At 60.6% G+C, this 56554-nt stretch carries 54 protein-coding genes, 1 tRNA gene and 2 pseudogenes (1 of these 57 cut by a window edge); 28 read left to right on the top strand and 29 right to left on the bottom strand.

Annotated features, from left to right (window positions below):
• Both mksE and mksB read right to left on the bottom strand, forming a co-directional pair.
• Positions 1 to 686: the 5' portion of an Mks condensin complex protein MksE gene (gene mksE, locus EJD88_RS11165; RefSeq protein ID WP_065923985.1), read on the bottom strand. The gene continues 22 nt to the left of window position 1, outside the view; 686 of the gene's 708 nt are visible here — the first part of the coding sequence; the start codon lies at positions 684 to 686; its stop codon lies beyond the left edge, outside the window.
• Entirely contained in the window at positions 676 to 1953 is a 1278-nt protein-coding gene (gene mksB, locus EJD88_RS11160; protein ID WP_053134085.1) for an Mks condensin complex protein MksB, read from the bottom strand. Before mksB ends, mksE begins: the two co-directional genes overlap by 11 nt.
• A gap of 187 nt (positions 1954 to 2140) precedes the next feature.
• On the opposite strand from mksB, the gene EJD88_RS11155 reads away from it, so the two are divergent.
• Entirely contained in the window at positions 2141 to 2884 is a 744-nt protein-coding gene (locus tag EJD88_RS11155; protein ID WP_158877959.1) for an SPOR domain-containing protein, read from the top strand.
• Positions 2877 to 3329: a ribosomal protein S18-alanine N-acetyltransferase gene (rimI, locus tag EJD88_RS11150; protein WP_099583901.1), complete on the top strand. Its 453-nt coding sequence runs from the start codon at positions 2877 to 2879 to the stop codon at positions 3327 to 3329. Before EJD88_RS11155 ends, rimI begins: the two co-directional genes overlap by 8 nt.
• 60 nt (positions 3330 to 3389) lie before the next feature.
• Here the strand turns inward: rimI and EJD88_RS11145 are convergent, their stop codons facing one another.
• The gene (locus EJD88_RS11145; protein ID WP_158877956.1) at positions 3390 to 3794 is read right to left on the bottom strand and encodes a serine kinase/phosphatase; all 405 of its coding nucleotides are present in this window, start codon (positions 3792 to 3794) and stop codon (positions 3390 to 3392) included.
• Positions 3795 to 3933: 139 nt separating this feature from the next.
• Between EJD88_RS11145 and can the strand changes: the two genes are divergently transcribed.
• On the top strand, positions 3934 to 4578 hold the full coding sequence (gene can / locus EJD88_RS11140) for a carbonate dehydratase (protein ID WP_099583903.1): 645 nt from the start codon (positions 3934 to 3936) through the stop codon (positions 4576 to 4578).
• Here the strand turns inward: can and EJD88_RS11135 are convergent.
• The 4 genes from EJD88_RS11135 to EJD88_RS11120 all read right to left on the bottom strand — a co-directional run bounded on the left by EJD88_RS11135 (position 4575) and on the right by EJD88_RS11120 (position 9757).
• Positions 4575 to 5099, bottom strand: a complete 525-nt coding sequence (locus EJD88_RS11135) for an SET domain-containing protein-lysine N-methyltransferase (RefSeq protein WP_099583904.1) — start codon at positions 5097 to 5099, stop codon at positions 4575 to 4577. The two genes, can and EJD88_RS11135, sit on opposite strands and share 4 nt — an antisense overlap.
• A 146-nt stretch (positions 5100 to 5245) precedes the next feature.
• Entirely contained in the window at positions 5246 to 6415 is a 1170-nt protein-coding gene (locus EJD88_RS11130) for a hypothetical protein (protein WP_158877955.1), read from the bottom strand.
• 121 nt (positions 6416 to 6536) lie between these two features.
• A complete protein-coding gene (gene acpA, locus EJD88_RS11125; RefSeq protein WP_158877954.1) occupies positions 6537 to 8237 on the bottom strand; it encodes an acid phosphatase in 1701 nt (566 codons plus the stop codon).
• Positions 8238 to 8338: 101 nt separating this feature from the next.
• On the bottom strand, positions 8339 to 9757 hold the full coding sequence (locus EJD88_RS11120) for a short-chain fatty acid transporter (protein ID WP_099583907.1): 1419 nt from the start codon (positions 9755 to 9757) through the stop codon (positions 8339 to 8341).
• Between the two features lie 183 nt (positions 9758 to 9940).
• Here EJD88_RS11120 and EJD88_RS11115 point away from each other — a divergent pair, with 183 nt between their 5' ends.
• The 4 genes from EJD88_RS11115 to EJD88_RS11100 all read left to right on the top strand — a co-directional run bounded on the left by EJD88_RS11115 (position 9941) and on the right by EJD88_RS11100 (position 16850).
• The gene (locus EJD88_RS11115; RefSeq protein ID WP_158877953.1) at positions 9941 to 11230 is read left to right on the top strand and encodes an MFS transporter; all 1290 of its coding nucleotides are present in this window, start codon (positions 9941 to 9943) and stop codon (positions 11228 to 11230) included.
• 121 nt (positions 11231 to 11351) lie between these two features.
• Positions 11352 to 12572 (top strand): TolC family protein, encoded by a 1221-nt coding sequence (locus EJD88_RS11110; RefSeq protein WP_158877952.1) that lies wholly within the window; start codon positions 11352 to 11354, stop codon positions 12570 to 12572.
• Positions 12573 to 12590: 18 nt separating this feature from the next.
• Positions 12591 to 13697 (top strand): efflux RND transporter periplasmic adaptor subunit, encoded by a 1107-nt coding sequence (locus EJD88_RS11105; protein WP_158877951.1) that lies wholly within the window; start codon positions 12591 to 12593, stop codon positions 13695 to 13697.
• A gap of 18 nt (positions 13698 to 13715) precedes the next feature.
• Positions 13716 to 16850, top strand: coding sequence for a CusA/CzcA family heavy metal efflux RND transporter (locus tag EJD88_RS11100; protein WP_158877950.1), 3135 nt, complete (start codon positions 13716 to 13718; stop codon positions 16848 to 16850).
• Positions 16851 to 16916: 66 nt separating this feature from the next.
• Here EJD88_RS11100 and EJD88_RS11095 read toward each other — a convergent pair whose 3' ends face one another.
• From EJD88_RS11095 to EJD88_RS11085, 3 genes are all read right to left on the bottom strand, one after another.
• Entirely contained in the window at positions 16917 to 18302 is a 1386-nt protein-coding gene (locus tag EJD88_RS11095) for a heavy metal sensor histidine kinase (RefSeq protein ID WP_158877949.1), read from the bottom strand.
• On the bottom strand, positions 18299 to 18973 hold the full coding sequence (locus tag EJD88_RS11090; protein WP_099583913.1) for a heavy metal response regulator transcription factor: 675 nt from the start codon (positions 18971 to 18973) through the stop codon (positions 18299 to 18301). Before EJD88_RS11090 ends, EJD88_RS11095 begins: the two co-directional genes overlap by 4 nt.
• 340 nt (positions 18974 to 19313) lie before the next feature.
• Positions 19314 to 20633, bottom strand: a complete 1320-nt coding sequence (locus EJD88_RS11085; RefSeq protein ID WP_158877948.1) for an OprD family porin — start codon at positions 20631 to 20633, stop codon at positions 19314 to 19316.
• A 225-nt stretch (positions 20634 to 20858) separates the two neighbouring features.
• On the opposite strand from EJD88_RS11085, the gene EJD88_RS11080 reads away from it, so the two are divergent.
• From EJD88_RS11080 to EJD88_RS27535, 3 genes and pseudogenes are all read left to right on the top strand, one after another.
• Positions 20859 to 21191 (top strand): DUF2790 domain-containing protein, encoded by a 333-nt coding sequence (locus tag EJD88_RS11080; RefSeq protein ID WP_112193309.1) that lies wholly within the window; start codon positions 20859 to 20861, stop codon positions 21189 to 21191.
• 64 nt (positions 21192 to 21255) lie between these two features.
• Positions 21256 to 22071 (top strand): annotated as a pseudogene (locus EJD88_RS27540) (PAS domain-containing protein); the annotation flags it as partial.
• Positions 22072 to 22182: 111 nt separating this feature from the next.
• A complete protein-coding gene (locus EJD88_RS27535) occupies positions 22183 to 22614 on the top strand; it encodes a methyl-accepting chemotaxis protein (RefSeq protein ID WP_371926554.1) in 432 nt (143 codons plus the stop codon).
• Positions 22615 to 22680: 66 nt separating this feature from the next.
• Here the strand turns inward: EJD88_RS27535 and EJD88_RS11070 are convergent, their stop codons facing one another.
• The gene (locus tag EJD88_RS11070; RefSeq protein ID WP_112193313.1) at positions 22681 to 23490 is read right to left on the bottom strand and encodes an AraC family transcriptional regulator; all 810 of its coding nucleotides are present in this window, start codon (positions 23488 to 23490) and stop codon (positions 22681 to 22683) included.
• A gap of 95 nt (positions 23491 to 23585) precedes the next feature.
• On the opposite strand from EJD88_RS11070, the pseudogene EJD88_RS11065 reads away from it, so the two are divergent.
• Positions 23586 to 23759: pseudogene (locus EJD88_RS11065) on the top strand (lysine transporter LysE); the annotation flags it as partial.
• 44 nt (positions 23760 to 23803) lie between these two features.
• The gene (ddlA, locus tag EJD88_RS11060) at positions 23804 to 24898 is read left to right on the top strand and encodes a D-alanine--D-alanine ligase (RefSeq protein ID WP_158877946.1); all 1095 of its coding nucleotides are present in this window, start codon (positions 23804 to 23806) and stop codon (positions 24896 to 24898) included.
• A 37-nt stretch (positions 24899 to 24935) separates the two neighbouring features.
• Here the strand turns inward: ddlA and ggt are convergent, their stop codons facing one another.
• The 6 genes from ggt to EJD88_RS11030 form a co-directional block, all read right to left on the bottom strand.
• Positions 24936 to 26765, bottom strand: a complete 1830-nt coding sequence (gene ggt / locus EJD88_RS11055) for a gamma-glutamyltransferase (protein ID WP_099583918.1) — start codon at positions 26763 to 26765, stop codon at positions 24936 to 24938.
• Between the two features lie 35 nt (positions 26766 to 26800).
• A complete protein-coding gene (locus tag EJD88_RS11050) occupies positions 26801 to 27580 on the bottom strand; it encodes a PhzF family phenazine biosynthesis protein (RefSeq protein WP_158877945.1) in 780 nt (259 codons plus the stop codon).
• A 97-nt stretch (positions 27581 to 27677) separates the two neighbouring features.
• Entirely contained in the window at positions 27678 to 30119 is a 2442-nt protein-coding gene (locus tag EJD88_RS11045) for a TonB-dependent siderophore receptor (protein WP_099583920.1), read from the bottom strand.
• A gap of 103 nt (positions 30120 to 30222) precedes the next feature.
• Positions 30223 to 31179, bottom strand: coding sequence for a FecR domain-containing protein (locus EJD88_RS11040; RefSeq protein WP_158877944.1), 957 nt, complete (start codon positions 31177 to 31179; stop codon positions 30223 to 30225).
• Positions 31172 to 31699: an RNA polymerase sigma factor gene (locus tag EJD88_RS11035; RefSeq protein ID WP_099583922.1), complete on the bottom strand. Its 528-nt coding sequence runs from the start codon at positions 31697 to 31699 to the stop codon at positions 31172 to 31174. Before EJD88_RS11035 ends, EJD88_RS11040 begins: the two co-directional genes overlap by 8 nt.
• An 82-nt stretch (positions 31700 to 31781) precedes the next feature.
• Entirely contained in the window at positions 31782 to 32447 is a 666-nt protein-coding gene (locus EJD88_RS11030; RefSeq protein ID WP_099583923.1) for a GntR family transcriptional regulator, read from the bottom strand.
• Positions 32448 to 32700: 253 nt separating this feature from the next.
• Between EJD88_RS11030 and EJD88_RS11025 the strand changes: the two genes are divergently transcribed.
• From EJD88_RS11025 to EJD88_RS11005, 5 genes are read left to right on the top strand one after another with little or no spacing between them, the layout of a single operon-like run.
• Positions 32701 to 33933, top strand: a complete 1233-nt coding sequence (locus tag EJD88_RS11025) for an NRAMP family divalent metal transporter (RefSeq protein WP_099583924.1) — start codon at positions 32701 to 32703, stop codon at positions 33931 to 33933.
• Between the two features lie 28 nt (positions 33934 to 33961).
• Positions 33962 to 34732 carry a LamB/YcsF family protein gene (locus tag EJD88_RS11020; RefSeq protein ID WP_158877943.1) on the top strand — a complete coding sequence of 257 codons (771 nt, stop codon included), beginning with the start codon at positions 33962 to 33964 and terminating at the stop codon, positions 34730 to 34732.
• The gene (locus EJD88_RS11015; protein WP_158877942.1) at positions 34729 to 35535 is read left to right on the top strand and encodes a putative hydro-lyase; all 807 of its coding nucleotides are present in this window, start codon (positions 34729 to 34731) and stop codon (positions 35533 to 35535) included. The genes EJD88_RS11020 and EJD88_RS11015 overlap by 4 nt, the downstream gene beginning before the upstream one ends.
• A gap of 9 nt (positions 35536 to 35544) precedes the next feature.
• A complete protein-coding gene (locus tag EJD88_RS11010) occupies positions 35545 to 37164 on the top strand; it encodes a 5-oxoprolinase/urea amidolyase family protein (RefSeq protein WP_158877941.1) in 1620 nt (539 codons plus the stop codon).
• Complete coding sequence (locus tag EJD88_RS11005) at positions 37161 to 38900, top strand: biotin carboxylase N-terminal domain-containing protein (RefSeq protein ID WP_158877940.1); 1740 nt, start codon at positions 37161 to 37163, stop codon at positions 38898 to 38900. Before EJD88_RS11010 ends, EJD88_RS11005 begins: the two co-directional genes overlap by 4 nt.
• Positions 38901 to 39095: 195 nt before the next feature.
• On the opposite strand, the gene EJD88_RS11000 is transcribed toward EJD88_RS11005, so the two are convergent.
• Positions 39096 to 39172, bottom strand: a tRNA-Met gene (locus EJD88_RS11000).
• Positions 39173 to 39407: 235 nt separating this feature from the next.
• Positions 39408 to 39959 carry an RNA polymerase sigma factor gene (locus tag EJD88_RS10995; protein WP_099583929.1) on the bottom strand — a complete coding sequence of 184 codons (552 nt, stop codon included), beginning with the start codon at positions 39957 to 39959 and terminating at the stop codon, positions 39408 to 39410.
• A gap of 261 nt (positions 39960 to 40220) precedes the next feature.
• On the opposite strand from EJD88_RS10995, the gene sctW reads away from it, so the two are divergent.
• Genes sctW through sctU form a run of 11 tightly spaced genes read left to right on the top strand, consistent with a single transcriptional unit; the run spans position 40221 to position 50397 of the window.
• Complete coding sequence (sctW, locus tag EJD88_RS10990) at positions 40221 to 41294, top strand: type III secretion system gatekeeper subunit SctW (RefSeq protein ID WP_158877939.1); 1074 nt, start codon at positions 40221 to 40223, stop codon at positions 41292 to 41294.
• Entirely contained in the window at positions 41291 to 43384 is a 2094-nt protein-coding gene (sctV, locus tag EJD88_RS10985; protein WP_158877938.1) for a type III secretion system export apparatus subunit SctV, read from the top strand. The genes sctW and sctV overlap by 4 nt, the downstream gene beginning before the upstream one ends.
• A 37-nt stretch (positions 43385 to 43421) precedes the next feature.
• Complete coding sequence (locus EJD88_RS10980) at positions 43422 to 44333, top strand: FHA domain-containing protein (protein ID WP_158877937.1); 912 nt, start codon at positions 43422 to 43424, stop codon at positions 44331 to 44333.
• Positions 44330 to 45688 carry a FliI/YscN family ATPase gene (locus EJD88_RS10975; protein WP_099583931.1) on the top strand — a complete coding sequence of 453 codons (1359 nt, stop codon included), beginning with the start codon at positions 44330 to 44332 and terminating at the stop codon, positions 45686 to 45688. The genes EJD88_RS10980 and EJD88_RS10975 overlap by 4 nt, the downstream gene beginning before the upstream one ends.
• Entirely contained in the window at positions 45675 to 46118 is a 444-nt protein-coding gene (locus EJD88_RS10970) for a YscO family type III secretion system apparatus protein (protein WP_112193336.1), read from the top strand. The genes EJD88_RS10975 and EJD88_RS10970 overlap by 14 nt, the downstream gene beginning before the upstream one ends.
• On the top strand, positions 46115 to 46573 hold the full coding sequence (locus EJD88_RS10965; RefSeq protein WP_158877936.1) for a type III secretion system HrpP C-terminal domain-containing protein: 459 nt from the start codon (positions 46115 to 46117) through the stop codon (positions 46571 to 46573). Before EJD88_RS10970 ends, EJD88_RS10965 begins: the two co-directional genes overlap by 4 nt.
• Positions 46570 to 47583, top strand: a complete 1014-nt coding sequence (locus EJD88_RS10960; RefSeq protein WP_158877935.1) for a FliM/FliN family flagellar motor switch protein — start codon at positions 46570 to 46572, stop codon at positions 47581 to 47583. The genes EJD88_RS10965 and EJD88_RS10960 overlap by 4 nt, the downstream gene beginning before the upstream one ends.
• Positions 47580 to 48233, top strand: a complete 654-nt coding sequence (sctR, locus tag EJD88_RS10955; protein ID WP_099583935.1) for a type III secretion system export apparatus subunit SctR — start codon at positions 47580 to 47582, stop codon at positions 48231 to 48233. Before EJD88_RS10960 ends, sctR begins: the two co-directional genes overlap by 4 nt.
• 7 nt (positions 48234 to 48240) lie before the next feature.
• Entirely contained in the window at positions 48241 to 48504 is a 264-nt protein-coding gene (gene sctS, locus EJD88_RS10950) for a type III secretion system export apparatus subunit SctS (protein WP_065938437.1), read from the top strand.
• A gap of 10 nt (positions 48505 to 48514) precedes the next feature.
• The gene (gene sctT / locus EJD88_RS10945; protein WP_099583936.1) at positions 48515 to 49303 is read left to right on the top strand and encodes a type III secretion system export apparatus subunit SctT; all 789 of its coding nucleotides are present in this window, start codon (positions 48515 to 48517) and stop codon (positions 49301 to 49303) included.
• Positions 49300 to 50397: a type III secretion system export apparatus subunit SctU gene (sctU, locus tag EJD88_RS10940; RefSeq protein WP_112193340.1), complete on the top strand. Its 1098-nt coding sequence runs from the start codon at positions 49300 to 49302 to the stop codon at positions 50395 to 50397. Before sctT ends, sctU begins: the two co-directional genes overlap by 4 nt.
• On the opposite strand, the gene EJD88_RS10935 is transcribed toward sctU, so the two are convergent.
• The 10 genes from EJD88_RS10935 to EJD88_RS10890 form a co-directional block, all read right to left on the bottom strand.
• Entirely contained in the window at positions 50398 to 50766 is a 369-nt protein-coding gene (locus tag EJD88_RS10935) for a transcriptional regulator (RefSeq protein ID WP_099583938.1), read from the bottom strand.
• Positions 50763 to 50966: an HrpT family type III secretion system protein gene (hrpT, locus tag EJD88_RS10930; protein WP_099583939.1), complete on the bottom strand. Its 204-nt coding sequence runs from the start codon at positions 50964 to 50966 to the stop codon at positions 50763 to 50765. The genes EJD88_RS10935 and hrpT overlap by 4 nt, the downstream gene beginning before the upstream one ends.
• Positions 50963 to 53098: a type III secretion system outer membrane ring subunit SctC gene (sctC, locus tag EJD88_RS10925; RefSeq protein ID WP_112193342.1), complete on the bottom strand. Its 2136-nt coding sequence runs from the start codon at positions 53096 to 53098 to the stop codon at positions 50963 to 50965. The genes hrpT and sctC overlap by 4 nt, the downstream gene beginning before the upstream one ends.
• A gap of 14 nt (positions 53099 to 53112) precedes the next feature.
• Positions 53113 to 53523 carry a type III secretion protein gene (locus EJD88_RS10920; RefSeq protein ID WP_178117340.1) on the bottom strand — a complete coding sequence of 137 codons (411 nt, stop codon included), beginning with the start codon at positions 53521 to 53523 and terminating at the stop codon, positions 53113 to 53115.
• Positions 53507 to 53722 (bottom strand): hypothetical protein, encoded by a 216-nt coding sequence (locus tag EJD88_RS10915; RefSeq protein WP_112193344.1) that lies wholly within the window; start codon positions 53720 to 53722, stop codon positions 53507 to 53509. The genes EJD88_RS10920 and EJD88_RS10915 overlap by 17 nt, the downstream gene beginning before the upstream one ends.
• Positions 53723 to 53825: 103 nt before the next feature.
• Positions 53826 to 54401: a type III secretion system stator protein SctL gene (sctL, locus tag EJD88_RS10910; RefSeq protein ID WP_158877934.1), complete on the bottom strand. Its 576-nt coding sequence runs from the start codon at positions 54399 to 54401 to the stop codon at positions 53826 to 53828.
• Positions 54379 to 54957 (bottom strand): type III secretion protein, encoded by a 579-nt coding sequence (locus tag EJD88_RS10905; RefSeq protein ID WP_244653858.1) that lies wholly within the window; start codon positions 54955 to 54957, stop codon positions 54379 to 54381. The genes sctL and EJD88_RS10905 overlap by 23 nt, the downstream gene beginning before the upstream one ends.
• Positions 54958 to 54970: 13 nt before the next feature.
• The gene (gene sctJ / locus EJD88_RS10900; protein ID WP_158877933.1) at positions 54971 to 55771 is read right to left on the bottom strand and encodes a type III secretion system inner membrane ring lipoprotein SctJ; all 801 of its coding nucleotides are present in this window, start codon (positions 55769 to 55771) and stop codon (positions 54971 to 54973) included.
• Positions 55772 to 55779: 8 nt separating this feature from the next.
• Entirely contained in the window at positions 55780 to 56145 is a 366-nt protein-coding gene (locus EJD88_RS27200) for a type III secretion apparatus protein RspB (protein ID WP_256673711.1), read from the bottom strand.
• Positions 56146 to 56245: 100 nt separating this feature from the next.
• Positions 56246 to 56449 carry a hypothetical protein gene (locus tag EJD88_RS10890; RefSeq protein WP_158877932.1) on the bottom strand — a complete coding sequence of 68 codons (204 nt, stop codon included), beginning with the start codon at positions 56447 to 56449 and terminating at the stop codon, positions 56246 to 56248.
• Positions 56450 to 56554: the final 105 nt, after the last annotated feature.

Raw genomic sequence — 56554 nt, 5'->3', positions numbered from 1 at the left:
TCGGCAATGGCGCGGGCCAGTGCGTCTTCTTCGCTTTCGTCCGCGAAGTCGCTGAGGTCCAGCGGGTCATCGGTCTTCAGCAGTTTTTCATCGCTGTCTTCGTCAATGATCACCGGCACCGGCAGTGGCAACACGCTGTGTACGCTGGCCGCCAGGTCGCGGTCCTGCTGCACCGACAGGCACACGTCGAGGAAGCGGTGCATCGGCGGCAGGAAGCGGTAAATGCCGTTGTCCTCGCTGGCAAAACCCAGTTGGGTCATACGGCGCATGATTTTTTCTTCGAGTTCTTCCTGGGTCTGCACTTCGGCCTGGATAAACAGGTCGCGGTATTTTTCCAGCAGGGACGGCAGCTCGTCGCGGCCCAGGCTGCCACCGTCGAGCACGGCGATCGGGTCGCGGCCCTGATCGGCCAGGTGCTCGACGATGATGAAGGTGAACAGCGCCAGGCGCTGGGCGGTCTTGTTCACCTGCGCGCTGGCGATGGCGGAGTCCGGCACGAAGTAATAAAAACCACGGGTGTCGCATACCAGCTCAAAGCCCAGGGCCTTGAACAGCGTGCGGTACTGGTCCTGGAAGTTCGACAGTTGTGCGTACAGCTCCGGGTCGCGGCGGCTGACGTGGTAACCCTTGAACAGCTCGCGAAAGATCGGCGCCAACTGGGACAGTTCGGATAGATCAAGATGCATAAGGTGTACTCGCAGGATGCTCGGCGGCGTCGGTGCCGGCCGGGAGCAGGGCGAATGAGCGCAGGCTGACCTGGTGCTCGTGTGTGTGGTAATCGCGACGTTCCAGGCGTTCGCGCTTGAAGCGCTTCTCACGGGACAGTCGCGAGAACCAGTACAGCAATTCGTCGGTGGCGCCGTCCGGTTCCTGCTCCAGCAGCCAAGTCATCAGGTCCGGCATCGGCAGGGCGTCTTCGCAACGCTCCAGCATTTCCTTGACCGTACGTGGCGCACGCTGGGCTTCGCCCTTGTGGGATTTGTGCGCCTTGGGGAACCGTGCCGGTTTCGGCTCGAAATTCGCCAGGGCATATACATAGGCTTCCACCTGACTCGCGCTACCAAGGAAGGTACTTTGCGGCCGGGTGAACATGGGCATGGCGGCCTGGGGTACCGCATCCAGGCCTTTGCGGCGGATGGCCGACAGCGCCAGTGCCGCGCCACGGGTCACGGCGTTGTGCCGGCGCGCTTCTTCACGCAGCGGCAACAGCAGCTCGCGGGCATGACGCAAGGTCAACTGGGCGCTGGTCTGCATTTCGAGGATGCGCGCGTGGGTGCGCAGCAGCATGTCGTCGTCCACCAGGTGGCCAAGACGCTGTTGCTCGGTGAGCATGCGCAGCAGCACATTCTCGACCTTGCGCACGCCTTGCTCGAAGGCGCCGTCGGCGTTCACCAGTTGGATCATGGGTTCGACGTATTCGTCCCAGGTCGCCAGCACTTCAGCGTAACGCTGGCGCAACGGGATCTGCCGGTCGCTGGTCTTGGCACGGTCTGCCACGGCCGCGAGGGCTTGTTCGTCGTTGGCGAGTTTTTTCAGCACATCCCGCACGCGCATATCCAGCAGGCGCAGCTGGCGGGCCAGGTCGTGGCCGTCACGGATGTCGAAGGCGTCCTGGATATAACCGGCCAGGCGCTCAAGGTGGCGCAGGTAGGCTTCGATTTCCAGGCACAGGCCAAGCCGGTGCTCCTTGCGAAGATAAGCCAGGAAATCGTGGATCTGCGCGTTGAGCTCGAAACGGTTCGGGCTCTTGGCGACAGGCACCAGGATATCCAGGCGAATCCACACGTCCAGCAGGCTGGTGATGTCCTGGGGCGTGCTGTCCAGTTGTTGGGCGGCCAGTTGTGCGCGCAGCTCGCTCAGGCTCAGGGTGCCTTGGTCGAAGTGTTCGCACAGTGGCTCAAGTAAGGCCCAGTGTTCGGCGAGGGCGCGCAGGACGCGCTTGGGTTCGATCATGGGAATGGCCGGCTGGTTGGCGATTAAAAGTCGCGATTGTACTGCATCAAGCGGGGGATTTATCCACAGCCGGTCAGTGCGCAGTGGGCGATTGTTACCGAACAGCGGTAGAATCCCCGCTCTTTACTTATCCACAAGTGGCCGAGCTGTGCTTATCGAGTCCCGACGTCGCGCTTACTTGACCGCCATGCAGGTGGTCAACTGGCTGCCCCGCACCGAACTGCCGTTTGCCGCGCCGTCGCGGCCCGAGCTGCTACAGGCGCTTGAGCCCGATGAGGCGTTCCAGACCTCGGGCGAGGAGGCTGCCGCACCGGTGGCCGTGGTCAAGCCGCAGCCGCAGGCGCGCCCGGCGGTCGAGCGCACCAAGATCGAAGTGCCACGCCCGTCGCCGATAGCCAAGCCCGTGGTCGCCGAGGCGCAGGCCCCGGTGGTCAAGACCCCGGCAGTGCCGCCGCCACGCTTTGCCCTGCAATTGCTGCGCGCCGGGCGCTGCCTGCTACTGGTGGAATTGCCCACCGGCGAGCGTTTCCAGACCCGCGATCCCGCTTATATGTTGCTCAAAGACATGCTGCGCGCCGCCGGTTTGCCCGACAGCCCGCAAATCGTCGGTGATCCGGTGCGCTGGCCGCTGTTGGTGCGCGGCACCATGGACCAGGGCCCGGAAGCGGCGCGGGATTTTGTGCAGAGCTTTGTCTCGGCGCGCCTGGAAGACGAACCCTGTGTGTGCCTGTGGCTGATCGGCCTGCCCGCCGTGCGGTTTGCCGGTGAGGCCAATGCCGAGTCCTGGTACCGCGAACTGCAGGTCGAAGGCCTGGGTTCGGTATGGGCCCTGCCGGGCCTCGAATTATTAATGGAAGAGCCACAGCGTAAGGCTGATGTCTGGCAAGCCATGCGCCGGCTGATGGCGCGCTGGAAAACAACCGATGAGTGAGGCTTTATCCTTCCGCCCGATGACCGAGGCTGACCTCGACGCCGTGCTGAAAATCGAATACGCGGCGTTCAGCCATCCCTGGACCCGCGGCATCTTTATGGACGGGCTGGGCAAGTACCAGATCTGGCTGATGTTTGAAGGTGAGCAGCAGGTGGGTCATGGCGTCGTGCAGATCATCCTCGACGAGGCGCATTTGCTCAACATCACCGTCAAGCCGGAAAACCAGGGCCGTGGTTTGGGCTTGAGCTTGCTCGAACACTTGATGTCTCGGGCCTATGAGGCCAAGGCGCGGGAATGTTTCCTGGAAGTGCGCGACAGCAATACCGGCGCTTTTCGCTTGTACGAGCGCTATGGCTTTAACGAGATTGGCCGTCGTCGGGATTACTACCCGGCTGTCGGTGGTCGCGAAGATGCGGTCGTCATGGCCTGCACCCTCGTCGACTAAACGTTGAAACCCATGTGGGAGGGGGCTTGCCCCTCCCACATTTTGTTGAACCGCATTTCTTCAGCGGTTGCCGTCTACCGGGTCGAGATCGGCCAACTCCGCCTCATCCAACCCATTCCCGCCGCCAATCGCATCTTCATCCACGATACTCAGGTCGTAGTCCGCAGGATTATCTTCACCTTCCTCCCGGACATCCCGCGCACCATCCTCATGGATCAGGGTTTCCGGACTCATATCGTCATCGGTAGGCTCGTGATCATCCGTCGAAGCCCCCGTCAGACCGGCTTCACGCACCCGTTCGGCGGGCATCAGGTGCTCGCGTTCACGACGTGGGATCTCATCGCCGATCTCCGCCGTCGGTTCCTCTTCGTCAAAATCCAACTCGCGCATCGACCCCATGCGATCTTCGTTGTCGTCAATTGGTTCGGGCTGGGTAGCGCCGTAGGGACGTCGTGATTCAGTCATGGCCAATCCTCATACTGTGGGGCTTATAGTGTGTGGACAGGCACGGCGCGCCAAAGATTCAAGCTAATTTGCGCATCGCGTGACCTGGACGATGGGTTGTCAGTCACAAAACTGCGCATCATTCCTGAGGCTTTCCCTGATGAACGAACTACAAGACCTGCTTGATAACAACGAACGCTGGGCGGATGCGATCAAACAGGAAGATCCCGAATTCTTCGCCAAGCTCGCCCGCCAGCAAACCCCGGAATACCTTTGGATCGGCTGCTCCGACGCCCGTGTGCCGGCCAACGAGATCGTCGGCATGCTGCCGGGTGATCTGTTCGTGCACCGCAACGTGGCCAACGTGGTGCTGCACACCGACCTCAACTGCCTGTCGGTGATCCAGTACGCAGTCGACGTGCTGAAGGTCAAACACATCCTCGTCACCGGTCACTATGGCTGCGGCGGTGTGCGGGCGTCGATGCAGGATCGCCAGTTCGGCCTGATCGACGGCTGGCTGCGCACCATTCGCGACCTGTACTACGAAAACCGCGACGTGCTGTCCCAGTTGCCGACCGAAGAAGAACGCGTGGACCGCATGTGCGAGCTGAACGTGATTCAGCAGGTGGCCAACGTCGGCCACACCAGCATTGTGCAAAACGCCTGGCACCGTGGGCAGAGCCTGTCCATCCATGGCTGCATCTACGGCATCAAGGATGGCCGCTGGAAGAGCTTGAACACCACCATCAGTGGCTTCGAGCAACTGCCGCCGCAATACCGCCTGCGTCCACTGGGCGAAGCCTAAGGCCGTTTACGCATCCGCCACTGGGCCATGAAGGCCTGGCCTTCGGCATTCAATGGTTCCTGGCTGCCGGTGATCCAGCCCCGGCAGTTCAGCTCGCCGCATTGGCAAGCGAACTGCCGGAACAGCACATCTTCAGTGCTGGCGTAGTCCAGGGTCAGCCAGGCGCCGGCGGCGATGGGTTGCACGGTCCAGAGCTCCAGGTACGTGGTGTCGAAGAACACATTCGGGTTGCACGAATGCTGTAAGAGGCCGCAGAACCAACAGTCGTACAAGTGGATGCGCGGGGACAACTGCAGCGTGTGCAGGCGTCGTTCGCCCACTGCGTAGCCGGAGACAATGGCAATGCGCGTGCGGCCGTCCAAGGCTGTGCGCGCCTTGATGCCACCTCCCGCGTCATTTGCGGTGCGTACGACCTTGAACTGCTCGGACGAAGGGTAGCCCTGTTCAATTCGCAGCGTCTTGAACGGGTATAAACATTCACTTGCAGCAGTTCTAGCCTTATCCATGGCTTGAGTTTTCATAACTCTCCTTGGTTAGGCTGCATCGACCTGCGGGTGGTGTCTGACGGCCAGTCTTGCAGCGGATGGGCGCGGCTCAAGACTCGCTTAAGTTGGATCCGATTTCTACTGTCAAATATGACAGTAGAAACGGGTTTTTTTTCTGCGCTTTACAACGCAGGCTCCGTGATCAGGGGGGCAGGAGCGGCGTTTTTCAGCTGTTTCAACTGAGTTTTGATCGCTGATGTGGCGCACTTGGTGTTGGCCTGCTCCGGGCTCAGTTCGCGCACTGAGGTGTAGAACAACTCACAGGTCTTCTCTTTGCGCGTCACCTGCCAGGTATTCATGCAGGCCTTGAGCAGCACATTCGGGTCGCTGGCCGGTTTCTGGACCATCCCGGCCTGCCAGCAGGCGGCGCTGAGATCCTGGCCCATTACTTTCAAGCCCGCCTCGTCGGCCTTTTGTTCGTTGCCGTCGTAGGTCTCGGGGTCGGCGGCGTACCAGATATAGCTTGGGTGGTTGGCGCCCAGTACCGATACGGCTTTGCCCTCGATCGGGTTTATTTGCGCCAAACCCAGTACGCCCACGGTTTGCCCGTACTGCTGCTTGATCCAGTTACGCACCGGCGCGCCGAACGCCACCATTGGCAGCGAGCCGTCGGGCAGCAGGCTCAGTTCCTTGACCATGCGCGTTTGGTAGTCGGTGAAGTAGCTGTAGATGCCTTCCAAGTCCTTGCCGGCGTTGGAGGGGGCGGCGATGGGGGCGATATCGATGATGGTCTGGTAAGCCGGGGTTTCGGTGGCCGGCACGCCGTTGCTGGTGAGCAAGTCGGCCCAGCGATCCGTGGTTTTCGACTCCAGGTAATCCTGCGCCTGAGTCAATGAATAGTCCGGCGGGAAGTGCAGCAGCTCAATACTCTTACGGTTTTCCAGGGCCATGCCCAATGGCAGGAACAGGTACCAGCTGTAGGCCCACTTGCCGTCGCTGTTGAGCTTGCTGGCGCCTTGGTAAGCCAGGTCTGCAGTGTTGAGCAACGTCGTCAGGGGTTGGCCATAGCTGTCGGGAACGCCGCTGAAGGTTGCCACGACTTGGCCGTCATGGCTCTTGACGCTGACCTTGGCGCGGCTGTAACCGTCGCGCACCAGGCTTTGGTTCAGATAGTGCTCGGCGGTCTGCTCCAGCGTCCAGGGACGAAAGCAGATCACATTGCAGTTGTTGGGGAACGCGAACAGCTGGGTAACCCGTTGCGTGCTACCCAGTGGTACCTCGACATCGGCGTGTACGACTGCACTGCACATCAGTGCGGCCAGGGCGAGGGAAAGCCCGGTCGGTTTGAACATAGTTGATTCCTTGTCAGCGAAAGCCCGTCTGCGCGGGGTGAAAGCCCACCTCCTCACAGTAGCGGTTGACCAGGAAAACCGCGTGCTAAATCGCTGGGCGTGTCGCTATTGGATAAGAAACCTACAGGTTGAACTGCAAGGCGTTGCTCAAATCGCCCATGGGTTTCTGGCCGCGGGCGATCATCGCGTCATCGCGCTGCTTGAGGCCGTCGAGGGTCTCCAGTTGGAAGACCCGGGTGATCAAGCGCAGGATCGACGCGGTGTCGTACACCGTATGGTCCACCGTGCCTTTACGTGCGAACGGCGACACCACCAGCGCCGGAACCCGCGTGCCAGGGCCCCAGCGATCGCCTTTGGGCGGTGCGACGTGGTCCCACCAGCCGCCGTTTTCATCGACGGTGACGATCACCACCATGTTTTTCCACTGCGGGCTGTCCTGCAGCACCTTCAACGCGCGGGCGATATGGCGGTCGCCCGAGGCCACGTCGGCGTAACCGGCATGCATGTTCAGGTTGCCCTGGGGTTTGTAGAAACTCACGGCCGGCAGCTTGCCAGCCTGGGCATCGGTGAAAAACTTATTGGTGCTGGACTCATCGCCCAAACCGCCATCGCGCAGGCGCTTGTCACGTTCTGCACGGTTCTCGGGCCCCTGTTTTTTGAAATAGTTGAACGGCTGATGGTGGTACTGGAAGTTCGGGATCTTCGGAATGCCCCCCGAATCCTTGAACTGATCCAACGTCGCCTGCCAGGCCCCTGCATACCAGGCCCAGTCGACGTTCTTTTTCGACAGCTTGTCGCCGATGTGTTCGTGGGTCTGCGGCACCAGCACGTTGGGCAGGTCGGGTTTGGAGTAATCCGGGTTCTGCGGGTCGCGAATCCACGTCGGCCAATAGGGCGGGGCCAGGGTATTCACGGCGAAACCGTCCGGGGTCAGCGCGCTGGGGCCGAACTGCGGCGGGCCAGTCATGGCGCTGGCCGGGGATTTTTCGAGCGGTTTGAGGCGGGTGTCGGTCGGGTCATCGCTTTGCAACGTGGCGATCTGCGCCTTGGCCACCGACGCGGCCGCATTCGGATAAACCGGCGCCGTGGCGCTGATCAGGTACTGATGATTAAGGAACGAACCGCCGAACGCACCCTGGAAGAAGTTATCGCAGAGCACAAACTCCTTGGCCACGTCCCACAGGCGCAGGGAATAACGGCTTTGTGCGTAACGGCCCATCACCAGCCCGCCGGAATCCGCCCAGGCGACGAAGCCATCGTTCTTGCCGCCGTTGATCTGCATCTGGTTCTGATAAAACACGTGCCACAAATCGCGGGTGACCAGGCTCAGCGGCAGGTCCTCGCCACTCGGCCCCTTGAGATCAAAAGGGGCGTTGGGCAGGTTTTCCTGGAATTGCACTTCGCTGGGGTACGTCACCCCGTCGACGGTTTGCGGGCCGACTTGCAGTACGCCGCCCCAGGCCGGTGGCAGCGTGCTCAATAAGCTGCCATCGCGGTCGCGTTGCTGGGTGTCGGTTGCGGACAGCGCGGAAAGCGGTTTCTCAACACCTGGGAAATCCGCAAACAGGTTGTTGAAGCTGCGGTTCTCGGCATAGATCACCACCACGGTTTTCACCTGGTCCTGCAAGGCCTTGTCCAATTCCTGGGGCGTGAGTGGCCGCGCTGCAGGTTTTCCCGATGTGTCACCGGTGTGGCCGCAGGCACTCAAGGTCGCCCCCACCCCCAACACAGCCGCGCCTCCCAGGAAGCGCCGCCGGCTGCTGTCTACGGGCGGATTGGATGTGGAACCTGGGGCGGGGCGGTCTTCGTGCTCGTCACTCATTGCGGGGAGTCCTTGCTGGCGAGTTGTTGCAAGATATTTCGCAGGACGGTAGCAATGCAATGTGACGGAACGAAGACAGGCATTAGAGCAACCGCCGTGCCCTATGGCATCACCGGCGGCAGATACGTCAACGTCGTCCCCAACGCCCACAACAAAAACAGCACCAGTGGCGTGTGCACCAGCAACTGCACAAACGAAAACCCGATCAGATCCCGCGCTTTGAGCCCCAACACCCCGAGCAACGGCAGCATGTAGAAAGGGTTGATCAGATTGGGCAGCGCTTCAGCCGCGTTGTAGATCTGCACCGACCAGCCCAGGTGGTATTGCAGGTCATTGGCCACTTGCATCACGTACGGCGCTTCGATGATCCACTTGCCGCCGCCCGACGGGATAAAGAAGCCCAGCACCGCCGAGTACACGCCCATCAGCAGCGCGTAGGTGTCGTGGGAGGCGATGGAGGTGAAGAAGGTCGAGATATGGTGCGCCAGCGTCTGGCCGTCAGCGCCTTTCACCACTGTCATCAGCGCCGCAATCGAGCCGTACAGCGGGAATTGGATCAGCACGCCAGTGGTGGTCGGCACCGCCCGCGCCACCGCATCCAGAAAGCTGCGCGGGCGCCAATGCAACAGCGCACCGACCATGATGAACAGGAAGTTGTAGGTGTTGAGCCCCGAGATGGCGCTGATCGCCGGTTTGGTCGAGAACTCGTGGAACAGCCAACCGGCCGCCAGCAGTGCCAGCAGGATGGTCAGCAGCGGACTGTGTTCCAGCCATTCGCCGGGGCGCGTCGGGGCTTGCGGCTTGGGCAGGTTGAAGGCCGGGTCGACGCCGCAGGCCTTGGCGTCACGGGCGCTGTTCGGGCCGGGCGCGGTGGCGTAGGCGATGATCAGCGACACCACGATCAGCGCCAGTAACAGCACGCCGGATTGCCACAGGAAGATGGTCTCGGTAAACGGGATCATCCCGGTGATCGCCAGAATCGACGGCGGCAGGCTGGCCGGGTTGGCCTGCAACTGCGCGGCCGACGACGACAACCCCAGCGCCCACACCGCACCTAGGCCCAGGTAGGCCGCAGCACCGGCGGCGCGGTAGTCCATGCGCAAATCCGTACGCCGGGCCAGCGCCCGTACCAGCAAGCCGCCGAATACCAGGGACAGGCCCCAGTTGAGCAGCGAGGCGACCATGGAAATCAACGCCACCCAGGCCACGGCTGAACGGCCGTTTTTCGGGATGCGTGCCAGGCGGTCAATCAGCTTGACCGCCGGCGGCGAACTGGCGACGACGTAACCGCCGATCACCACAAACGCCATTTGCATGGTGAACGGGATCAGGCTCCAGAACCCATCGCCGAAGGCCTTGGCGGCCTCGGTGGGCGCTGCGCCCATGCCCAGGGTCGCCACGGCGACGATGATCACCGCGAGCGCGGCGAACACCCAGGAGTCAGGGAACCAGCGTTCGGCGAAGTTGGAGCAACGCAGGGCAAATCGGGCATAGCGGCTTTCTTCGATAGCATCGGCCACGGGTCGTACCTCTTGTATTTATTATGGGCGGCATTTTTCGCGCATGTTCCTCCACGGCCATTGATATGGGAATGCAGTTATCTTCATCGATCCATGAGGAAAACAAATATATCTGCGGCGATTGCCATCAACCGGCTCAGCTCATAACCTGCACGCCATTTTGTTTGTCTGCCGAGCCTCAACATGACTGCCACCTTTTCTTCACAGGCGCAGCGTTTTTCCCGCTCCGACTACAAAACCCTGGGCCTGGCCGCCCTGGGCGGTGCCCTGGAAATCTACGATTTCATTATTTTCGTGTTTTTTGCGCTGACCCTCAGCCAACTGTTTTTCCCCCCGGAAATGCCCGAGTGGCTGCGCCTGCTGCAAAGCTTCGGCATCTTCGTCACCGGCTATCTGGCGCGCCCGCTGGGCGGAATCCTGATGGCGCACTTTGCCGACCACCTGGGGCGCAAGCGCGTGTTCAGCCTCAGCATCCTGATGATGGCGTTGCCGTGCCTGCTGATCGGGATCATGCCGACCTATGCGCAAATCGGTTATTTCGCCCCGCTGATCCTGCTCGCGCTGCGCGTGCTGCAAGGTGCGGCGGTGGGCGGCGAAGTGCCGAGCGCCTGGACCTTCGTCGCCGAGCACGCACCGCGCAATCACCGTGGCTACGCGCTGGGCTTTCTGCAGGCCGGCCTGACCTTCGGCTACCTGCTCGGCGCCTTGACCGCCACGCTGCTGGCGCAAGTTTTCACCCCAGCCGAAATCCTGGATTACGCCTGGCGTTTTCCGTTTCTGCTCGGCGGTGTGTTCGGCGTGATCGGCGTATGGCTGCGTCGCTGGCTCAGCGAAACCCCGGTGTTCCTCGAAATGCAGGCCCGCCGCCAGGCCGCCGCTGAACTGCCGCTGCGTACCGTACTGCGTGACCACCGCGCCGTCTTGTTGCCGGCGATGATCCTCACCTGCGTGCTCACCTCCGCCGTGGTGGTCCTGGTGGTCATCACCCCGACCATGATGCAAAAAACCTTCGGCATGAGCCCCAGTCACACCTTCGCCCTGAGCGCCTTGGGCATCGTGTTCCTGAACATCGGCTGCGTCCTCGCCGGCCTGCTGGTGGACCGCATCGGCGCCTGGCGCGCGGTGCTGGTCTACAGCCTGTTGCTGCCAATGGGCATCGCGTTGCTGTACGCCAGCCTGATCAATGGCGGCGTGTGGCTGGGCGCGGCGTACGCCGTGGCGGGCTTGAGCTGCGGCGTGGTGGGCGCAGTGCCGTCGGTGATGGTCGGGCTGTTTCCGGCCCAGGTGCGGGTGTCGGGGATTTCCTTTACCTACAACATTGCCTACGCGCTGTGGGCGAGCACCACGCCGTTGATGCTGATCGCGCTGATGCCTAGCAGCCCGTGGATCTGCGTGGGGTATTGCGTGGTGATGGGGGCGGTGGGCGTGACGAGTGTGGCGCTGTTTGGCAAGCGCCACACATTGGCTGCCTGAGGACCCGCTCGCAAGTGCCAGAGCCCTTGCTGTCGATTTTGTAATCTTTGCTCCACCGCCCTGATAAGTCGCGAGCGCTACATTGCCTGCGCTTGGACCTCATGGCCGTGGAACTCTTGTTATGGCAATTTCCGTTAAAAAACTGGTCGGGGCGACGCTGCTGTGGGCGGCTGCCAACGCCGCCCTGGCGCAACCCCTGACCCTCGATTCCGCCCTGCAAACCGCCTTCGCCAACAACCCGGACCTGGCCGCCGCGCAATGGGAAATCGACATCGCTGCGGGCGGTCGCCAACAGGCTGGGTTGATCCCCAATCCGGTCGTGTCCTGGGACGCCGAAGACACTCGCCGCGACTCTCGCACCACCACCGTCAAACTCAGCCAAGCCCTGGAGCTGGGCGGTAAGCGTGGGGCGCGCATCGATGTCGCCAGCCGCGCCCAGGACGCCGCCGCGCTGACCCTGGAACAGCGCCGCAACACCCTGCGCACCGAGGTGATCGACAGCTATTACGCCGCCCTTCGCGCCCAGGAACGCCTCGACTTGGCGCAACGTTCCCTGGCCCTGGCCGAACGCGGTCTGGTGGTCGCCAACGGCCGCGTCAGCGCCGGCAAGACATCACCGGTGGAAGCCACCCGTGCCCAGGTGCAGTTGTCGCAAATCCGCCTGGAACTCAACCGCGCACAGATCGGCCTCACTGACGCGTATCGCCGGCTGGCCGCCAGCACTGGTAACACCGCCGCCGACTTTGACGCTGTCGCCACGCCAAGCCAATCCACACCGGCCCTGCCGCCTGCCGCACAGTTGCTGGCACGCCTTGAGCAGACCGCTGAGCTGCGTCTGGCCGAACTGCACATTCAGCAAAGCGAGGCCAGTGTGAGCCTGGAAAAAACCCAGCGCATTCCAGACCTCGATGTGTCCATCGGCAGCCAATACGACGCCAGTGTGCGCGAGCGCGTGAACCTGGTGGGCGTGTCGATGCCGCTCCCGCTGTTCAACCGCAACCAGGGCAACGTGCTCGCCGCCACCCGCCGTGCCGACCAGGCCCGCGACCTGCGCAATGCCGCTGAGCTGCGCCTGCGCACCGAAACCCGCCAGGCCCTTGACCTGTGGCAAGCCGCCAATACGGAGGTGCGCGCGCTCAACCAGCAGATCCTGCCCGCCGCCCAAAGTGCGGTGGATGCCGCCACCCGTGGCTTCGAGATGGGCAAGTTCAACTTCCTCGACGTGCTCGACGCCCAGCGCACCCTGATCGCGGCGCGCACCCAATACCTCACGGCCACGGCCCAGGCCACCGACGCCTGGCTGCGCATCGAACGGATTTACGGCGACCTCGCCCGCTTCTGATTTTTCCTGGAGTCCCCTATGAATAGAAAACACGGCGTGGCGCTTGCCGTCGCCTTGGGCCTGATGCTGTCCAGCCTGGCCAATGCCGAGAAAGAAGAAGGTGCGCTCGAACTCACCGCGCAGCAAATCGAGGCCGCCGGCATTCAACTCGCCCAGGCCCGACCACGGCCCATCAGCACCTTGCTGACGCTGCCGGGAGAGGTACGTTTTGACGAAGATCGCACCTCCCACATCGTCCCGCGTGCCGCCGGGGTGGTTGAGTCGGTGAAGGTCAATCTCGGTCAGTCGGTGAAGAAGGGCGAACTGCTGGCGGTGATCGCCAGCCAGCAGATTTCCGATCAGCGCAGCGAGTTGGCCGCCAGCGAGCGCCGGGTCGAACTGGCGCGCACCACCTTCCAGCGCGAACGCCAGTTATGGCAGGACAAGATCTCCGCCGAGCAGGATTACCTGCTGGCGCGCCAGGCCCTGCAAGAGGCCGAAATCGCCCTCGACAATGCCCGCCAGAAGATGACCGCCCTGAGTGGCAGTGCCGTATTGGTCGGCGGCAATCGCTACGAACTGCGTGCGCCATTCGCCGGTGTCGTGGTGGAAAAGCACCTGGGGGTTGGCGAGGTCGTCAGCGAAACCACTAACGCCTTCACCCTCTCGGACCTGTCCCAGGTGTGGGTCACCTTCGGCGTATTCCCCAAGGACTTGAACAAGGTACGCATCGGCAAACCGGTGACCGTCAGCTCCACGGAACTGGGCACCGACGTGCGCGGCACCGTGGCCTACGTCGGCAGCCTGCTCGGCGAACAGACGCGCACCGCGACAGTGCGCGTGAGCGTGCCCAACCCGGACGACGCCTGGCGCCCAGGGTTGTTTGTCACCGTGCAACTGGCCACGGACACCGCCCAGGCCAAGGTCACCATCCCTCAGGAAGCGATCCAGACGGTCGAGGACAAGCCCTCGGTATTCGTGCGCACGCCGGACGGTTTTATCACCCGCCACCTTGAGCTGGGCGTCAGTGAGAACGGCTACGTCGAAGTGCGCCAGGGGCTGGCCGCCGGCGAGCAAGTGGCCACGGTCGGCAGCTTCATCCTCAAGTCCGAACTGGGCAAAGGCTCGGCCGAGCACGCCCATTGATCCTGCGAGTGATTCCCCATGTTTGAGCGCCTTATCCAATTCGCCATCGAGCAGCGCATCATCGTGCTGCTGGCGGTGCTGTTGATGGCCGGTGTCGGCATCGCCAGCTATCAGAAATTGCCCATCGACGCGGTGCCCGACATCACCAACGTACAGGTGCAGATCAACTCCGCAGCGGCCGGTTTTTCGCCGTTGGAAACCGAACAACGCGTCACCTTTCCCATTGAAACGGCCATGGCCGGGTTGCCGGGCTTGCAGCAGACGCGTTCGCTGTCGCGCTCCGGGTTGTCCCAGGTCACGGTGATTTTCAAGGACGGCACCGACCTGTTCTTTGCCCGCCAACTGGTCAATGAGCGCCTGCAAGTGGCCCGCGAGCAATTGCCCAGCGGCATCGAAACGGCGATGGGGCCGATCTCCACCGGGCTCGGGGAAATTTTCCTGTGGACCGTGGAAGCCAACGACGGTGCGCTCAAGGATGACGGCACGCCTTACACGCCGACAGACTTGCGCGTGATTCAGGACTGGATCATCAAGCCGCAACTGCGCAACGTGCCGGGCGTGGCCGAGATCAACACCATTGGCGGCTTTGCCAAGGAATACCAGATTGCCCCTGATCCCAAGCGCCTGGCGGCCTACAACCTGACCTTGAGCGATCTGGTCACCGCGCTGGAACGCAACAACGCCAACGTCGGCGCCGGTTATATCGAGCGCAGTGGCGAGCAATTGCTGATCCGCGCACCGGGGCAATTGGCGTCCATCGATGACATCGCCAACATCGTCATCACCTCTGCGGACGGTACGCCAATTCGTGTGCGCAACGTGGCCCAGGTCGACATCGGTCGCGAGCTGCGCACCGGCGCCGCTACGGAAAACGGCCGTGAAGTGGTACTGGGCACGGTGTTCATGTTGATCGGTGAAAACAGCCGCAGCGTGTCCCAGGCCGTGGCGAAAAAACTTGAAGAGATCAACCGTTCGCTGCCCCAAGGCGTGGTGGCCGTCACCGTTTACGACCGCACCAACCTGGTCGAAAAAGCCATCGCCACCGTCAAGAAAAACCTTTTTGAAGGCGCGCTGTTGGTGGTCGCGGTGCTGTTTCTGTTCCTGGGCAATATCCGCGCGGCGTTGATCACCGCAATGGTGATTCCCCTGGCGATGCTGTTCACCTTCACCGGCATGTTCACCCACAAAGTCAGCGCCAACCTGATGAGCCTCGGCGCGCTGGATTTCGGCATCATCGTCGACGGCGCGGTGGTGATCGTCGAGAACGCCATCCGCCGCCTGGCCCATGCGCAACAGCGCCATGGCCGTCTGTTGACTCGCAGCGAGCGCCTGCACGAAGTGTTTGCCGCCGCCAAGGAAGCACGGCGTGCGCTGATCTTCGGGCAGTTGATCATCATGGTCGTCTACCTGCCGATCTTCGCCCTCACCGGTGTGGCCGGGAAGATGTTCCACCCCATGGCCTTCACCGTGGTGATCGCCTTGCTCGGCGCGATGATTCTGTCGGTGACCTTCGTACCGGCGGCGATTGCGCTGTTTGTTACCGGCAAGGTCAAGGAAGAGGAGAACCTGGTGATGCGCAGCGCACGCCGGGTGTACGCGCCGGTGCTGGACTGGGTGATGACGCGACGTGCGCTGGTATTCGGTCTGGCACTGTTGAGCATCGTCGCTTCGGGCGCGGTGGCCAGCCGCATGGGCAGTGAATTCATCCCCAGCCTCAGCGAAGGCGACTTCGCCCAACAGGCCCTGCGCGTGCCTGGCACCAGCCTCACGCAATCGGTGCAGATGCAGCAGCAGCTTGAGAAGGTGTTGATGGCCCAGGTGCCGGAAATCGAGCGAGTATTTGCCCGCACCGGCACCGCAGAAATTGCCTCCGACCCGATGCCGCCGAATATTTCCGACAGCTACGTGATGCTCAAGCCGAAGGACCAATGGCCCAATCCGAAAAAATCCCGCGAGGCACTGATCGCCGATATCCAACGCGCCAGTGCGATCGTGCCAGGCAGTGCGTATGAGCTGTCGCAGCCGATCCAACTGCGCTTCAACGAGCTGATTTCCGGGGTACGCAGTGACGTGGCGGTGAAGGTGTTTGGCGATGACATGGCGGTGCTGAACAGGACTGCCGGGGAAATCGCCGAGACCTTGCAGAAGCTCGATGGCGCCTCAGAAGTGAAGGTGGAACAGACCGCCGGTTTGCCGGTGCTGACCATCAATATCGACCGCGACAAGGCGGCGCGTTTTGGCCTGAATGTCGGCGATGTGCAGGACACCCTCGCGGTGGCCGTCGGTGGGCGCCAGGCCGGTACGTTGTATGAAGGCGACCGCCGTTTCGACATGGTCGTGCGTTTGTCCGACGCGCTGCGCACCGATATCGACGGCCTGTCACGGTTGCTGATTCCGGTGCCGGCGCAGGCCTCCGGGCAATTGGGTTTTATTGCCTTGTCCCAGGTTGCCAGCCTGGACCTGGTGCTCGGCCCGAACCAGATCAGCCGCGAGAACGGCAAGCGCCTGGTGATCGTCAGCGCCAACGTGCGCGGGCGCGATATTGGCTCGTTCGTGGCAGAGGCCGAAGCGGCGATCACCGGCCAAGTGAAAGTACCGGCGGGCTACTGGACTTCCTGGGGCGGCCAGTTCGAACAGCTCAAGGAAGCCTCCGAGCGCTTGCGCATCGTGGTGCCGGTGGCGCTGCTGCTGGTGTTCGGCTTGCTGTTCATGATGTTCAACAACCTCAAGGATGGGCTGTTGGTGTTTACCGGGATTCCGTTCGCGTTGACCGGTGGGATCATGGCCTTGTGGCTCAGGGATATTCCGCTGTCGATCTCGGCGGGAGTGGGCTTTATCGCGTTGTCCGGTGTGGCGGTGCTCAACGGTCTGGTGATGATTGCCTTCATCCGCAACCTGCGCGAGGAAGGGCGTTCGTTGTCGGTGGCGACCACCGAGGGTGCGCTGACCCGACTGCGCCCCGTGTTGATGACCGCGTTGGTAGCGTCCCTCGGGTTTATCCCCATGGCGTTGGCCACCGGCACCGGGGCTGAGGTGCAAAGGCCGCTGGCAACCGTGGTGATCGGCGGGATTATCTCCTCGACGTTGCTGACCTTGCTGGTGTTGCCGGCGTTGTACCAGTGGGCGCATCGCAAGGAAGAGGGCACGGCTTAAGGTGCTCAAGGTGCTTAAGGCGCTTAGGGTGTATTTTTTTTGTGGTGAGTGGGCTCACTACAACTGTCAGGGAAGCGGAAATACCAGGCTGAACCGTGTAAAAACGCCGGGCTGGCTGCTGACGTCGGCGTGGCCCTGATGCAAATGCATGATCGATTGCACGATGGCCAGCCCCAGGCCCGTGCCGCCTTCGGCGCGGGTGCGGCTGCTGTCGGCGCGGTAGAAGCGTTCGAACAGGTGCGGCAAATGGTGCGCTTCGATGCCGCGACCGGGGTTGCCCACCGACAGCGCGACGCTCTGGTCGTAGGTTTCCACCAGCAGCAACACACTGGCGCCGCTCGGTGTATGCCGAATCGCGTTGGACAGCAGGTTGGAGATGGCGCGCTGGATCATCAGGCGATCCCCGGTCACCCAGGCGTCGCCGCGCAGGCTCAGGGTGACTTGCTTGTCCTCGGCACTCAGGGCGAACAGTTCAATCACCCGCTGCGCTTCGTCACCCAGCGATACTGCCCCAAACTCGGCGCGTGCCGCCGGGTGGCTGACCTGGGCCAGAAACAGCATGTCGCAAACGATGCGCGACAGGCGTTCCATTTCCTCGGTGCAGGACTCCAGCCCGGCCTTGTAGTCTGCCGAAGGCCGCTCGCGAGACAGCGTCACCTGGGCCTTGCCCATCAGGTTGGTCAACGGCGCGCGCAGTTCGTGGGCCAGGTCGTCGGAGAATTGCGACAGCTGCTGTACGCCGGCATCCAGGCGATTGAGCATCACGTTGAAACCCTGGGCCAACTCGCCCAGTTCCTTGGGCAGGTTATCCACGGACAAGCGATGGGTCAGGTCCTGAGTGGTGACCTGGGCGGCCACATGGCTGAACTGCTTCAACGGTGCCAAGCCGCGCTGCACCAGCCACCAGGCGCCCATGCCGATCAGGATCAACAGCAACGGCACGGCGATCACGGTGGAGCGCAGGTAGGCGCTGAGCAACGCTTCATCGTCGGAGCGGTCCAGCGACAGCAATACACGCACATAGTCGCCACCGCGCAGGGGCATCACGTGGGTGGCGGTGAGGATGCGATTGTCGCGGCCGTCCACCCAATTCACGTAGGCCAGGTTTTTGCCGGCGGGTGCGTCGAGCAACAACGGCTGCTGGGGTTTGGCCCCCACGCTGAGCAGCACCGGCGCGTCAGGCTGGGTGCCGGTGATGGTCAGGTAAATGTTGTCGTGGCCCATCACCAGGTCCAGCAACGAATGGGGGCGGGCGGCGATGTCGTGGGGTTTGAGGTCCTGGCGCAGGCTGTGTTCCAACTGCTCCATTTTGTTTTCCAGGCCCTTGCGCGCGAGGTTTTCCAGCTCGTGGGTCAGGGCCAGGTAGGCGAGGGTCGCGAGCAGCACCACCAACCCTGCGCCCATCAGGCTGACCGTCAGGCCCAGGCGCATCGACAGGCTGCTGGTCTTCATTGGCGCGCTTCCAGCACATAACCCACGCCGCGAATGGTGTGGATCAGCTTGACCTCGCTCTGGTCATCGACCTTGCCGCGCAGGCGGCTGATGGAGACTTCCACCACGTTGGTGTCGCAATCGAAGTTCATGTCCCACACCAGGGAAATGATCTGCGTGCGCGTCATCACTTCGCCGGTCTGGCGCATCAACACATGCAACAGGGCGAACTCCTTGGTGGTCAGGTCGATGCGTCGGTTGCCGCGATAGGCACGATGCCGACGCGGGTCCAACTCCAGGTCCGAGACGCGCAGCACGTCCGGCAGCGGGATATGTTCACTGCGCCGCAGCAAGGTGCGCACGCGGGCGAGCAACTCGGGAAATTCGAAGGGTTTGACCAGGTAGTCGTCGGCGCCCATGTCCAGGCCCTTGATCTTGTCGGCCAGGCGTCCGCGCGCGGTCAGCATCATCACGCGCTGGTTGCCCTCGCGGCGCAGTTGCTCCAGCACGTCCCAGCCATCGGTGTTGGGCAGGTTGACGTCGAGGATCACCAGTTCATAAGTGTTCTGCCTGGCCAGGTGCAGACCGTCGATGCCGCTGGCGGCGCAGTCGACGACGTAACCGCTTTCGGTCAGGCCTTGCTGCAAGTAATCGGCGGTTTTCTGCTCGTCCTCAACCACAAGGATACGCATGGGGATTTACCTTCAAGGAAACGAAAGGAGATGGCCTCATAGAGGCGCTGAGGGATCTGTAGGAAAACTCTGAAGCCTGAAGTAGCTTTAGGGTCAAGGCAGGTCAGGCCGCTGCGACGATTCGTCGCTGGATGCGCGCACAAAAAAAACGCCCCAAACGGGGCGTAAAAAATCATCTCTGTTCCAAAGGAGCTACACAAAAGCTGCAGAGATGAAGTGTGTTCGATGTGCAGTATAAAAAGTGCAACTTAACGAGAAGGTGAGGCCGATATTACAGTTCTGACAGACTTCAACTTGTTAAGAGATGTACGGCATTGGCAAGTGAATGTAAGTGGACCACCTAAAGCACGGCCAACGGATACTCGACAATCACGCGAACTTCTTCCAGATCTGATTCGAATGCACTTGAGCGCACGGTGGCCTGGCGCAGCCTGAGGGATAGATCTTTCAAATTGCCACTTTGCACCACGTATTTGGCTTCGATATCCCGCTCCCAGCGGCGTTGATTGGTAAGCGGGTCGCCGGCCCAGTCGCGGCGCATGTACACCGCGTTGGCGTTGCTGTAATCGGCGCCGGTGCCTTTGGCGTAGCGGGTCATGAACGACAGGCCGGGGATGCCGAAGGCGTGCATGTCCAGGTCATAGCGGACCATCCACGAGCGTTCCTTGGGCGAGTTGAAGTCGCTGTACTGGATCGAGTTGTTGAGGAAGATCGAGTCCGAGTTGCGCAGGTAGTCGAAGTCGTCATCGCCGTTGTTGCGTTGATGAGACACGGCGAGGCTGTGGGCGCCGACCTTTACGCCGAGCCGGGCGCTCCAGATGGTGTTATCGAATTCACCGAGCAGTTTTTTACCTTCGTCCACCGCCTTGTAGACGTTGACGTCGCCGAACAACGAGACGTCGTCGCTCAGCGGGTAACTGGCGGCGCTGCCTGCGTAATACTGGTTCCACGCGTCCTTGAGGCGGCTGCCGTACAGGCTCAGGCTGAGGTGTTTGTTGAGCTGGTAATCGCCGCCGCCATAGGCGATCCAGGGCGAGTCGACGGGGCCTGCGTAAAACGTTGCGAAGCCTTTGTTCATGCCGCTTTGGGTGGGTTGGCTCATGCCGTCCAGGCGCCCGCCCTGCAAGGTCAGGCCGTCCAGGCTGGTGTTCTGCAAGGTCACGCCGCGAAAGCTTTCCGGCAGTACGCGCGAATCGCCGTAGGCCACTACCGGTGTGAGCGGGAACACGTCGCCGGCCTTGACCACCGTGTCCAGCACGCGCAGTTTCGCCGCGCCGCCGACTTTGCTGTAGCTGTCTTCGGGATGGTTGTTGCTGTCCACGGGCATGACCCCGAACGAGCCTTTGCCGCCGCTGCGACCGGTGCCCGAGTCGAGCTTCACGCCGATCATGGCAAACGCGTCCAGGCCAAACCCCACGGTGCCTTGGGTAAAGCCGGACTCGAATTTACCGATCAACCCCTGGGCCCAGGCCTCGGAATAGCCATTGCCGGTTGGGCTGGACTGGCCCTTGCGGTCGTCCCGATTGAAGTAAAAATTGCGTGCGAGCACATTGATGCTGCTGCCTTCGATAAACCCTTTGGCCTTGTCTTCCACGGCCACAGCGGCCAAGGGCAGCGCGGCGCACAGTGAAAGGGGAAGGCTGTAATAACGGATGTGCATGTTTCGCTCCTCGGTATTGGCAGTGATCAGCTTCTTATGGAGGTGGGCGTTCTTATTGATCTGGCCCGGGCTGATAGTTGCAAACCGTGGATAACGATCAGGTGGCTTGAACATTACAATTCTGGAAACTCACCGGCATCTAACAAATAAGTAATGTTCTGGTGAACCTCGTGACAGGGTGCGTTGGTTAGTCTCGGCACTGAACTTTCAGTCGAGGAATCAACCATGAACTTTTATCGCGTTGGCTTGGGTGTATTGATCGCAACGTTGTCATTGGGGGCGCTGGCCGAAAACGGCGGTGATCGCACCTTTGCCCTGATGATGGAGCGCAATGAAAAGGCCATGGCCGCCTATGCCGAAAAGCAGGGCAAGCCGGCGCCTCAAGTACAGGTGTATCGCTATGGCATGGATCTGGACATTGCCAAGGTGGTTAGTGTCACGCCGCCGATCCGCTCCTGTAACCCGGTGCCGTCGCGCATGACCTATGAAGACTCCAGCGGCGCCCTCAATACACTGGAGTATCAAGTCATGGGCGTGTGTCGAAATAACGGCGGTTAACGGCGTCAAAAAAAACAGTCGGGTATGGCACTGAAGTTCGCTTCAGAAAAGCCCCTCAGGGCCGATGCAGGTCAGATCACTCTCTCCAATTGACCATCGGTGCCTAATGTTCAACACCCGTTTGAAGCAGGAGCTGTCGGCTCTTCGCGAAGAATTGTCCAGCTTGCAGCAGGTCAAGGAGAGCCTGGAAAGCGAAATGTTGTGCCTGACGCTGGACGCCGATGGCCGGGTGGAATGGGCGAATGCCAATTTCTTGCAGGAACTGGCCTACCAGTCGAGCAACATTGTAGGGCGCCCTATTGAAGACTTGGTGCCGGCCCATGTGCGCCGGGATGAATTCCAGCAGCGCTTCAACAATGCCCTGCGCCGTGGCGAACACTTCGCTGGCACCGTGCGGCTGATGCGTAGCAATGGCCAGGAAGCCTGGCTGCGCTCCATCGTGCAGCCGGTGCGCAGTTCCGATGGACGCATCAAGCATTTCTCGATTTTTTCCAGCGACCTCACGCGCACCATCGAAGCGTCGCGTGAGCATGAAAACCTGATCACCGCGTTGGTACGCTCCACCGCCGTGATCGAGTTCGACCTGGGCGGCCATGTACTCACCGCGAACGATCGCTTCCTTGCCGGCATGGGGTACAGCCTGGCGCAGATCCAGGGCAAACATCACCGTATGTTCTGTGAGCCGCAGGAATACAACAGCGACAAGTACCAGGCCTTCTGGAAGCGACTGAACAACGGTGAGTTTGTCGCATCGCGTTTCAAACGTGTGGACAGCCGTGGCCAGGTGGTGTGGTTGGAAGCCACCTACAACCCGGTGCTGGACGCCAACGAGCGGCTGTACAAAGTGGTCAAGTTCGCCACGGTGATCACCGATCAGGTCAACCGTGAACAGACGGTGGCCGACGCCGCGAACATCGCTTACAGCACGTCCTTGCAAACCGACAGCAGCGCCCAGCGCGGCACCACGGTGGTGACTCAGGCGGTCGAGGTGATGCGCGACCTGGCCACGCACATGCAACAGGCGGGCGAAGGCATCGAGGCGCTGAATGCGCAATCCCAGGTGATCGGCACCATCGTCAAGACCATCAGTGGCATCGCTGAACAGACCAACTTGCTGGCGCTTAACGCGGCCATCGAGGCGGCGCGTGCCGGCGAGCAGGGCCGCGGTTTTGCGGTGGTGGCTGATGAGGTGCGCCAACTGGCGTCACGTACCAGCAAAGCCACCGAAGAAATTGTCGGCGTGGTGCGTCAGAACCAGGACATGGCCCGCGACGCGGTGGCGCTGATGACCGACGGCCGCCTGCAAGCCGAGCAGGGCCTGGCCCTGGCAGCGGAGGCGGGTACGGTGATCGTGGAAATCCAGGACGGCGCCCAGAAGGTGGTCAGCGCCGTAGGGCAATTCGCAAACCAGCTATCGACCTGACCCGTAGGGCTGATGCAGAGGTGTCGTAGGTTTTTTCGTTTGAAGAGCCGATCTCAAGTCGCTGACTCAGCGCCCCAGCATCTTCACCCAGCGCGACGGCGGCATGCCGTAGGTGCTGCGAAACTGCCGGGTCATGTGACTCTGGTCGGTGAATCCGGCGGTCAAGGCTGCATCGACCAATGAACGCCCTTGGGCCAGCAGGCTGCGCACCAGATCCAGGCGGCGCATGGTCAGGTAGCGATAGGGGCTGGTGCCGAACAGCACACGAAAATCCCGCGACAACGCCCAGCGGTCACGGCCGGCGTGCTCGGCCATTTCATCCAGGGTGATGCTGCGGCCCAGGGCGCTGTGGATAAATTCCCGGGCGCGTTCGGCGGCCACGTAATCGAAGGTCTTGCGGCTGATGATGGCCCCGGCGGCAGTGCTGAGCGCGTGGGCCAGGTCGAACATCGCGTCCTGCTCCTGCAGTGGATCAATCGGGTGATCGAGGTTCTGCAGCAGCACTTCGCTGGCGCGGAACAGCCTGGGGTCAGTGGATAAACCACTGGGGATAAACGGCAGCGGCTTGCCGCCGAGAATCTGCTGGATCAGCGACGGCTCCACGTAAATCATCCGGTACTTGAAGCCCTCGTCGCTGCCGGCGTGGCCGTCGTGGGTCTCATCGGGATGGAGCACCATGGTCGTGCCGGGCAGGCTGTGGATCATGTCGCCGCGATAGTGAAAGCTCTGCACCCCGGACAAGGTACGCCCGATGGCGTAGGTGTCATGGCGATGGGGATCGAACGCAAAGCCCGCAAAGTACGCCTCGATACGGTCCAGGCCGCTGGCGTGCGGGGCGCGGTGCAGCCAGTCGAAGGTGGGGGTCGGTTTGCCCATGGTTGCTTGTCACAAAAAGAGAGGGAATTACGTTAACCCAGTCTGCATCGCCTGTCTGCCGGGGTCTTGTACGATTGTGCGGGTGGTGGGGGCGGCCTATGCTGGTGACCCTCATGGCTACCCTGTCGTTCAGTTGGTATTCCTGCGTGGCGCTGGTGTTTTCCAGTGCGCATATGGCCAGTCTCTACAGTCGCTCACGCAAATGGCTCGATCGTTTTGCCGGCGGTTGCTACGTGTTGTTCGGCGCAGATCTTGTAGCAAATCGCTGACGGCCCGTGGTAAGAAGCCTGACGTTTATTTGTGAGGTCGGGTCATGAGCAAGCTACGGGTCGGTATTATTTTTGGGGGCCGTTCGGCTGAACACGAAGTGTCATTGCAGTCGGCGCGCAATATCGTCGACGCGCTGGACCGTTCGCGCTTCGAGCCCGTCCTGATCGGCATCGACAAGGCTGGCCATTGGCACCTCAACGACACCTCGAACTTCCTGATCAACCAGGAAAACCCGGCGCTCATCGCCCTCAACCAATCCAACCGCGAACTGGCGGTGGTGCCCGGCAAAGCCAGCCAGCAAGTGGTGGAAACCTCTGGCAACGGCCTGTTGGCACACATTGATGTGATCTTCCCCATCGTCCACGGCACCCTTGGCGAAGACGGCTGCCTGCAAGGCCTGCTGCGCATGGCTGACCTGCCTTTCGTCGGCTCCGACGTGCTCGGTTCGGCGGTGTGCATGGACAAGGACATCAGCAAGCGCCTGCTGCGCGACGCGGGCATTGCGGTGACGCCGTTCATTACCCTGACCCGCAGCAACGCTGCGCGTACTTCCTTCGACACTGCGCTGAATAAACTCGGCCTGCCGATGTTCGTCAAACCGGCCAACCAGGGTTCGTCGGTGGGCGTGAGCAAAGTGGCGAATGAAGCCGAGTACCACGCGGCGGTTGAGCTGGCCTTGGGTTTTGATGAAAAAGTGCTGGTCGAATCGGCCGTGCAAGGCCGTGAAATCGAATGTGCCGTGCTCGGCAATGAACACCCCATCGCCAGCGGTTGCGGCGAGATTGTGGTGAGCAGCGGTTTCTATTCCTACGACAGCAAATACATCGACGACCAGGCGGCCCAGGTGGTGGTGCCGGCGGCGATCAGTCCCGAGGCCAGCGAGCGGATCCGCCAATTGGCCATTGAAGCGTTTGAGGTGTTGGGCTGCTCAGGCCTGGCACGCGTTGACGTGTTTCTTACGGCAGACGGCGAAGTGCTGATCAACGAAATCAACTCACTGCCCGGCTTCACCCGCATCAGCATGTACCCCAAGCTGTGGCAGGCGGCGGGCATGAGCTACAGCGAGTTGGTAAGCCGCTTGATTGAGCTGGCGCTGGAACGGCATGCGGGGCGCAAGGGGCTGAAGATCAGCCGCTGACTTACCACGCCTCGCCACAGGGGAGGCTGTGTGTTCATCAATCCCCCAGGGCTTCGCCTTCACGCCGAGGATCCGCGCCGCCGCTCAGCGACACCTTGCCCTGAGCATCCCGCGTGCGAACAATCGCCTGCACGCCGCTGGTCATCTCGATCTCGCTCAGCGCATGGCCTTTGTCCTTCAACGCCTGCTTCACGCCAGGGCTGAACAAACCGGCCTCCAACTCGGTAGCGCCGTTGCGGCTGCCGAAGTTGGGCAGGCTGATGGCGGCCTGTGGGTCGAGGTTCCAGTCGAGCATGGCCACCAGGGATTTGCTCACATATTCGATAATTTGTGAGCCGCCCGGTGATCCCACCGTGGCCAGCAGCTCACCGCTCTTGCGGTCGAATACCAGTGTCGGCGCCATGGCCGAACGCGGGCGTTTGCCGGGTTGTACGCGGTTGGCGACGGGCTGGCCGTTTTCTTCGGGGATGAACGAGAAGTCGGTCATCTGGTTGTTGAGCAAAAAGCCCTGAACCATTACATGTGCGCCAAACGCGGCTTCCACGGTGGTGGTCATCGACACGGCGCCGCCCCAGTCATCCACAGCCACCACTTGCGAGGTGGAGATGCGCAGCGGCGAACGGTCCGGCGCGTAAGCCACTTGAATGCCCGCAGGCTGGCCCGGTTTGGCGATGCCCATGCTGCGTTCACTGATCAACGTGGCGCGTTGGGCCAGGTAGTTCGGCGCGACCAGGCCAGCCACCGGCACCGGCGTAAAGTCCGCATCAGCCACATACAGCGCGCGGTCGGCGAAGGCTAGGCGGCCGGCTTCGGCGATCAGGTGCACGGCCTCGGGCATTGGCTCAAGCCCGGCAGGCGAGGCGCTCTTGATCGGTGTCATCGGTGCAATAGCCAGACGCGGATCGCGGGCTTCCAGGGCCTGCAACGTTCCGAGGATCTGCGCGACCGCAATCCCACCTGACGACGGCGGCGGCATGCCACAGATTTTCCAGCGCTTGTAATCGGTGCACAGCGGTTCACGCTCCTTGGCCGCGTAAGCCTTGAGGTCGGTCTGGGACAGGCTGCCCGGGTTGCGATTGCCCTGTACTTTGCGTGCGATCTCATAGGCAATCGGCCCGTGGTACAACGCGTCCGGACCCTCTGTGGCGATGCGCCTGAACACGGCGGCCAGCGCCGGGTTTTTCAGCAGCGTACCCGCGGCTTTGGGCGTGCCATCGGCATTCAGAAAGTAGGCGGCCATCTCTGGCGACTGCGCAATAAAGCGGTCTGCTGCGATCAGGCTGTGCAAGCGTGGTGAAATCGCGAAGCCTTGCTCAGACAAGCGGATCGCCGGTTCAAACAGCTTGGCCCATTGCAGGTGGCCGCTCTTCTTATGGGCCATTTCCAAGGCCCGCAACACACCGGGCGTGCCCACCGAGCGCCCGCCGATCTGCGCGTCGGTGAAGGCCATGGGAGTGCCGTCGGCATTGAGGAACAACCGCTGCGTCGCCCCGGCCGGTGCCGTTTCGCGGCCGTCATAGGCGCGCACCTTTTCCCCATCCCACAGCATGATGAACGCACCGCCGCCGATGCCGGAGGATTGCGGTTCCACCAGGGTCAACACCGCCTGCATGGCGATGGCGGCATCAATCGCCGAACCGCCTTGGCGCAACATCGCGCGGCCGGCTTCGGCGGCCAGCGGGTTGGCGGCGGCGGCCATATGCCGTTGCGCGTGCTGCGTGCTCAGGTCGGTGCGATAGCCCGAGCCCAGCTCCGGTGCCGGTGGTTGTTCGTTGACCGGGGTGTGGCAGGCCACAAGGGCCAGGGCTGCGGCAATAACCGACAACTGACGGCGGGAAATCGAAAACACGTGCTGAACTCCGTTCATTTTGAGAATGATCTGTTGTCCCTGGTTGCTGCCGATTACAGGTAGATCGTGCCTTGCATGTACAACACGGCCTTGCCGGAAATGATCACTCGGTCGCCTTTGAGCGCGCAGCGCAATTGGCCTTTGCGTTTACCGCCTTGTTCCGCCGTCAGTGTTGTTTTCCCCAGGCGTGCAGCCCAGAACGGCGCGAGCGAGGTGTGCGCAGAACCCGTGACCGGGTCTTCATTGACGCCCACGTTCGGCCCGAACCAGCGCGAAATAAAATCGAACTGCGTGCCTTGGGTGGTTACTGCGATCCCGCGTTTAGGCAGGCCCTTGAGCCGTGCGAAATCCGGCGTCAGCGCAGCGACCTGGGCTTCGTTGGCGACCAGCACGACGTAGTCATCGGTGCTGAATACTTCGGCGTGCTCGATCCCCAAGGCACTCAACATGCCGGCTGGCGGCTCACAGAGCTGCGGCGTCTTGGCCGGGAAATCCATCGCCAACTCATCGCCATCGCGTGTCACCCGCAGCTCGCCGCTGCGGGTGGAAAAGCGCAGCACTTCGGGTGCATCGGGCAACTGATTAATCAGCACCCACGCCGCCGCCAGCGTGGCATGGCCACACAGGTCCACCTCGACTTCGGGGGTAAACCAGCGCAACTCGTAGAACCCATCACGGGGCACGAAGTAGGCGGTTTCGGAGAGGTTGTTTTCGGCGGCGATACTTTGCAGTTGATCGTCAGGCAGCCACTCGGTGAGCGGGCACACGGCTGCCGGGTTGCCGCCGAAAGGATGTTGGCTGAAGGCGTCGACTTGGTAGATGTCCAGTTTCACCGTGAAGCACTCCGTGTGGTGGGAGGCTGGACACTAACAGTGGCAAAGCAGGGCGTCAAAAGCGGCCTGCCTTGGGATAGGCCGTGTGGCCAGGTCATCAGAAATCCCAGCGTGTGGTCAGCATGAAGTGACGCGGCGCGCCGTAGATGGCGGAGTTATAGAAACCCACGTTGGTGTAGTAGTGCTTATCGAACACGTTGTTCAGGTTCAGCGTGGTCGACAGGTTTTTGGTGAATTGGTAGCGCGTCATCAAATCCACCACCCAATAGGACTCCTGGGAGAATTCATCGGTGGTGCCCTTGGGGCTGTTGTAGATGTCCTGCCACACCGTGTTCTGCCAGCGCAGGCCACCGCCGACGCTGACTTTGTCCAACTCGCCCTTGAGCTTGTAGATCGTGTACATGCTCACCTGGTCTTCGGGTTCGAAGGTCGAGATTTTTTTGCCGGCATCGTCGCGCACCACTTTGTGAGTGTAGCCACCTTGCAACTGCCAGCCGGGGGCGATCTCGCCGGACAGTTCCAACTCATAGCCCTTGGTCGTCGCGTCGGTGCCCTTGAAGGCAAAGTTGGACGGGGTTGGCGTCTGGTTGTTGTAAGCGTCGTCGGGGAGGGAGCGGTTGCTTTCCTTGACTTCGAAGTACGCCAGGCTGGCGTTCATGCGACCGTCAAGGAACTCGCCCTTGAGGCCCACTTCGTAGTTTTCGCCTTCGTCCGGGTCGATCAGCTTGCGGTCGCGGTCGAGGTTATAGCTTTCCTGGGGCATGAACACATCGGTGTAGCTGACATAGGCTGACAGGTTTTCCGTGAGGTCATAAATGGCCCCAGCATAGGGAATGAAACGACCGGTTTCACGGTAGGTGTCGGTGCTGCCGGTCAGGGTGTAGTCGACCACGCGACCGCCCAGCAACAGTTTCAGGTCATCGGTGAGGTTCCAGCGGGTGGTGACGTACATGCCGGTCTGGCGGATGGTGTCGTCGATGACTTGCGAGGCCACGCCCCAGTCGGGCTTGGCCAGGTTGCCGTGCCAGTTGAAGTAGTCGACGAGGTTGGCCGTGGGGAAGGTTTCATCCCAGTAGCCCTTGCCCTTCCAATGGGCGGTGCTGATCGAGCCGCCCACCACCAGGTCATGTTCGCGGCCGAGGAAGTTGAACGGGCCGCTGAGGTACAGGTCGGCTGAATCGCTGGTGGTCTCGCCTTTGTAGCGCTGCGCGTTGATGTCTGCAGTACCGTCCGCTGCCGGCTGGTAGAACTGGATCGCGCCCAGCTGGGCATCGTAGCCGTTGAGCTTGTGGTCCAGTTGCAGCTTGGTCACCCAGCCGTCGCCGAGGTCGTGCTCCAGGTTCGCGAACACCGTGCGGGTGTATTGCTGCCAACTGCTCCAGTCGGTGGCATTGCTGAAAGACCGCTTGGCATCGTTGAGCGCACCCGAATAGTTGAACAGCGGGAAACTGCCGGACCAGGTCGAGCCTTTGGGTTTGCTGTCCTGATAGTCCGCGCCGACGGTGAGCAGGGTGTCGGGCGACAGGTCGAATTCAAGGATGCCGTAGAACACCGAGCTTTTGTTCGAGTAACGGTCGATCCACGACTTGCTGTCCTGATACGCCGCCACGGCACGCCCGCGCACATTGCCGGTTTCGGTCAGCGGGCCGCTGACGTCCACTTCCGTGCGGTAGTTGTCCCATGTGCCGGCTGCCGTGGTGATGTGGCCGAGAAACTCCGCCGTGGGCTTCTTGCGCACCAGGTTGATGGTGCCGCCCAGGGAGCCGGCGCCGCTGAGCAGGCCGGAGGCGCCTTTGAGCACTTCGACGCGGTCATAGATCGCCATGTCGCTCAGGGTGTTGCCCGCCGAATAGGCCACGTTGCGCACGGCCGAGGGGATGCCGTCGTATTGGAAATTGTTGATCGAGAAACCGCGCGAGTAGTAGTTGCTGCGGTCGGTGTCGTAGGCCGAGACGGTAATGCCGGGCGTGTGGCGCATCACGTCGTCGACGCTGTCGAGGGCGAAGTCGTCCATGTGCTGGCGCGTGACGACGCTGATGGACTGCGGCGTTTCACGGGGTGTGAGCACCAGGCGCGTGGCCGTGGCGATGGTCCCAGGTGTGTAGGAACCGGTCCCTTCGGTGACGGTGCCCAGTTGGTTGCTGATCACCGTGGTGGTGCCCAGTTGCAAGGCTGCGCCGGGCTGTTCGGTGCGGGTTAGCATCACCGCGTTGGGACCGTTTCGCTCGAAGCTCAGCGGCGTGCCTTCGAGCAGTTGGGCCAGCGCCTCCAGGGCGGTCATGCGGCCGTTGACACCGGGCGATTCGACACCCTGGGCCAGGTCAGCCGTGTAGGCAATTTGCAGCCCGCTCTGCACACTCAATTGATCCAGGGCATTGACCAGCGACTGGCCGGCGATGGCAAAACTGCGGGTGTCCGCCGCTTCGCGAGTGGCCAGCTGGCCCGCCGGTTCCACGGCAACCGCGTGGCTGCACGCCAGGCAAATGGCGAGCGCCAGGACGCTGCGGGCATGGGTCGGATTGAATGCTGGAAAGTGCATGTGAGCCCCGTTAGAAATAGGAATGATTTGCAAAGGCAAGGTTCTTGACGGGTTGAACCTTCGAAAGCCGTAAAACTTTTTTCGACGGTGTCGGGGCTCTGTGTCAGCGGATAACCAGGATGCCACCGGGCAGGCGCTGGACCTGGGTGGACGTGACTTTACTCAATGCCTTTACGATCGCCAGGGGGTCATCCAGCTGGTAATTCCCGCTGACGCGCTCACTGGCGGCGGCATCGTTGAATAACAGGATCGGCGCCGGGTAATAGCGCCGGATCTCTTCGAGTACCTGCACCAGTGGCGCGTTCTGGAACGACAGCCGCCCGTTGATCCAGGCCATCTGCCGTTCACTGCCTTCCAGTGACAGCGGTTGCAACTGTCCATCGCGCAACTGTTGCCAGTTGCCCGCGTGCAACAGGCTCTGTTCGCCCTTGCGGTCGGCGAAGCGCACTTGGCCCTGGCGCACGGCGACGGTGACACCCGAGCCGCGCTGGCTGACGCTCAATTGCGTGCCGACCACGGTCACGCTGGCCTCGGCGGTCTCGATGCTCATGGGGCGGTTGGCATCATGGGCGGCTTCTACGTAGAGCTCGCCGCGCAGCAACTTGATGCGTCGATGCGCGCCGTCGAAGGCGGTGCTGATTGCGCTGTGGCTGCCCAGCACGATGTGCGAGCCGTCTTCGAGGTCAAAGCGTTCCAGCTGCGCAACGTCGGTCATGTGATCGGCTTGCAGGCGCATCGGCACATCGGCCATCCAGCCGATGCCCAGTGCGAGCAACACGGCAGCAGCGGCGGCCGTCAAACGCATCCTGGGAGGCTTGGCGATTAGCGGGGGCGGGGGTAATTCGAGGCCGACGGCGAGGTCTTTCAAGGCCTGTTCGAAGGCGCGGTTTTCCCACATCGTATCCAGTTCCGCATACGCGCTGGCGTGCCGGGGATCGGCCGTGCGCCACTGCTCAAAGCGCTGGCGGGTGATGAGGTTGCGCGCTGTCTCATCGCGCAGCGCGAACCAGTCGGCTGCCTGCTCACGTACGGCATCGGGAATGTCGGGGCGATCAATCATGGTAGGTCGTTTGCTTGACGCAGGCGGTGAGGGCTTGGCGCAGGTCCTTTTCCACCGTGCTCAACGATACCTGCAGGCGCTGGGCGATCTCGCCTTGGGACAGGTCGTGCAGTCGATGTAAAACCAGGATTTGTTGCTGGCGTTTGGGCAAGGTAGCGAGCACCTGTTGAAACTGCCGCAGTTGCTGCTGGCCCTGAGCCTGACTCTCCGGCCCGGGTGCCGTCGTGGGCACTTCGACCACCAGGCTTTCGGCCAAATGGCACTCATAGCGCCTTTTGCTGCGCACACTGCGCAAATGGTCAAAGGCCAGGTACTGCGCGGTTTGATAAAGAAATGGCTTCAAGTGTTCGATGGGGCGGGCGTACAGCGCCTTGGCTACCTTCAGGTAGGTTTCCTGGGCCAGGTCCTCCGCCTGGTTCGAACAGCCGACGACGCGCGACAGCATACGGATTAACGCACTGCGCTGCCCGATAAAAACGGCGCTGAGTTTTTCCTGATCCCCTGGCGTCCCTGTCTCCATGGCCCCGATACCTTACTGCTGCGTTGCGCGAATAGCAGGCATACTAATGAGAAGTTGTCTCATTTGATAGGGCGCTGGGTGACTATCGCCTCAGGCTGCGTTCGTAGGCGGCCAACACCGTTCGCTCCGATTGCACAAGGTAGGCATCCAGCATGACAGTCGCCTCGTCTGGCCGGCCCTCCTCAACGCACTGCAGTATCGAAGCGTTCATATTGAGAAACGGCAAATGCAAGAACTGAGGGTCGTTGAGCAGCCCGAACGCCAGCCGCAATTCAGCCGAGATCTGACCGTAGAACACCAGCAGGCGCGGGCTGTCGGCCAGTTCGACGATAGCGGTGTGGAACATCATGTTGGCCGTGCCGACCGCGCCCCAGTCTTTCGCTTCGCGCGCACGCACGCCCAATTCGACCGCCTCGCGCATGTGCAGCGTGCCTGGATGCTGGGGGTAACCCTGTGCGATCGCCTTGCACTCGATGAAGCGGCGCACCCGGTAGATGTCGATGATCGACCCCATGTCCGGTTCCGCCACCGTGACGCCGCGGTTGGGTTCGTGTTTGAGCAACCCTTCACGCGTCAGGACCCGGAAGGCCTCTCTCAACGTGTTGCGCGAAATATCCAGGTTCTCGGCCAGTGCCGCTTCTGAAAGGCGTTGGCCGGGCACGAGCTCGCCTTCGACCAGCATCCTGCGAATTTCCTGGGTGATGGTTTCCCCCAGTGATCTTGGCAGGGCGGAAGAGGCGTCGTTCATAAAAAATCCTAGGTGAGAAAACCGCTCCATTATTCCATCAGAGCGGGTGAGTGGCACAAGGATGACGCGCGTCGTATGCGTCATTAAGTAGCACATGCGCGGTATGAGGTAACAATTTGGTGCCAATCGCTCAACTATAGGATACGAATTGTTCAACAAGAATGCCTTGATGAATCTACATTTCAGGGTGTTTGCCTGGGTCTTGGCATGCTCATTGCTCAGTCAAACTACCTCTCACTGTAGGAATGATGCCGTGACACAGACCCCTCAAGCGTTCACAAAAGCGCGGCGCGCTTCGTTGATCGCCGCGATTTTCATGATGGCGACGTCTGCCATCGGCCCTGGATTCATCACCCAGACCGCCACGTTCACGGCCAAGATGGGGGCGGCATTTGCGTTCGGTATCCTGGCGTCGATTCTGATCGACTTCGTGGTTCAACTTAACGTCTGGCGTATCGTTTCACTGACTCGAATGCGTGCCGCAGACGTGGCCAACAAAGCGATTCCAGGCAGCGGTTACCTGCTGGCAGTGCTGGTGATTTTCGGTGGGCTGGTATTCAACGTCGGCAACATCGCCGGTGCCGGGCTGGGTCTGAATGCGCTGATGGGGCTTGATGCAAAATGGGGCGGTGGCCTGAGCGCCCTGCTGGCTATCGGCATCTTCCTCTCTCACCGCGCCGGGTTGGCCGTCGACCGGCTGATCGTCGTGCTGGGCGTGGTGATGATTGGCTTGACGCTATTCGTGGCCTTCGCCTCCAACCCGCCTCTGGGTGAAGCCCTCTACCAGACCGTCCTTCCGGACCAGATCAACTTTGCCACCATTACCACCATTGTTGGAGGCACGGTCGGTGGCTACATCACCTATGCGGGGGCTCATAAACTGCTGGATCGCGGTGCTACCGGCGTCGAAAACCTCCAGGCTGTGACCAAGGCGGCCCTGAGCGGCATCCTGGTCACCGGCCTTATGCGCTATATCCTGTTTCTCGCCATCCTTGGCGTTGTTGCCAGCGGTGTCGTCATCGACACCTCGGGGCAGGGCGCCAATCCGGCTGCACAAGCCTTCCAGGCAGCTGCGGGACAGATCGGCCTGCGGATCTTCGGTCTCATCCTCTGGGCCGCCAGCATCACCAGTGTGATCGGCGCCGCGTACACGTCCATTTCCTTTATCACCGTATTCAAGCCGGACATCACCGAGCAGAGTCGCAACCGTGCCACCACTGTGTTCATCGCCGTATCGCTGCTGATCTTTGTTCTGTTGGGCACCGCGCCTGCCGCACTGCTGCTGTTTGCCGGCGGGTTCAACGGCCTGATACTGCCCATCGGCCTGAGTATCTTTATCTACGTCGGCTGGCGCCGATCCGACCTCATGGGCGGTTACCATTACCCACGCTGGCTCTTGGTCCTGGGCGCTCTGACCTGCCTGCTGACCTGGTACATGGCGATCAAATCCGTTGTGCCGATCTTTGCCATCCTCAGCGTCGCCTGAGCCGGATAACGAAAAAGGAGTTACGTGAATGCCAACGATAGATATCAACAGCGACCTCGGCGAAAGCTTCGGCGCCTGGAGCATGGGCGACGACGACGCCATGCTCGATGTGGTAACCAGCGCTAACGTCGCCTGTGGTTTCCACGCAGGCGACCCCGCCGGCATCCTGCGGACACTCAAAGCCGCCGCCGCAAGAAATGTCACCATTGGCGCCCACGTTGCCTACCCGGACAAGGTGGGTTTCGGTCGACGGAACATGGACCTGGCCAGCGATGAACTCACCGCCGACGTGATCTACCAGATCGGTGCGCTGCAAGGCTTGGCCAAGGCTGCCGGCACCTCGGTGCGTTACGTGAAACCCCATGGCGCGTTGTACAACACCATTGCCCACGACCGTCGCCAGGCGCTGGCGGTGATCGCCGCCATCCGTGCCATTGATCCCACGCTGATCCTGGTGGCGTTGGCTGGCTCCGAGCTGATTGAGTGGGCACGTAACGAGGGCTTGCAGTGTGTCGCCGAGGCCTTCGCCGACCGTGCCTATACGCCGCAAGGCACCCTGGTTTCGCGACGCGAGCCGGGCGCCGTGCTGCACGATCCGCAGCTTGTGGCTCAACGCATGTTGCGCCTGGTGCAAGACGGCACCCTCGAAGCGATCGATGGCACGCTCACCCGTATCCAGGCCGACTCGATCTGTGTCCACGGCGACAGCCCTGCCGCCGTAGCGATGGCTCGCGAATTGCGCCGAGTGCTGGAGCAGGCCAACCTGTCGCTGCAACCGTTTGCCGGAGGTCGTCCATGAATACGCTCGCCCGCGCCCGCCGAGCGGCCATTGCCGCTGCTCAGGACGCACGTCAAACCTACCGTGGCGGGCTGGTCACCCCCACTGCGGGCATCGCGCCGGGCATGACCCAGGCCAACCTGATCGCCTTGCCGCGCGAATGGGCCTACGACTTTCTGCTGTACGCCCAGCGCAACCCGAAAGCCTGCCCGATTCTCGACGTCAGCGACGCGGGCAGCCCGCGAACCCTGCTGGCTGACGGCGCCGACCTGCGTACCGACATCCCCCTGTACCGCATCTGGCGGGACGGCAAGCTGGTCGAGGAAGTCAGCGATGCCACCCAGGCTTGGGCCGAGCACGCCGATATGGTGGCGTTTTTGATTGGCTGCAGCTTTACCTTTGAAACCGCCTTGCAAGAAGCCGGCATCGAAGTGCGGCATATCGCCGATGGCTGCAACGTACCGATGTACCGGACCAACCGCGCTTGCCGTCCGGCGGGACGTTTGCAGGGTGAAATGGTTGTGTCCATGCGCCCGATCCCGGCTGATCGTGTGGCCGAGGCCAGTGGCATCTCCGGGCGTTATCCGTCGGTCCACGGCGCTCCGGTGCATATCGGAGAGCCCGCGCTGCTGGGCATCCATGACCTGAGTCGACCCGATTTCGGCGATGCCGTGCGCATCGAGCCCGGCGAAGTCCCGGTGTTCTGGGCCTGCGGTGTGACGCCCCAGGCGGCGGTGGCGGCGTCGGGCGTGCCCTTCGCGATCACCCACGCCCCTGGCCACATGTTCATTACCGATGTGCCTGACAGCACCTATCACGTCTAGGAGTCTCCCGTGCGTTTTCTACCGGTCAACCTGGACACCCTGCTCGTCGAATTGAACGATCTCGACGAGACCTTGGCTTTGTTCGACGCCCTGATGGCGGAGCCTATTGCGGGCGTGGAAGAAATTGTGCCTGCTGCGCGGACGCTGCTGATCCAGTTTCGCCCCAGCGCCATCGAGCGTCAGGCGCTGGTCGATCGTATCGCCGGCCGGGACCTGAGCCAGCGCCGCGAGGTCGAACAGCGCCGCGTGGAAATCCCCGTGCATTACAACGGTGAAGACCTCGACGAGGTCGCCACGCTGCTCGGCATCAACCGTAACGAAGTGATACAGCGCCACACCGCCCATGACTACAGCGTGGCCTTTTGTGGGTTCGCGCCGGGGTTTGCCTACCTCACGGGCGGCGCCGGTTTCCAGGTGCCGCGCCGACAAACCCCTCGCACCCGCATACCAGCGGGTGCCGTGGCGCTGGCCGGGGATTTCAGTGGCGTCTATCCGCAAGCCAGTCCTGGCGGCTGGCAGATCATCGGTGTCACGCCCCTGCAGATGTGGGACCTGAACCGCACCGAGCCGGCCCTGCTGCGCCCTGGTTATAAAGTGCGCTTTACCGACGCAGGCCCGCTCCCGGCCAACGGCCTGCCAACCCCCGCTGCGGCAGTGCGTCCCGCCGCCCCCAGCGGTGCTTATCTGGAAATCATCCATCCTGGGTTACACAGCGTCTTGCAGGATATGGGACGGCCCGGCCAAACCGGTCAAGGCGTCTCCCGCTCTGGTGCGCTCGACCTCGGCGCCCTGCGCGCCGCCAACCGCGCGGTGGGCAATCGCTCGGACATGGCTTGCGTAGAGTCGGTACTTGGCGGCTTGAGCTTCGTTAGCCATGGCCGTGCGGTGATAGCGATCACCGGTGCGCACACGCCGGTCACCATCACCAACGCCAGTGGCCTGCAATGGCCGGCCAGCAACTATCAACCCATCGAACTGGACGTGGGTGACCGTGTCAGTCTGGGCGCACCGCTGGCGGGCCTGCGCAGCTACCTGGCCATTCGTGGCGGTTTTGAGGTCACGCCGGTGCTTGGCAGCTTGTCCACGGACACGTTGGCCCAGGTCGGCCCTGCGGCACTTGCCGCTGGTGATCGTCTGGGCTTCACCACCCTGACCACGGGCACCAGCGTATCGCTGACCGAAGCCCCGGCGTTTGAGCTGCCGACGGCGACCCATATCGTCACCCTTGATGTGGTCATGGGGCCGCGCACCGATTGGTTTACCGAAGACGCGATCCAGCGCCTGAGCAGCCAGCTCTGGCGCGTGACCTCACAGTCCAACCGGGTGGGCATTCGCCTGGCCGGTGATGCGCCGCTGACGCGCAGCAACCCCCAGGAACTGCCCAGCGAAGGCACCTCCGTCGGCGCTATCCAAGTGCCAGCCAGCGGCCAGCCCGTGCTGTTTTTGGCCGACCATCCGTTGACCGGTGGCTACCCGGTGATCGCCGCAGTGGCGACACACCACTTGGACCTGGCGGGGCAGATACCGATCAACGCGCAGATTCGCTTCAACCCCCTGGGCGGATTCCACGAAATCCGACCCAGCACAGACGCCTCTTCTTCAACTGCCGATGCGAAGACAACTCCATGAAAAAATTATTGATCGCCAACCGTGGTGAAATCGCCGTCCGCATCGCCCGCGCCTGTCGCGACTACGGTGTGCAGTCTGTCGCGGTGTATGCCGACGCGGACATCGACGCCCTGCATGTGCGCCAGGCGGACGAAGCGTTTTCGCTGAATGGCCAACGCCCGGCAGAGACCTACCTGGATATCGAAAAACTCCTGGCCATCGCCAAACGCAGCGGCGCCGATGCCGTGCACCCGGGTTATGGTTTTTTGTCGGAGCGCGCCGACTTTGCTCGCGCGGTGATCGCCGCTGGCTTGATCTGGGTGGGTCCCAACCCAGAGACCATCGACGTGCTGGGGGACAAGGTCGAAGCGCGGAAACTGGCCCAGCAGGTCGGCGCACCTCTGGTTGCGGGTACACCCGGACCTGTTGAAAGCGCCGCCCAAGTGCTGGCCTTTGCCGAGCAGCATGGCCTGCCGATTGCCATCAAGGCAGCGTTCGGCGGCGGGGGGCGCGGCATGAAAGTCGCGTGGCGCCTGGATGAGGTCGCCGAGCTGTTTGCCTCGGCCGTGCGTGAAGCCGAAGCCGCCTTTGGTCGCGGTGAGTGTTTCGTCGAGCAGTTCCTCGACCGCCCTCGGCACATCGAAGCGCAGATTCTGGGCGACAAACACGGCAAGGTGGTGGTCGTCGGCACGCGTGACTGCTCGCTGCAACGACGCAACCAGAAGCTGGTGGAAGAGGCGCCCGCGCCTTTTATCAGCGATGCGCAGCGCCAGCGCATTCATCAGTCCGCCCACGATATCTGCGCCAAGGCCGGCTACGTCGGCGCCGGCACGGTGGAGTTCCTGCTCAGTCAGGATGGCACCTTGTCGTTTCTTGAGGTCAACACGCGCTTGCAAGTCGAGCACCCGGTGACCGAAGAAACCACCGGCGTCGATCTGGTGATCGAGCAACTGCGCATCGCCGACGGTTTCCCTTTGTCGTTCAGCGAGACGCCAACCCCACGTGGCCATAGCTTTGAGTTTCGTATCAACGCCGAAGATGCGGGCAAGGGCTTCTTGCCGACACCGGGGCAAATTACCGAGTTTGTGCCGCCCTCCGGCCCGGGCGTGCGCCTGGACAGCGGCGTGACCAGCGGTTCACGCGTGCCCAGCACCTTCGATTCGATGATGGCCAAACTGATCGTCAGCGGCGCCACCCGCGAACAGGCTATCGCCCGTGCACGCCGGGCACTGGCTGAATTCAACATCGAGGGCATCGCATCGGTACTGCCTTTCCACCGGGCCGTGATGGATCATGCCGACTTCACCGGCGCCGATCGCTTCGCCGTGCACACCCGCTGGATCGAGACCGACTTCGCCGAACAGATCACCATCGCGCCGCGCAACGCCATGTCGGCCGACCCTGACGTGCTGCGTACCTTTGTCGAGATCGACGGCAAGCGCCATGAGCTAGGCCTGCCTGCGGCCCTGTTGCGCGGTGTCAGCCTCAATGCCGCCGGTCCCGCCAGCGAAAGCACAAGCACACGCGAGGCGGTTGATCCGCACGCGGTACTGACGCCGGTAGCAGGCAACCTGCACACCTGGGTCGTCGACGATGGCGAATCGGTCAGTGCCGGGCAAGTGATCGCGGTGGTCGAAGCGATGAAGATGGAAACATCGATTCTGGCCCCCTGTGCGGGTGAACTTCAGATTGCCAAACAGGCGGGTGATTACTTTGAAGCCGGCTCCCTGATCGGCCGTATCAACGCCGTCAGTTGATTCGACTGCTTCTTTCGCAGGCCTTACGCGCAACGGGTTAATCACCCGTTTGCCGCGTGCTTAATCGAGGCTTTCAGAGAGCATGCGTAATGTGAGGGGCGGATCTGGATGAAACTCCAGACACAAGAAAGCCCGCACTAGGCGGGCTTCTTGAGGTGATTCACAGACTGCTGTAGACATCTATGGATCGGTACTTGGTGGCTACGCAGGGACTTGAACCCCGGACCCCAGCATTATGAATGCTATGCTCTAACCAACTGAGCTACGTAGCCAAGTGGCGCGCATTATTCGCGTAGAACGCAAATGCGTCAAGCATTTTTGTGAAGATTTTTTCTACGCTTTCAATTGTTTAACGAAACTGAGGGGGTTGCGTGACTGCCAGCCTCTGCTTTCGTGATGTCTGGACAGTGGTGGGGGCCTGGCACCATTGGGGGCGCCGGCTGGAAACAGGTGGAGTCCGGTTGGGCAGATATCCCTGCCGCCCAACGTTTGGCCTGTCAGCCAGTCTTACGGTTGAAACGGGTTTTGGGTGGCGCGCTTGAGCTGTTCGCGCGCGCGCGACAAGCGTGAGCGGACTGTGCCGATAGGGATGTCCAATACGTCGGCGGTGTCCTGGTAGCTGCCGTCGGTTTCCAGCGATGCATATAGCGTCTTGCGCATTTCCGTTGGCAGATGGTCGATGGCGCTCAGGGTGTTCTCCAGGCGGCGGTTGACCTCAAATTCCCAATCCAGGTTGTTGTTTTCTGCCTGGCCATGCCACAACGACTCATCAAATTCGCAATGCACAGGTTTGGCATACATGCGCCTGAAATGATTGCGGATCAGGTTCTGTGCGATGCCACACATCCAGGTGCTGAGCGATGCGTTACCGCAGAAGCGCTCGCGGTTGCGCCATGCTTCCAGGTAAGTCAGTTGCAGAAGGTCATCCGCATCTTCCGGGTTGAGTACGCGTTTGTGAATGAAGCGTCGGAGTTTTTTCTGCTGTTCGTCTGTCAGGTGATGCATGAATTGAGGCGAGCTGCCAACGAGGTGAGCTAAAGCTTCAATGGGAAGATTCATGGTTTTTTCCTCAGGGTGAACGGGTCGAAATGCTTTCGACGCAAAGCCCTGTAGCACTGGCTGTGCCAAACGGAAGATCTATGTAAGCAGCTGAAATATATGAATAAAAATATTTTATCTGATGCTGGTTGCGCAGTTTTTTGCAAAAAACCATGGGTGTTTTGTGCCGGTTTTTTCAAAAGTTCAGGGTGTGAATAAAAGTGGAACCGTCTCGGGGTTTCTTGCCACACAAGCACACACTCTTCTTATCTCGGCACGCCCATGAACGTCGAAATCACCCCTGAAGTGCAAAAGAGCCAGTATCCGGATCAGCTGGGTCCCAGCACTGGGATCGCACCCCAGACGCAGTCGGCTGCGACGGGCATCGATGAACTGGCCAACGTGTTCAGCCAGGAAGCAATGCGTAACAACCAACCGTTGGGCGAGCGTACGTTTGAGGTGCGCGTGCCGCCCATCGAGCAGTTCAAGCGGCTCTACAGCCTGCTAAGCCTCCCCGCTGAAGCAAGCCTTTCCGCTGTTGCGCGTCGGATCAGGATGCAACTGCTGCAACGGCCCAGCGTTGACACAATAGTGGAGCTGACTGGCCGTGATCCTGCTTGCACGTACGTGGTGCTCAAGCATGTCCTGACCCAGGCCGAAGGTGAATTGCGCGAGACCGAAGCCGGGCTGGCCCGAGACGCGCTGGCCAAGTTGGAGGTTCGCTACAAGGGCGAGATCCAGGCCGGGCTCAACATCGCCATGACGCTGCATGCGGCCAGTGGTGATCCGCAGGAGTGTCAGGCGGTGCGGGCGCTCTACTACGCGAGTGTGGTGCAGCGCCAGTCCCTGGCTCGCATGATGCAGGCCTTGCTGGGCGTGTACGGTGGCGACCGTTTCGCCGCAGGGCTCATGGTGATGCGCAAGGCCTTGGCGGACGATATTGCGGCACACACGCCGTCGGTACCCACGGCGCAGTTGCGTACGTTGTTACTGGGCCTGCAAAGCTGCGGGCAGTTGAGTGCGGTGCTCGGTGCATGCCAGATGCTGATTCAGCGCATGAGTATCGAGCAGGACTCGGTCAGCCTGCTGCAGCGCCTGCTGGGTTATGCCGGCAGCGGCATCGCCCCTGCGGAGATCCAGAGCCTGGTGCAGGAGTTAGCCGGTGACAAGCCATCGGTTTCTCTAGTGTTGCTCAATGCGCTGTACCCGTTGTTCCAACAATTCCCTATCGCGTTGTGGAGTGATCAGCGTGGGCGTCAGGAGGCCCTGCACAACTTTTTGCTGGTGATGGATGAGTTTGCTCGTATCGAACGGGGCTCTGCCTACGTGGCTGGCTTTTCGAGGGACCGGGCGTGACCGCACTGGCGGTCATCAATAACGTGCTGCTCAAGGTGGCACGGCGCGCGGAGGTGCTGGGCGCCGTGGTGGTCATGGCCATCGTGTTTATTTTTATCGTGCCTTTGCCCACCTGGCTGGTGGATATCCTTATTGCACTGAATATTTGTATCTCGTGCCTGTTGATCGTGCTGGCGTTGTATTTGCCGGGGCCGTTGGCGTTCTCGTCGTTCCCGTCGATTTTGCTGTTGACCACGATGTTTCGTCTGGCGCTGTCGATCGCTACCACCCGCTTGATCCTGCTGGAACAGGACGCCGGTGAGATCGTCGAAGCCTTCGGCAACTTTGTGGTCGGGGGCAATCTGGCGGTGGGGATGGTGATCTTTCTGATCCTGACACTGGTCAACTTTCTGGTCATCACCAAAGGCTCGGAACGGGTCGCCGAAGTCGCGGCGCGGTTCAGCCTGGATGCGATGCCCGGTAAGCAAATGTCTATCGACAGCGACCTGCGCGCCGGGCTGATTGACGGCGGGCAAGCGCGGGACAAGCGCGAGCAGTTGTCCCGTGAAAGCCAATTGTTCGGAGCCATGGATGGGGCGATGAAGTTCGTCAAGGGCGACGCCATCGCCGGTTTGATCATTGTGCTGGTCAACCTGCTGGGCGGCTTCTCCACGGGAATGTTCCAGCACGGCTTGAGCGCTGCCGAGTCGATCTCGCTGTATTCCGTACTGACCATCGGTGATGGCCTGATTGCGCAGATTCCTGCGCTGCTGATCTCGCTGACGGCGGGCATGATCATTACTCGCGTCGCACCGGACGGCCGCAAGGGCGTCAGCAATATGGGCGCCGAAATTGCCCGGCAAATGACCAGCGAGCCCAAGAGCTGGATGATTGCTTCGGTCGGAATGCTGGCGTTCGCGATAGTGCCGGGCATGCCCACACTGGTGTTTATCTTTATCTCGATTATGACCGGGGCTCTGGGTTATTACCTCGCGCGCAAGCGGCAGCAACAAGCGCAGCCCGAAGCCCAGGCAGCCGAAGCGGTACGCCCTGAAGAGAACGGCAGTGAAGACCTGCGTGGCTTTGATCCGTCGCGGCCTTACTTGTTGAAGTTTCCCCCTGCACTGCGAGGGACGCCGCAAGTGACGGACTTGATTCACGGCATCCGCCAGGCACGCAATGCGCTTGTCGCTAACATCGGGCTCACGTTGCCGCCATTCGAGGTCGAGCTGGATGATTCGCTGGCCGACGATGAAATGCGGTTTTGCGTGCATGAAGTGCCGATGATCAAAGCCTCTGTCGTCAGCCGCGTGGCGGTAGAGCGCAAGGCGCTGACTGTTGAGCTGGAAGACGCCCAGGAAGGGCTGGCCGAGCGTGATGAGCAGGAATGGGTCTGGGTGAGGCCTGATGATCCGGTGCTGGATGATCCGCAGTTGGAGCGCTTCAGTGCAACGACCCTGATTATTGAACGCATGAAGCAAGCGATGATGCTCAGCGGACCGCAGTTCCTGGGTATTCAGGAGAGCAAGTCGATCCTCAGCTGGCTGGAGCACAACCAGCCCGAACTGGTGCAAGAGTTACAACGCATCATGCCGCTTTCGCGGTTTTCAGCGGTATTGCAACGACTGGCCGGTGAAGGCGTGCCGCTGCGCGCAGTGCGGCTGATCGTCGAGTCGCTGATCGAATATGGCCAGCATGAACGTGAGCCGGAGGCATTGGCCGGCTATGCCCGTATTGCCCTCAAGTCCCAGATATTTCACCAGTACAGTGAAGCTGATGGCCTGCACGTGTGGTTGTTGTCACCACAGAGCGAAAACACCTTGCGCGAGGCACTGCGCCAGACTCAGACCGGGGTGTTTTTTGCGCTTGACGATGAGAGCAGTGCAGCGCTGGTCAGCCTGCTCAACCAGGCCTTTACCTTACGTCCAAAAACCAAAAGCGTGATGTTGGTAGCGCAGGACTTGCGCAGCCCTCTACGTACCCTGCTGCTGGAGGAGTTCAACCATGTTCCGGTGCTGTCCTTTGCTGAACTGGGAAGCACCTCGAAGGTGAAAGTACTGGGACGTTTTGACTTCGGCCAGGACGAACTGATGCGGGGTGCCGTGGCGTGAGTGCCCATCCATGGTCAGTGTCAGGTAGGGCTCGATGATGTTTGAGCTACGTGTGCTGGACGGTTTACACCAAGGCGCTGCGTTGCCGTTGTTTGGCGACGAATGGAGTATTGGTGCCCATGCAGATGCAGATTTGGTGCTCAATGATGCTGGGATCGCCGAGCAGCATGCGCGGTTGCGGTTTATCGACTCGAACTGGTCGGTACAAGCCGAAGCCGGTCTGCTGCGCGGCGCTGATGGACAGGTGCTGGCCCAGATTGCGAGGCTGGAAGTCAGCGTACCGTTTCTGGTGGGCACGGTTCGGCTGTGTGTTGCCCTGGCTGATCATCCCTGGCCCCAGGCACCAGCGCCAGCTCCGGCGGCGGTACCGACATCATCGCGCCCGAGCGTCGACCCTGTGCGAACACTCACGTTGTCGTCCATCTCGCACTCCCAGCAAAAGCGCCTGCTCAGCCTGGTGTTGGTGGTGACGATCATCATCATGGCGGTGGGCATGGCCTCTACGGGGGAGCGCGAGGCCCAGGCTTCGCTGATGCCTCCTGAGGTCAAGAAAAACGAGCTGGGTTCGCCGTTCGAAGTGCGCCAGCAGTTGCTGAAGATGCTCAACGAGCGCGAGTTGGATCATCGCGTCAGCTTGCAGGTGATCAATGGCCAGGTTGCCCTCAATGGGGACGTTTCCCAAGAGGATGTGGACTTGGTGGCGCGCATGCTCAGCCGCTTTGGCGAGCAGTTTGACAGTGACGTTCCGGTGATCAGCCGTGTCCGGGTACGCGACAGCGCACCGCCGTTCAGGATTGTGCAGATCGTTGGCGGGCCGAACGGTCATGTGGTGCTTGAAGACGGCGGTCGGCTGTTTGTGGGGGACGAATTGGATGGCTTGCGTCTGGTCTTGATCGATAACAGCAAAGTGATTTTCGATGGCGCACAGCGCTATGAGGTGCGCTGGTGAGTACGGACCTGCAAGCGCGCCTCGATGCATGGCAGCAGCGCCAGACACAATCGCTGGTGAGGTTTTCGCCGGTGAAGATGCGCGGTCGTATCCAGCGCGTCAACGGCATGCTGCTGCAATGCCGGTTGCCTCAGGCGCGTATCGGTGACTTGTGCCAGGTAGAAAAAAAGCCAGGCGAATACATGCTGGCCGAGATCATCGGTTTTGATCAGCAGGATGCGGTGCTCAGTGCCCTGGGCAACCTGGAAGGTGTGCGCGTGGGCGCCGGCGTGGAGCGCCTGGGTGTGCCGCATTGCGTGCAGGTCAGTGACGCGCTGCTGGGCCAGGTGCTGGATGGTTTTGGACGGCCGATTACGGGGGATGGCCCCAGTGCATTTGCCGAGGCTGATGCGCCTGATGCAAGCCCGGTGTTATGTGAAGCGCCCTTGCCCACCGACCGGCCAAGGATCAACCGCGCGCTGGCCACGGGTGTGCGCTCGATCGACGGCCTGCTGACGCTCGGCGAAGGCCAGCGTGTGGGGTTGTTCGCGGGGGCCGGTTGCGGCAAGACCACCTTGTTGGCCGAGATCGCCCGTAATGTCGAGTGCGATGTGATTGTATTCGGCCTGATCGGCGAGCGGGGCCGGGAGCTGCGTGAGTTTCTCGACCACGAACTGGATGAGCAGCTGCGCTCCAAAGCGGTACTGGTGTGTGCCACGTCCGATCGCTCCAGCATGGAGCGCGCCCGTGCGGCCTTTACGGCAACCGCATTGGCGGAAGGTTTTCGACGCAAGGGGAAGCGGGTGTTGCTGCTGATCGATTCCCTGACGCGTTTCGCCCGGGCCCAGCGCGAAATCGGCCTGGCCGCCGGCGAACCCTTGGGGCGCGGTGGTTTACCTCCGTCGGTGTACAGCCTGTTGCCACGGCTGGTCGAGCGCGCCGGCCTGACCCGTGAAGGCGTGATCACCGCTATCTACACGGTGCTGATCGAACAGGACTCCATGAACGACCCCGTGGCCGATGAGGTTCGTTCGCTGCTCGACGGGCATATCGTGCTGTCCCGCAAGCTGGCCGAGCGCGGGCACTACCCGGCGGTCGATGTCCTCGCGAGCCTGTCGCGGATTTTGAGCAATGTCGCCGAGCCTGACGACATCCGTGCCGGGACGGCGTTGCGGCGCCTGTTGTCGGCGTACCAGCAGATCGAGTTGATGCTCAAGCTGGGTGAGTACCAGCCCGGCAGCGATGCCCTGACCGACCTGGCCGTGGACAGTCGTCAGGCCGTGGACGATTTCCTGCGCCAAGACTTGCGTGAGCCGGCGCCACTCGCGGCTACGCTGGACCAGCTCAAGGAGCTGACTGCCTATGTCCCTTTCTGAATCAACTTATTCGAATGTGCTGCTGGATGAAGTCGAGACCTTGCGACGCCTGCGCCGGCATCGGGCGGACCGGGCCGAGCGCGCGCTGCGTGAAGCGAAGCGGGCTCAGAAAGCCTTGCTCGCACATATCCAGCAGGCCCAGGCCGCCCTTGAGCAAGCCCGGGAGGAAGAGGCCCGGCAAAGCGCCCAATTGCTCAGTCAGCATCAAGGCCAGGTATTGACCCTGCAGGCGCTCAAATCCTGGGGCGCGCAGGAGCGCTCATTGTCTGCCACGACTCGGCGCGACCAAGGTCAGCTGGAAACGCTACGGGGGCAGCAGGAAGAAAAGGAAGCCCGCGTCGACAGTACCCAGAAACAGGTTAGCGAGTGTCTGCGTCAGGTGGAAAAACTGCAGGAGTTATCTCTTTTACTGCTCCAGGAGTCGACATGACCCAGGTTTCAACCAAACCCACCGAACGCCCACGACAGCGCGAGCCTAGAGAGGGACATGAGCCTGGTGTTGGCGTCGTGGTGCCGTGGGACCAAGGGCGGCTGTTTGCCCAGTTGTTCGGCGATAACGATGAAGGTACCGGGACGCGGGGTGGCTTGTCGGGCATGAAAGAGTCGATGACGACTTCCATGATTGAGGCGCTTGCGGAGCAACTGGCACCTCGCGTGATGGGCAGCGCGCAGTGGCCGCTTCAGGCGGTGTTGTATTTGCCGCGGCTGGGACGGATCAACGCCAGCGTACGCCGTGAGCAGAACGCCTGGAGCATTGATCTGGAAGCGGAAGATGACGCGACAGCGCGTTGGCTCAGGGGCACGCGCCAACAGTGCGAAGGTCGATTTGCCGCCGCGCTGGGGCAGCCGGTCAGCCTGTTTATACCCAACGCCGGGTCGGCATGATGATGCCGCAGTTGATATTGCCTTTGGTCAACGGCGATACGGTTGCCGCACGCCGTCGATTGGGGCGCGGCTTGCGTCTGCCGTTCCACGTGGCGGGGCAGGGCGGTGAGTTGTGTCTCGAACCAGGGCGCGCGCCTGCCGGGGTCAAAGCCGTGTGCCTGGAAACCGTATGCGGGGTGCTGGCGCTCGCTGAGGCGGGGCCGTTATTGAGCTTGCTGGGTGAGTGCCCGGTGACGCTGGCCGAGGCTGGCAACGATGCAGAGTCCTGGTTCTGGGCGCTGTTTCAACATCATCTCAGCCCTCAGGTGCTGGCCCTGCTGGGCTATGTGCGCTTGCTGGAGACAGAGCGCCCCACCGGGTTTGGTTGCCGGCTCAGCGTGACCCTGGGGGCGTCGCGTGTCACGGGCTATATGTGGTTGTCGGCTGAAAGTTTCCTGGCGTTGTGTGATGCGGGGCCTTGGCGCGCCATGGGCGCTCCGATGCCTGGAGCATTTCAACTGCCAATTGCCGTGATCCTGGGACGTTTGCAATTACCCATTGCGCAGGCACGCAGCCTGCGGTCTGGCGACGTGCTGATCTTTGAGCAGTGCTTGTTTCAAGCCCACGGCAATGGCCATTTACAGGTCGGCAGACAGCGGCTGCATGGCTGCATTGATGACGACACCGGGCAGCTGCGTCTGACCCTTACTTCTATCGAGGACACGTCTGTGGACGAGGAATTTTCAATACCCCCCTTCTCAGGGCATGAGGAGGATGAGCCCATAGTGGATGTGTTCGGCAGCGAGCCGTTCGATGAGTTGAGCATCGGGCTGAACGTACGCTGCGGGACGTTGAACCTTACTCTGGGTGAGTTGCGTAACCTCGCCCCCGGCGCGGTGCTGGGGATTGCCGGATATGCCCCAGGAATGGCCGGCCTTTACTATGGGGATCGCCCTATTGGCCAGGGTCAGTTGGTGGAAGTCGACGGGCGCCTGGGCTTGCAGTTGTCTCGCGTGATGGTCGGTCGATGACACTGCAGGGGATAGATCCCCTCATTCTAGCGATGTTCCTTGGGGCATTGTCGTTGATGCCCATGCTGTTGATCATCTGCACATCGTTCTTGAAGATTGTCATTGTGCTGATGATTACCCGCAACGCCATCGGTGTGCAGCAGGTCCCGCCAAGCATGGCCATCAACGGGATCGCGTTGGCGGCCACGCTGTTTATCATGGCCCCGGTGGGGTACGAGATCGCCGAGAGCGTCAAGGCTTCGCCCCTGGACATGACTAACGTACAGACGTTTCTGCAGACCGGGAATGAGGCAATCAAACCGTTGCGTGCATTCATGCTGCGCAACGTCGACCCGGACGTACTGACCCATCTGCTGGAAAATACCGCGCGCCTGTGGCCTGCGCAGATGGCGCAAGAGGTGCAGCGCGAGGACCTGATCCTGTTGATACCGGCCTTCGTGCTGTCGCAACTGCAGGCGGGGTTCGAGATCGGCTTTCTCATCTATATCCCCTTCATCGTGATCGACCTGATCGTCTCCAACCTGCTGCTGGCGCTGGGGATGCAGATGGTCTCGCCCATGACCATCTCCCTGCCGCTCAAGTTGCTCTTGTTCGTGCTGGTGTCTGGCTGGTCGCGGTTGCTCGACAGCCTGTTCCTTTCCTATCTCTGAGGGGCGTATGGAACCGATCGTACTGTTCAAGCAAGGCATGTTGCTGGTGGTGGTGCTGTCGGCACCGCCGCTGATCGTGGCGGTGGTGGTGGGCGTGCTGACGTCGCTGGTGCAGGCGCTGATGCAGATACAGGACCAGACGCTGCCCTTTGGTATCAAGCTGGTGGCCGTGGGTATCACGTTGATCATGACCGGCCGCTGGATTGGTGTGGAGTTGATTCAACTGATCAACCTGACGTTCGAGATGATCGGTCGCTCGGCCCTGAATTGAGGTTTTGCCTGTGCTGCTGTATCTGGAGTTCCTGCCCAGCCTGATCATTGGCATGGCGCGTATCTACCCCTGCGCCTTTCTGGTGGTCGCGTTCTGTTTTCAGCATATCCGTGGCATGCCACGGCACACCATCGTGATGGTCATGGCGCTGATGCCTGCACCGGGTATTCATGCGGCATTGGAGGGCCACGACTACTCAGGGCTCATGCTCGGTGGCCTGGTGCTCAAGGAAGTGGCCCTGGGGTTTTTGTTGGGCGTTTTGCTTTCTATGCCGTTCTGGATGTTCGAGTCGGTAGGCGCACTGCTCGATAACCAGCGCGGCGCCTTGGCCGGCGGCCAGCTCAACCCTTCGCTGGGGCCGGATGCGACGCCCATCGGGCATTTGTTCAAGCAGTTGGCGATTTTTCTGTTGATCGTCAGCCTGGGGCTGGGCTCCCTGACTCAGGTGATCTGGGACAGTTACCTGATCTGGCCCCCCACGGTGTGGTTTCCGCTGCCGGCGGCGAATGGCATGAGCGTATTTGTCGACCTGCTCGCGGATACCTTCACGCACATGATGCTCTATGCCGCACCGTTCATTGCAGTGCTGCTGTTGCTGGAATTCGGCATCGCGTTGCTGGGGGTCTACAGTCAGCAGTTGCAGGTGAGTTCGCTGGCGCCACCGGTCAAGAGCCTGGCGGGTATCGGAATTCTGCTGTTGTACTTTGCGCTGCTACAGGACTTGATCGTCGGGCGCATGAGCCAGTTGGGCGACCTCAAGCACTCGCTGGGCCTGCTGTTCAAGGCGGCGATACCATGAGTGATTCCGGCGAGAAAAAACACCCGGCATCTGCCAAGAAGCTGCGTGACCAACGCAAGAAAGGCCAGGTTGCTCAAAGCCAGGATGTGGGCAAGTTGCTGGTGCTCACCGCCATCAGCGAAATCGCGTTGTTCACCGCCCAGACCAGTTTGCAACGGTTCCAGCAACTGATGATGTTGCCGATGTCCCGCCTGAACCAGCCTTTCGTGCGAGCGCTGGAGGAAGTGTTGGCCGAAGGCCTGGTGGTGTTTTTCTCGTTCGCCCTGCTGATGGCCGGTGTTGCGATCATCGTGAAGCTGATCAGCAGTTGGATGCAGTTCGGGATACTGTTTGCCCCGCAGACCCTGAAGCTCGATTTCAACCGCCTGAACCCCCTCAGCCAAATCAAGCAGATGTTCTCAGCCCAGTCGCTGATGAACCTATTGATGAGCATCGCCAAAGCGTTTCTCCTGGGATTGATTGTGTACGTGGTGGTCTGGCCTTCGTTGGGAACGTTGATCAACCTGGCCAATAGCGACCTGCAAAGTTACCTTCTGGCGCTGATTGCACTGTTCCGTCACCTGCTGCACGCGTGCCTGGGGTTGCTGCTGGTGCTGGCTCTGATCGACCTGATATTGCAGAAGCACTTTTTTGCCAAGCGCATGCGCATGACTCAGGTCGAGGTCGTCAAAGAGTATAAGGATATGGAGGGCGACCCCCATGTGAAAGGGCAGCGCCGCTCGTTGGCGTACCAATTGGCCCAAGAGGAACCGAAGGTCAAGCTGCCCAAGCTGGAGGAGGCCGATATGCTGGTGGTCAACCCGACGCACTTTGCCGTAGCGCTTTACTACCGCCCCGGCAAAACACCGTTGCCCTTGCTGGTGGACAAGGGCACTGATGCCAACGCTCGCAAACTGATCCACCGCGCCAAGGCGGCCGACGTGCCAGTGATCCAGTGTGTTTGGCTCGCTCGCACGCTTTATACGAAGAAACTGGGCGAGAACATTCCGCGCGAAACCTTGCAAGCCGTCGCGTTGATCTACCGGACCTTGCGCGAGCTCGATGATGAGGCCAAGCGTGAGACCCTGGAGTTGCCAGAGCTTGAGCAACGTTGATCAGCGGGTTGAGCCCGTGTCCAGGGCTTGCAGGCTGGCCAGCGTCAGCATCCGGCTGAGGACCCTGTCCGCAGCGCGGGTTGTTGCAGGCAGCGCGTGCCAGATCACCAAAGTGTCCTGGGCGTCGAGGTAGATAAAACAGCCATCGAACGCCAGCGCTTGCTCAAAGCGTCGTTCCAACGCCTGCTGCAATTGCCCGGTCTGCAGCGCTTCGCGAGCGACCAGCAGCGCCACCCCTGGTTGGGTGCCTGCGTTCTGTGCGCACACCGTTATACCAGGGCCGAGCGTAAGGTGAGCGGCAGTGCCGCCCACCAGGTTATCGAGGAAGACCTGACGCTGATGGTCGTCCAGTATCCCCGGAGTACTCATCGCTCCAGCGACACCGTCTGATAGTCCGCACGCTCCCCGGCGGGGCCGGGTTCGACGCGCATTTGAGGCGGCCACCAGATCACCAGCTTATCCTTGGTGGATTGCGGGCGTGAGCAGGAGTCGCCCTTGCAGGTCGGTGTGCAACCGGTGGCGAGCAATGCCGCGCCGATCAGGGTGACGTACAACAAGCGGTGTTTCATGGCGTGGCCTTCTGGATTGGAGAGAGCAAGGAGGGGCGTGGCACGCTGAGGTGTTCATCCTTTACCACCGGTCGCATGGCGATAAAGACCTCGGCTTCTTCACCTGGCTTGAGCCAGGCACGCGGCCAGACACTCACGGCCAACGTCTGCGAGTTGCTGCATTCTTTTTCATCAATGCGCACATTGCGCGTGAACTGGTTGCGCAGCACCACCACCGCGACGTTGTAATCCGGTCCGGCATACCATTGGCTGCGTTCGGTATTCAGTGCCAGCAGGTCACGGGTGTTGCACAGGGTATCTAGCCCCAGTGGCATCGGCGCCGCCTTGAAGGCCTTGGGGACTTGCCCGCTGACCAGATGGGCCAGTGTGCTGGTGATGTCGCTGCGCTTGATCACCGGTTGGTGCGGGTTAACGCGCCTGGCCAGCGGCGTGAGGGCGGCCTGCAGTTCGGCCTGGTCGGCCTGGGGCAAGTAGCGTGACGGGTCGGTTTGGTCACCAATGACACGCGGGGTGAGGATGAACAAGCGCTCACGCCGATTGTTCTGGCGCTCGGTCGAGGAGAACAGCACCTTGCCCAGCAGCGGAATATCACCCAGCAACGGCACTTTGTTTTGCTTGTCGCTGCGCTCGGTCACGTGGAAGCCGCCGACCACCAGCGAACGCTTTTCCGCCATCACGGCCTGGGTGCTGACCTTGCCTCGGCGCACGTCAAGGTTGTTCGGATTGGGGTTGGTCTCGTCGAAATTGCCGTCTTCAATATCCACCACCAAGTGGATCTGATGGCCGCCACGGCTGGTGATGACGCGAGGCACTACCTGGAAGCTGGTGCCCACGGTAACCGGCAAAATGGTTGCATTCTCTCTACCGGGCGTCAGGTACTGCGTGCGGTTGAAGTCGATAACTGCCGGTTGGTTTTCCAGGGTGAGCACGGAGGGGTTGGAGACCATGGTTGCCAACCCCTTGGCTTCCAATGCGCGTATATCGGCATAGAAGCGGTCACGGTTTTCAATCGATAGTTGCGATGAGGTGCCCGGCGAGACATTGGCGCCGCCGCGAAACCGGCTGTTCTGAAAGCCCCAGTTCACCCCGAACTCGCGCAACTGCGTGCGCTCGATATCGAGGATGATCGCATCGATCTCAACCAGCTTGCGCGCGACGTCGAGCTGGCTGATCAACTCCCGATACATCGCCTGACGCTCTGGCACGTCGTAGATCAGCACGGCGTTGTTACGCACATCCGCCTCGACGCGGATCCGGCTGCTGGCGACCGGAGCTCGCGGGGTCAAGGTCGCCCCCATGTCCATTTGCGCCGGGTTGGCGTTTGCACCAAGCATTTGGCCCAACAACGGGTTGCCCAGGCGCGGCACGTTTGGCGTGAGAGGCGACGGCTGGGCGGCAGGGCGCTGGCCGAGCCCCGAGAGAGCAGAAGAGGAGCGCGGTTCCAGCAGCCCGCGCAAAATGCTGGCGACGCCTGGAACGTTGAGTTTTTCACCGCGGTAATCCACCAGGCGGTCTGTCGCATTGGCGAACTTCAACGGGTAACTCAGCACGCTCTGTTTTTCATCCGCAGAGCGGCGTTGACTGCTGAATTGCTTGATCTGTTGGATATAGCTCTTGGGACCGGAGACGAGTACGACACCGTCTTCCGGTAGCTCGCCCCAGCCGAAACGGCTATCGAGCAGTCCGATATCGGTCAGCGCCTGCTTGAGGTCGCTGATCGTCTCCGAAGACACCTCCAGCCGCGCGGACTCCTGCTGGTCCAGCGTGCTGATGTACAGGGTGTTGTTGTAGAGATACCACTGGAAGCGGTGCTCAACGCCCAGCCTGTCCAACATGGACTGCGGGGTATTCGCGCGGATCTTGCCGTTGACAGTCCCCTCCAGCAAACCCTCGATTTGCAGTTGTGTGCCGAAGGTCTGGCCGAAGTCTTCGAGCACTTCCCTCAGGGGTTTGTGTTCGGCTTCATAGGCGTAGGCGGTGTTTTTCCATTCGGGGGGGATGGCGGCGAGGGTTGGATACACCGGAGCCAACAAGCAGGCGACAGTGATCAGGCAACGCCATTTGGTACGTAGCGAGAAAGTTTCATGCGAGTCAATGCGTAAGCTGTTGTGCTTATGGACCTTGTTATACATAGATGCTTCTCTGATTAGTACAGTAACGAACGTAACGAGGTAGGCGTGAACGGGGGCGCAGACCTTTTCAGCCGCACAGCGGTGTCTCGCCATGTATCACGTTGATTGAGTAGTGATTCGACACTCCTGAGCAGATGCGATTCGCCAAGTGCAACCTTGTCGTTTTGAATAAGCCACAGCACACCATTGGTAGGGGCCTGCGACAGCACGCCTTGAAAATGATTGAGGCTGGCAGCGCCTATTCGCAGCCAGGATTGCAGGTCTGTCTGGGTGGGTTGATCTGGAGTGAGTTGGACGCGCAGTATCACCCTAGTTTCCTGGCGGCTGAGGACGATTTCGTCTTTCCCTTCAAACAATTTGATGTATTCTTTATCGCTGTTCAACCAATGAGCAACGAGAAATTCAAAGTCACTGGAAACTATCAAAAGTTGTCCTGAGTATTTGATGGTTGATACGCCCCTGCTCCTGATACGCGAAATCGGAGTAGTGCTGTTGGATCAATAGTCTGTTGAAAAAGTCTAAGTCGCCAGTCTCCATGGCCTCCTCAGCTCCTTTTTTTTGTGCCGTGTAAGCTTTTTTACTGTTTTGCAGAAGGTTAAGGGGTAAGTCTTTAAAAAAGTCCATGGAGGCTTACTCTTTCTTTATGTAGTGGTGTAAAGGTTTGATTCAGTTCCGTTCACAGAAAATATGCACGTAATATTTAAGTGATGGAGGCGCTTTAGTAATGCTATTTGTCGTGCTTGAAAAATATATCAAGCATTGAGTTCCAATCGATACAGAAGTCACCCTCGTCTGTTTTCAGTATCAGTGTTTGAGGTGGAATTGCCTCGTCTGCCTGTAGAGTCCAGCACGCAGCACCATGAATAGCCAAATACTGTGTTACAGCGTCGATTTCTGTAGGACTGCAGAGTAATTTCGCATTTATTTGCGGCATCTGACTGACCAACAACTTTTTTACGAGAACCGTCAGGCGTTTGGATTCGATTGTCTCATCAAGTATGCAACTGATCGCTTGACGGGTGATCATGCTTGCATAGTATTCGAGACTTTCAAGTGTTTTTTCATGTTCACGTTCCCAGCGCTTGAGTTGGTCATCCGCTCGTTGCCAGATTTCCACAGTGGTTTTTTTTAGCAGCGTTTTGCATTCTTCTTCGGTTAGTCTTCTCAGTTCGTGAGCCTGTGCTTTAGCATGCTCCAAAAGCTGATTAGCCTTCGTGATGTCTGCCACCACTTCATGAGGGATTAGCGGGAGTGGAAGCCTGGTACCGTTCTTGTGCAACTCAATTTTGTGCAGGCAGAGCATCGTTAAACTCCTGACCGTGCGAGTCATGAACTGTGTCGTGATTTTTCATAGATGTGACACGCCAGACAACGGCCTGCCAAAGAGTCGCGATCCGGCTGTGCGTGTTTTCGACTAATGGAGCTTTTTTTTCTATCTCAAGCACTCGCGTGCAGGGGAAGCGTAATCGAATGCGCTGCCAGATAGTGGGCTCTACCCAGGCGCGCAGTAATTGCAAAGGATCATCGCCGGTTGGAAGTATGTCAGGGCTGAGTGCTTTAGAAAGTCTCGTGCACCATAGATGGTGATCTTCACTCAAGGAGTGGGCTGTTCCAAGGTTAACGATATTTTGAATCAATGCGAGCGCGAGATCGAGTTGTTCGGTGGAGGCAAGCGCAAGTCGATATACGGTATGGTGGGGCGGGGGAGGCAAGCAGGGAACAATGCCCATAAGTTTGTTTGGCGCCGAGGCTCCAATGCGAAGAGTCAGGTCAATCTCCGGGTGTAAAGACTTCCAGTCTTCGTGGGAAGATTTCAAGGGAAATGCCCACCATTGAACCCAGGCCAGTTGTTCAGTCATTACGTGATCGGAACTAGGAACCATGGAAAGGTCCAGTTGGTACATCTGCCGTAGACTTTTCTTGCGGTAGTGGGCATCGCCTATTGCGCCAAAATAATGAACCAATCCCCGTTAAGATCAGACTGGCCAATGCAACAATAGCGCTTGTCCACCAGAAGCCAAGATCATTTGCTGGGATTAGGAAAGGACCGAAATAGGCCAACCGTCTTTGCTCCTGATAAGCCGCAGCAGGTACGAATATCACAGTGAGTTTTTGTTGATTGTCCACTGCTGTGGTCATTCCCGGAATGCTGCTTGCGACCATTCTGCGAACTCGCGCACGGATATTATCGGGATCAAGGCGAGGGTCGTGCTTGATGAATACCGAGGCTGATGCGGGTTGGACAGGTTCTCCCGGTGCGATACGTTCGGGCAATACGACGTGTACTCGTGCAACGATCACACCGTCGATGTTCGACAATGTCGCTTCAAGCTCTTGAGATAAGGCGTAGATGTAGCGAGCGCGCTCTTCTAGTGGCGTAGAAATAACGCCCTCTTTACGAAACGTATCACCCAATGTGGCACGAGCAAGTTTGGGGAGACCTACGGCCTCAAGGGTGCGTACAGCGCGGCTGATATCGCTCGTATTAACGGCTACAGTAACACCATCCTTGGTAGGGATTTTTTGTGCTCTAATATGTTTATCTGCCAGTTCTGCTACGACTTCATTTGCTTCCTGTTCGGATAATTGGCGATGGAGTTCTACGCGATCACTGCAACCGTTCAATATAAATAGAAAAGAAAGAGACAGCAGGGTTGTTTGAAGTCGACTCATGCTTTTTTCTACTGGAGGTTGCATATTTTGTCGATGCATTGGGTCGTTTTGCCAAGGCTCTTTACGAGGATTTGTGACATGAATAGTGTATTTGAGAGCTCGTTTGGATACTTTCTCATCGCATCCCTGTCGATCTGTTTGCTTAGAGTTTTTAGCTGTTTGGTTATCTTGGCTTTTGTGGTGTCAAACTGTTCTGATGCTGCAATCAACAGGTTTGACGAGTCAAGTTTTTCAGCTGCGATTCTCGACGATGTGGAGTGGCCGAGTTGTGATGAAAAAAAACTAATATCTGTGTCAGCTGTGGCATGGTCAGGCGTTTTAATGGGCTTATAAAGATCGGCATGCTCCATTATTTCATAATTGGCTATAAGCATTTTTAATCCGGTTATATGAGTGGTTCAGGGGGAGGGTGCATTGAATTTCTTGAGCCTATGGCGTCACCTCCTCGGTTGATAAACCGAGGAGGCGATTAAGTTACTGCCTTTTTTGAGCAGATGTTGAATAGTTGTTATCGTATTTAACTTCGTTGTTGAGTCGCATGCCCTCAATTTGCAACGCTTTCGCTTTTGCAGCTTCTGCCTCTACGCTTCCGCCGCCTGAAGCTCCGTAACCTCCTTGATCTCCGTAACCTGTACCGTAGTTATAAGTTTGAATTGAGTTGTTGATACCTGAAGCCATGGTGACTCTCCACATAATAGGTTTGCGGTTGCATTTCTTTAACCAGTGCTCAACTAGAGTGGTGCCTGGTATATCGCGTTACATCCTGAGCCTGGTATCACTCTG

It is taken from the genome of Pseudomonas sp. PB105, from assembly GCF_009764655.1.
Classification (GTDB): Bacteria; Pseudomonadota; Gammaproteobacteria; order Pseudomonadales; family Pseudomonadaceae; genus Aquipseudomonas; species Aquipseudomonas cyclaminis.
This window is presented reverse-complemented; position numbering and strand designations above follow the sequence as displayed.

Coding starts and splice junctions, on each gene's coding strand:
- mksB (WP_053134085.1), bottom strand. CDS start 1,953: ATGATCGAACCCAAGCGCGTCCTGCGCGCCCTCGCCGAACACTGGGCC.
- EJD88_RS11155 (WP_158877959.1), top strand. CDS start 2,141: ATGCAGGTGGTCAACTGGCTGCCCCGCACCGAACTGCCGTTTGCCGCG.
- rimI (WP_099583901.1), top strand. CDS start 2,877: ATGAGTGAGGCTTTATCCTTCCGCCCGATGACCGAGGCTGACCTCGAC.
- EJD88_RS11145 (WP_158877956.1), bottom strand. CDS start 3,794: ATGACTGAATCACGACGTCCCTACGGCGCTACCCAGCCCGAACCAATT.
- can (WP_099583903.1), top strand. CDS start 3,934: ATGAACGAACTACAAGACCTGCTTGATAACAACGAACGCTGGGCGGAT.
- EJD88_RS11135 (WP_099583904.1), bottom strand. CDS start 5,099: ATGAAAACTCAAGCCATGGATAAGGCTAGAACTGCTGCAAGTGAATGT.
- EJD88_RS11130 (WP_158877955.1), bottom strand. CDS start 6,415: ATGTTCAAACCGACCGGGCTTTCCCTCGCCCTGGCCGCACTGATGTGC.
- acpA (WP_158877954.1), bottom strand. CDS start 8,237: ATGAGTGACGAGCACGAAGACCGCCCCGCCCCAGGTTCCACATCCAAT.
- EJD88_RS11115 (WP_158877953.1), top strand. CDS start 9,941: ATGACTGCCACCTTTTCTTCACAGGCGCAGCGTTTTTCCCGCTCCGAC.
- EJD88_RS11110 (WP_158877952.1), top strand. CDS start 11,352: ATGGCAATTTCCGTTAAAAAACTGGTCGGGGCGACGCTGCTGTGGGCG.
- EJD88_RS11105 (WP_158877951.1), top strand. CDS start 12,591: ATGAATAGAAAACACGGCGTGGCGCTTGCCGTCGCCTTGGGCCTGATG.
- EJD88_RS11100 (WP_158877950.1), top strand. CDS start 13,716: ATGTTTGAGCGCCTTATCCAATTCGCCATCGAGCAGCGCATCATCGTG.
- EJD88_RS11095 (WP_158877949.1), bottom strand. CDS start 18,302: ATGAAGACCAGCAGCCTGTCGATGCGCCTGGGCCTGACGGTCAGCCTG.
- EJD88_RS11090 (WP_099583913.1), bottom strand. CDS start 18,973: ATGCGTATCCTTGTGGTTGAGGACGAGCAGAAAACCGCCGATTACTTG.
- EJD88_RS11085 (WP_158877948.1), bottom strand. CDS start 20,633: ATGCACATCCGTTATTACAGCCTTCCCCTTTCACTGTGCGCCGCGCTG.
- EJD88_RS11080 (WP_112193309.1), top strand. CDS start 20,859: ATGAACTTTTATCGCGTTGGCTTGGGTGTATTGATCGCAACGTTGTCA.
- EJD88_RS27535 (WP_371926554.1), top strand. CDS start 22,183: ATGCGCGACCTGGCCACGCACATGCAACAGGCGGGCGAAGGCATCGAG.
- EJD88_RS11070 (WP_112193313.1), bottom strand. CDS start 23,490: ATGGGCAAACCGACCCCCACCTTCGACTGGCTGCACCGCGCCCCGCAC.
- ddlA (WP_158877946.1), top strand. CDS start 23,804: ATGAGCAAGCTACGGGTCGGTATTATTTTTGGGGGCCGTTCGGCTGAA.
- ggt (WP_099583918.1), bottom strand. CDS start 26,765: ATGAACGGAGTTCAGCACGTGTTTTCGATTTCCCGCCGTCAGTTGTCG.
- EJD88_RS11045 (WP_099583920.1), bottom strand. CDS start 30,119: ATGCACTTTCCAGCATTCAATCCGACCCATGCCCGCAGCGTCCTGGCG.
- EJD88_RS11040 (WP_158877944.1), bottom strand. CDS start 31,179: ATGATTGATCGCCCCGACATTCCCGATGCCGTACGTGAGCAGGCAGCC.
- EJD88_RS11035 (WP_099583922.1), bottom strand. CDS start 31,699: ATGGAGACAGGGACGCCAGGGGATCAGGAAAAACTCAGCGCCGTTTTT.
- EJD88_RS11030 (WP_099583923.1), bottom strand. CDS start 32,447: ATGAACGACGCCTCTTCCGCCCTGCCAAGATCACTGGGGGAAACCATC.
- EJD88_RS11020 (WP_158877943.1), top strand. CDS start 33,962: ATGCCAACGATAGATATCAACAGCGACCTCGGCGAAAGCTTCGGCGCC.
- EJD88_RS11015 (WP_158877942.1), top strand. CDS start 34,729: ATGAATACGCTCGCCCGCGCCCGCCGAGCGGCCATTGCCGCTGCTCAG.
- EJD88_RS11005 (WP_158877940.1), top strand. CDS start 37,161: ATGAAAAAATTATTGATCGCCAACCGTGGTGAAATCGCCGTCCGCATC.
- EJD88_RS10995 (WP_099583929.1), bottom strand. CDS start 39,959: ATGAATCTTCCCATTGAAGCTTTAGCTCACCTCGTTGGCAGCTCGCCT.
- sctW (WP_158877939.1), top strand. CDS start 40,221: ATGAACGTCGAAATCACCCCTGAAGTGCAAAAGAGCCAGTATCCGGAT.
- EJD88_RS10980 (WP_158877937.1), top strand. CDS start 43,422: ATGTTTGAGCTACGTGTGCTGGACGGTTTACACCAAGGCGCTGCGTTG.
- EJD88_RS10970 (WP_112193336.1), top strand. CDS start 45,675: ATGTCCCTTTCTGAATCAACTTATTCGAATGTGCTGCTGGATGAAGTC.
- EJD88_RS10965 (WP_158877936.1), top strand. CDS start 46,115: ATGACCCAGGTTTCAACCAAACCCACCGAACGCCCACGACAGCGCGAG.
- EJD88_RS10960 (WP_158877935.1), top strand. CDS start 46,570: ATGATGATGCCGCAGTTGATATTGCCTTTGGTCAACGGCGATACGGTT.
- sctR (WP_099583935.1), top strand. CDS start 47,580: ATGACACTGCAGGGGATAGATCCCCTCATTCTAGCGATGTTCCTTGGG.
- sctS (WP_065938437.1), top strand. CDS start 48,241: ATGGAACCGATCGTACTGTTCAAGCAAGGCATGTTGCTGGTGGTGGTG.
- sctU (WP_112193340.1), top strand. CDS start 49,300: ATGAGTGATTCCGGCGAGAAAAAACACCCGGCATCTGCCAAGAAGCTG.
- EJD88_RS10935 (WP_099583938.1), bottom strand. CDS start 50,766: ATGAGTACTCCGGGGATACTGGACGACCATCAGCGTCAGGTCTTCCTC.
- hrpT (WP_099583939.1), bottom strand. CDS start 50,966: ATGAAACACCGCTTGTTGTACGTCACCCTGATCGGCGCGGCATTGCTC.
- sctC (WP_112193342.1), bottom strand. CDS start 53,098: ATGTATAACAAGGTCCATAAGCACAACAGCTTACGCATTGACTCGCAT.
- EJD88_RS10915 (WP_112193344.1), bottom strand. CDS start 53,722: ATGGACTTTTTTAAAGACTTACCCCTTAACCTTCTGCAAAACAGTAAA.
- sctL (WP_158877934.1), bottom strand. CDS start 54,401: ATGCTCTGCCTGCACAAAATTGAGTTGCACAAGAACGGTACCAGGCTT.
- EJD88_RS10905 (WP_244653858.1), bottom strand. CDS start 54,957: ATGACTGAACAACTGGCCTGGGTTCAATGGTGGGCATTTCCCTTGAAA.
- sctJ (WP_158877933.1), bottom strand. CDS start 55,771: ATGAGTCGACTTCAAACAACCCTGCTGTCTCTTTCTTTTCTATTTATA.
- EJD88_RS27200 (WP_256673711.1), bottom strand. CDS start 56,145: ATGCTTATAGCCAATTATGAAATAATGGAGCATGCCGATCTTTATAAG.
- EJD88_RS10890 (WP_158877932.1), bottom strand. CDS start 56,449: ATGGCTTCAGGTATCAACAACTCAATTCAAACTTATAACTACGGTACA.